We start from the raw sequence: 57,671 nt of genomic DNA, 5'->3' as shown, positions 1-57,671 counted from the left end.
CGACGGCCGCCCCTCCCTCACCATCACCGGATCGGTGGCCGCCGTCGCCGCACAGCGTGGCGTCTCGCGCTGGCACGTCTCGCTGTCGCATGATGGCGGTATAGCGACAGCGGTGGTGATCGCCGAGACGGCCTGACGGCCAACGACGTTCCGGAGAGGAACAGCCATGGACGGTGCATGGACGGCAGCGGCGGTCCGCCGCGCGGAAGCCCAGCTGATGGCGACGCTCCCGCCGGGGACCCTCATGCAGCGCGCCGCGGCCGGCCTCGCCGCCGAATGCGCCGCCATCCTGAAAGAGCAGCGATCCACCCGGACCGGGCGCGCGGGCGTCTACGGCGCCACCGTGATCGTCCTCGCCGGGCCCGGCGACAACGGCGGCGACGCGCTGTTCGCCGCCGCCCGCCTCGCTCGCCGCGGCGCCCGCGTCTTCGCCGTCCCCGTCATGGGCGGGCGCGTCCACCCCGTCGCCGCCGCCGCGCTCACCCGCGCGGGCGGGCGCCTCGTCGCCGAGCCGCCCCGCCGCTGCGACCTCCTCCTCGACGGCGTCCTCGGCATCGGCGGCCGCCCCGGCCTGCCCGGCCGCGCCATCGACCAGCTCGCCCGCATCGACGCCGGAACCGTTGTCGCCGTTGACGTCCCCTCCGGCGTGGACGTCGACACCGGCGCCGTCCCCGCCAGCGCCGTCACCGCCGACACCACCGTCGCGTTCGGCTCCCGCAAGCCCTGCCACGTGCTCGGCCGCGCCGCGCTGCTCACCGGGCGGCTCGTCCTCGTCGACATCGGACTGGCCCCGCACCTCGACCCGAACCCGGCCGTGAGGGTCGCCGACGAGGCGGACATCGCCCGGTGGTGGCACCGGCCGGGCCCCGACGACGACAAGTACACGCGGGGCGTCGTCGGCGTCGCGGCCGGCTCCGACCGGTACCCGGGCGCGGCGGTCCTGTCGACCGCGGGCGCGCTCGCGGGCCCCGCCGGGTACGTCAGGTACGCGGGCGGGGCGTCGGAGTTCGTGCGGCGCAGCCACCCCGAGGTGGTGTGCACGCCGACGGTGAAGGAGGCCGGGCGGGTGCAGGCGTGGCTGGCCGGGCCCGGGTTCGGGACCGACGAGGCCGCGCTCGGGGAGCTGCGGTCGGTGCTCGTGTCGCCCGCGCCCGCGGTGCTGGACGCGGATGCGCTGACGCTGATCGGGGAGTACCCGTCGGTGCTGTCGCGGCGGGAGGCGCCGGTGGTGCTCACGCCGCACGACCGCGAGTACGAGCGGCTGTACGGCTCGCCGCCGAGCGAGGACCGCGGCGCCGCCGCGGCGGCGCTGGCGAAGCGGCTCAACTGCACGGTGCTGCTGAAGGGGCATCACACGGTGGTCGCGTCGAGCGACGGCGCGGTGTGGGCGAACCCGACGGGGCGGCCGCAGCTGGCGACCGCGGGGTCCGGGGACGTGCTCGCGGGGTTCATGGCCTCGCTGCTGGCGTCCGGGATGGACGGGGTGCGGGCGGCGGTGGCGGCGGCGTTCCTGCACGGCCGCGCGGGCGGGATCGCCTCGGCCGGGCACCGGACGGTGACGGCCTCCGATGTGGCGCGCGCCTTGCCGGGCGCGGTGGGCGCGGTGCTGGGCGCGGCCCGCGCGTAAGCGGGTTTCGGCGGGACGTAATGCGCTGCGGGAGTGTCGGACCCGCGAGGGAGGCTTGAGTATCGGGGGAGCTCGCGCCCCCCGCCTGTCGGCGTGCCCGCGGGCGCTACCAGTCTTCGCCTGCGCGTTTGATGCGGGAGGGGGCGAGGCCGGTTTCGTCGAGGAGGTAGGTGCGCATCGCTTCGAGGCCGGGCGAGTAGACGTGGAGGCTGACGGCGGGTTCGGGGGAGTCGTTGCGCATGGCGTGGACGGTGCGGTCGTCGACGGCGGTGACGTCCCCTGCCGTCAGCGGCTGGCGGCGGAGGCCGGGGAAGTCGCCGGGGGTGACGGTGTACTCGGTGAGGCGGCCGGAGACGACGGCGACCGCTGCGGCGGCGGGGCGGGCGACGCCGCCGTGGTCGTGGAGTTCGGTGCCCTGGCCGGGGAGCCAGGCGAGGAGCCAGGCCTCGTGGTCGGGTCCGGCGAGGACGCGGCGGGCCCAGCGGCTGGCCTTGGTGAAGCGGGGGTTGAGGGTGAGGTTCGCGGCGTAGAACCCGGCGAGCGCTTCGAGGCGGTCGGTGCCGAGGACGGCGGGTGCGGCGGAGATCATGGCGGGCGTGCGCATGTGCGGAATGGACCTTCGGTGCGTCGGAACGGTTGTCGGTGTCTGGGCGCGCCGAGCCGCCCGGGGGCGGGTCAGCGCTGGTGACAGCGGCGACGGGGACACGACGTGAAGGCCATGGCCCCATCGTAGCAATTCCCAGGCAACTCACAGGAGCGACACACCTCCGGTGGGAGTGCCGTTACGCTGCGAATTTGTCACTACCGGGGTCTTCCGGCGGCGAATTGGCCGCGCTAGGCTCATGTCTGGCCTCGCCGGGCCGCCGCGCGGCCGGCCCCGCCCTCGGTAGCCCCGGTCGCCTCCCGACCTCCCGAATCCCGAAGGAGCACCCTCCTCGTGAAGCACTCGTCCGTCCGCCGCAAGTGGACTTCCGCCGCCGTGATCGGCGGGCTCCTGGTCTCCACCGCCGCCTCCGCGCCCGCGTTCGCGCAGCGCGACACCGGCGACGTCAACGACGAGATCGAGCAGACCGACGAGGACCTCGCCGCCGCCGTCGACGAGTACAACCAGCTGGTGCAGGAGATCGAGGACAACGAGCACCTCATCGAGGAGACCGAGGTCTACCTCGAAGACGCCGAGACGAACCTGGACTCCCTGCGCGACCAGCTCTCCGCGTACATCCAGTCGGCGTACGTGGACCAGGGGATCGGGGACGCGGCGATGCTGCTCGACTCGGGCTCCCCCGACGCGTTCGTGGAGCGCATGGACCGCCTCAACTCGGCGAACCTGTACAACTTCGAGCTGATGGACGAGCTGCGCGCCGCCTCCGAGGAGTACACGACGCAGCTCGACCTCCTCAACGACCTCCAGACCGACATGGCCGCCGACAAGGAGGCCCTTGAGGTCAAGGCCGACGAGCTCACCGAGCGGATCGACGAGCTCAACGAGGAGTGGCAGACCGTCGCCGGCGACGCCGTCAACGAGTTCGACCTCCCGCACATGACCGACGACCAGCTCACGGTCGTCAACTACGCGCTCGCGCAGCGCGGCGACTGGTACGTGTGGGGCGCCGCCGGTCCCGACAACTGGGACTGCTCGGGCCTCATCCTCGGCGCGTACGCGCAGATCGGCATCAACCTGCCGCACAACGCCGCCGCCCAGTACAGCCAGACCGCGAGCATCAGCCGCGACGAGCTCCAACCGGGCGACCTGGTCTTCTACAACAACCTGGCGCACGTCGGCATGTACATCGGCAACGGCCTGATCGTGCACGCCCCGAACTCCTCCACGTACGTGAAGGTCGTGTCGATCGACCACGGCAACTCGTACTACGGCGCCACGACGATCCTGCACTAGGGGTCCGACGGTCTTCAGGCCCCGCGGCCGGAGCCGCGGGGCCTTTTCCGTGCCTTGGGGACTCGGGCCTACTCGGGGTCGCAGCGGACGACGAGGATGGCGATGTCGTCGCGGGGCGACTCGGGGGAGAACGCCTCGACGGCCTCCAGGAGCGCCGTGGCGATCTGGCGGGCGCTCTTGCCCGCGGCGCCGCGCACGGCCCGCTCGATGCGCTCGTGGCCGAACATGGCGGCGCCGTCGCGGCGCTCGGTGACGCCGTCGGTGAAGAACACGAGCGCGTCGCCCGCGTCGAGGCGCACGTCCTCGGGGTTCACCTTCACGTCGGGGAACAGGCCGACAGCGGTGCCCTCGCGCCCGACCCACTCGATCCCCCCGGCGGCGCGCAGCAGCAGCGGCCGCTCGTGCCCGGACAGGCACAGCGTCGCGGTGACCGACCCGGCCCGGTCGCGGTCGAGGAGCGCGGAGGCGATGGTCGCGTAGCGGAGGTCCCCGGGCTGCTCCAGGAGGGTCGCGTTGAGCAGTTCGAGGGCGCGCGGGAGGGGGCGGCCGTCGCGGGCCATGACCCGCAGCACGTCCCGGACGACGCCGGTGACGGCCGCGGCCTGCGCGCCCTTCCCGCACACGTCGCCGATCGCGACCCACAGCCGGTGGTCGGGCAGCTCGGTGGCGTCGTAGAAGTCGCCGCCGACCTCGGTGCCGACGACGGGCCCGGGCCCGGACCCGGGCAGGCGCCGGGCGGTCGCGGGCAGGTACTCGGCGGCGAAGGAGACCCCGGCGACGTCGGGGAGCGACCCGGGCATGAGCGCGGCCTGGAGCTCGTGGGCGACAGCCTGGCGCTCCGCGTGGATGCGGGCGTTGTCGAGGGCGAGCGCGGAGCGCTTCGCGAGGTCGGCGATGACGGCGCGCTCCTCGGAGGAGTGGTGCCGGTCGGCGTGGCGGCCGACGGTGAGGACGCCGATGGTCGCGCCCCGCGCCGACAGGGGCACGGCGATCGCGTCGAGGCCGCGGGGGACGGGCAGCTCCATGCCGGTCCACCCGTCGGTGGTGAGCGCGGCGCCGAGCGGCTCGGCGGCGGCTTCGAGGCGGGCGCGCAGGTGCTCCAGCTCGCCCTCCTCGACGTGGGTGAGGGCGGCGAGGCGCAGGCCCGCGCCGTCGCCGGTGAGGCTGACGGCGGCCCACCGGCCCAGCTGGGGGACGACGAGCTGCGGGATGAGCGCGACGGTGAGGTGCTCTTCGAGGGAGTGCGCGAGGAGCTCCCCGGCCTCGGCGAGGTACGTGAGCCACCCGGAGCGGCGCTGCTCGTCGGTGCGCATCCGGTCGATCTGGACGGCGAGGGCGACGCGCTCGGCGACGAGGTCGGCGAGGGGCCGCCACGACGGCTTCGGGTCCCCGGCGAGGACGAGGCGGCCGTTCGCGGGCGCGGTGAGCGGCAGCGAGGCGGTGACCGCGGGCGCGCCGACGTCCCCGAACTTGGCGATGACCTGCGCGCCGGTGCCGTCCCCGGCGTCGTACTCGATGGCGCCGCCGTCGGCGCCGGTCGCGTCGTGGCAGCGGGCGAGCAGCTCGGTGACGATCTGGTCGACCGGGAGGCGGGACTGGAGCGCGGGGGCGACGGTGAGGAGCGCGGCGAGCTGCCCCAGGTCGGGTTCGCTCTCGCCGCCGTCGTCGGGGGCCGGGCGCGGCGCCGGGGGCGCGTCCGGGTCGCGGTCGATGCGGAACCAGATCGACTTGCCGGTCTGGTCGTGGGTGGTCCCCCACGAGGACGCGAACCGGTCGACCAGGAGCAGGCCGCGCCCGCCCTCCGCGGTGACCTCGGGCATGGCGGTGTCGAGCGGGTCGATGCCGCCGGAGCGGTAGTCGGTGACGGTGACGCGCACGCCGATCGAGTCGGCGGCGACGGTCAGGTTGATGTCGGTCCCGGCGTGGACGACGCCGTTCGTCGCGAGTTCGGTGGTGAGCAGCAGGGTCTCGTCGAGCAGCTCGGTGAGCCCGGCCTCGGCGAGGACCGCGCGCACGGCGGCGCGGGCTGCGGCGGGGGAGCGGTCGTCGGCCGGCAGCCGCAGCCGACGGGCGGCCCTCTCGGGGTACGTCACCGGGCCAGTCTATGCCCGTCGCCCATGCGCCCGCCGCACCCGTTCGGGGCCGTCTACCTGCCGCTGGACGGGCGGGCGGCCCCGCGCGGGCGCCGCGGGCCTCCCCGGGCGCGCGGCGGCCCGACCGCGTTGCGCCGCTTGGGGAGACGGCCGCGGTTTCGCAGGGTGCCGCGCGGGGAACCCGCCGGGCCCGGCGGGGTGCGCGCGGCGGGTCCCGCTGCGTCCCCTTCCCGTGACGTGTCGTGACCGGATACCTCCCCCTGAGTAACCTGCCTTCACGTTTGCCCCCCGGTTGTGACACCCTGGAAGGGCCGCCTGTCTCCGCAGCTGAGGAACCATGCCATGACGGACACCGTTTCCCGTACAGCGAACCCGACCGACGAGTCCGACCTGCTCAGGAGCCTGGCCGATGCGCTGGGCGCCGTCGAGCGGGGCGACTTCTCGGTGCGTCTGCCGCGCGGGGAGGGCCTGGCCGGGGAGGTCGTCGACCGGTTCAACGCGGTGGTCGAGCAGGCCGACCGGCAGACCCGCGACCTCGCGCTCATCGCCCGCGCGGTGGGCCAGGAGGGGTCGTGGAACCACCGGCTCGTCATCGAGCACCTCGACGGCGGCTGGTCCGAGGGCGCCGCGAGCGTCAACCGGCTCGTGGAGGACCTGGTGCGGCCCACGACCGAGCTGGGGCGGGTCCTGGAGGCGGTCGCCGCGGGCGACCTGTCGCAGGAGGCGGCCCTGGAGATCGACGGGACGCAGCTGCGCGGCGAGTTCCGGCGCCTCGGCGAGACCGTCAACCGCATGGTCGGGCTGCTGCGGTCCTTCGCCGGCGAGGTGACGCGTGTCGCGCGCGAGGTGGGCACGGAGGGCCAGCTCGGCGGGCAGGCCGACGTCCAGGGCGTCTCGGGCACGTGGCGGTCGCTGACGGACGCGGTGAACACCATGGCGTCGAACCTGACCGAGCAGGTGCGGTCGATCTCGACGGTGACGCAGGCGATCGCCTCGGGCGACCTGAACCAGAAGATCACCGTCAAGGCCTCCGGCGAGGTCGCCGAGCTCGCCGACACCATCAACTCCCTCACCGAGACCCTCCAGGTGTTCGCGGGCGAGGTCACGCGTGTGGCGCGCGAGGTCGGCACCGAGGGGCGCCTGGGCGGCCAGGCGGACGTGCCGGGCGTCTCGGGCACGTGGAAGGACCTCACCGAGTCGGTGAACGACATGGCCTCCAGCCTCACCGACCAGGTCCGCGACATCGCGAAGGTCACCGGCGCGGTCGCGCGCGGCGACCTGAACCAGAAGATCGCCGTGTCCGCGCAGGGCGAGATCCTCGAACTCAAGACCACCGTCAACACGATGGTCGACCAGCTGTCGAACTTCGCCGACGAGGTCACGCGCGTCGCGCGCGAGGTCGGCACCGAGGGGCGCCTCGGCGGGCAGGCGCAGGTGTTCGGGGTCTCCGGGACCTGGCGCGACCTGACGCAGAACGTGAACCAGCTCGCCGCGAACCTCACCGAGCAGGTCCGCAACATCGCGAAGGTCACCAGCGCCGTCGCCGCGGGCGACCTGGGGCAGAAGATGACCGTCGACGCCAAGGGCGAGGTCGCCGAGGTCAAGATGACCGTGAACACGATGGTCGACCAGCTGTCGCGGTTCGCCGACGAAGTCACCCGTGTGGCCCGTGAAGTCGGATCACAAGGCCGACTGGGCGGCCAGGCGGACGTGCCGGGCGTCTCGGGCACGTGGAAGGACCTCACCGAGAACGTCAACCTCATGGCCGCGAACCTGACGAGCCAGGTGCGGAACATCTCGTCGGTGGCCTCCGCGGTCGCCTCCGGCGACCTGAACCGGCAGATCACCGTGGACGCGCAGGGCGAGATGCTCGAACTGAAGTCCACGATGAACTCGATGGTGGCGCAGCTGTCCCAGTTCGCCGACGAGGTCACCCGTGTGGCCCGCGAGGTCGGCACCGACGGGAAGCTCGGCGGCCAGGCGAACGTGCAGGGCGTCTCCGGGATCTGGGAGGCGCTCACCGACAACGTGAACTCCATGGCCTCCAACCTGACCAGCCAGGTGCGGAACATCTCGTCGGTGGCGAGCGCCATCGCCCGCGGCGACCTGAGCCGCCAGATCACCGTCGACGCGCAAGGCGAGATGCTGGAGCTGAAGTCGACGATGAACGCGATGGTCGACCGGCTCTCGTCCTTCGCCGACGAGGTCACGCGCGTCGCGCGCGAGGTCGGCACCGAGGGCCAGCTCGGCGGGCAGGCGAACGTCGCGGGCGTCTCGGGCACGTGGAAGGACCTCACCGACAACGTCAACTCGATGGCGACGAACCTGACGCTCCAGGTCCGCAACATCGCGGAGGTCACCACCGCGGTCGCCCGCGGCGACCTGAACCAGCAGATCACCGTCGACGCCCAGGGCGAGTTCCTGGAGATGAAGAACACCGTGAACACGATGGTGGACCAGCTGTCGAGCTTCGCCACGGAGGTCACGCGCGTCGCCCGCGAGGTCGGCGTCGAGGGGAACCTCGGCGGGCAGGCCGAGGTCGCCGGGGTCTCCGGCACCTGGCTCGCCCTGACCCGCAACGTGAACTCCCTGGCCGCGACCCTGACGCTCCAGCTGCGCGCCATCGCGAACGTCGCCCACGCCGTGGCCCGCGGCGACCTCACCCAGTCCGTGGACTTCGAGGCCGCGGGCGAGATCGCCGACCTCACCGAGTCGATCAACCAGATGATCACCGCGCTGCGCGACAAGACCCGCCAGAACACCGACGCGGACTGGCTCAACTCGAACCTGGCGCGGATCTCCTCGCTCCTCCAGGGCCGCCGCGGCGTCGAGGAGGTCACGCGGATGGTCCTCGACGAGGTCACGCCGCTCATCGACGCGCAGACGTCGACGTTCTACGTGCGCCACGAGGACGTCGCCGGGCACGTCACGTACCGGCTCAACGCCGTGTACGGGCACCCCAACCCCGGCGAGAAGAAGCTCATCGAGGACAACGAGGGCATGGTCGGGCAGGCCGCCGCCTCCAAGCGGACCATCCACCTGCACGACATCCCCGAGGGCTACCTGGAGATCTCCTCCGGGCTCGGGCAGGCCACCCCGACCGACCTGATCATCCTGCCCGTCCAGTTCGGCGACAAGGTCCGCGGCGTCATCGAGTTCGCCTCGTTCAACACCTACTCCGGGCTCCACAAGCGGTTCCTCGACGCGCTCGCGCCGAACGTCGGCGTCACCCTCGCCACCATCGAGGGCAACGCCCGCACCGAGGTGCTCCTGCGCGAGTCGCAGCGGATGGCGCAGGAGCTGCGCGCCCAGTCGAACCGGCTCCAGGAGACCAACGTCGAGCTGGAGGAGAAGGCGCAGCTCCTGTCGGCGCAGAACAAGGCCATCGAGCTGAAGAACGAGGAGGTCGAGACCGCCCGCAAGGACATCGAGGAGAAGGCCGACCAGCTCGCGCAGGCCTCGAAGTACAAGTCGGAGTTCCTCGCGAACGTCTCGCACGAGCTGCGCACCCCGCTGAACTCGCTGCTGCTGCTCGCGCGGCTCCTGTCGGAGAACACCGACGGGAACCTCTCGGAGCGGCAGGTCGAGTTCGCGCGCACCATCTACAACGCCGGCACCGACCTGCTCACCCTCATCGACGACATCCTCGACCTGTCGAAGATCGAGGCCGGGCGCATGGTCGTGTCCGTGCACCCGGTGGACCTCGCGGAGGTCCTCGGCGACATCGAGGCCGCGTTCCGGCCCCAGGCCGAGGACAAGGGCCTGGAGTTCAACGTGGACGTCGGCACGGGCGTGCCGCAGCTCATGCAGACCGACGGGCAGAAGTTCCAGCAGGTCCTGCGCAACCTCCTGTCGAACGCGGTGAAGTTCACGCGCGTCGGCTCCGTCACGCTCGCGGTGCGCCGCGTCCCCGCGGACCTCCGCTTCGACGCCCCGCACCTGAACGCCGCCGCCGAGCGGATCGCCTTGAGCGTCATCGACACCGGCATCGGCGTCGCCGAGGCGAAGAAGTCGATCATCTTCGAGCCGTTCCAGCAGGCCGACGGCACGACCCGCCGCAACTTCGGCGGCACCGGCCTGGGCCTGTCGATCTCCAAGTCCCTGTCGAACGCCCTCGGCGGCGACGTGTTCATCGAGCACACCGGCGACCACGGCTCCAAGTTCACGTTCGTGGTGCCCGTGGAGATCGACGCCGACGGCGAGCTGCCGCTCGTCCCCGCCGAGCTCCCCGTCCCGGTGGTGGAGCCCGGGATCCTCACCGGCGCGCCCGAGACGCCGTCCTCCTCCGCGGCGGCGCAGCACCTGGAGGGGACGACCGTGCTCATCGTCGACGACGACATCCGCAACGTGTTCGCGCTGACCGCGGCCCTGGAGCTGCACGGCATCGACGTCCACTACGCCGAGAACGGCGCCGACGGCATCGACGCGCTCCAGCAGCACCCGGGCATCGACATCGTCCTCATGGACTCGATGATGCCGGGCATGGACGGCAACGAGACCACGCGCGTGATCCGGCGCATGCCGCAGTTCGCAGACCTGCCGATCGTGTTCCTCACCGCGCAGGCGCTCGCCGAGCAGCGGGAGCAGTCCGTGGAGGCCGGCGCGAGCGCGTACCTCACCAAGCCCGTGGACCTCGACCTGCTGCTGGACACCATGTCCCACTGGATCGGCTCGAACGGCGCGGGGCGGGGCGGCGCACACGGCGCGGCACCCGCGGGCCGCCGCCGCGGCGCCGGGCGCGACAATGGCGAACCGACCTCTGGAGGCACCGCATGAGCACCGCCCGCGTCCTGCTCGTTGACGACAGGTCCGAGAACCTCCTCGCCCTTGAGGCGATCCTCCAAGGGCTGCCCGTGAACACGATCGCGGTCACCTCCGGGGAGGAGGCGCTCAAGCGGCTGCTCTCCGAGGACTACGCGGCGATCCTCCTCGACGCGCAGATGCCCGGCATGGACGGCTTCGAGACCGCCCGCCACATCAAGCAGCGCGAGAAGACCCGCCACACCCCGATCATCTTCCTCACCGCCGCCGACCGCGACGCGCACCTGGCGATGCGCGGCTACTCCGTCGGCGCCGTCGACTACATCACGAAGCCGTTCGACCCGTGGATGCTCCGCACCAAGGTCAAGGTGTTCATCGACCTGTGGGCGCAGGGCCAGGCCCTCCGCCAGACCTCCGAGCGCACCAAGGACCTCCGCGAACGCGAAGGCCACCTCACCCACCGCCTCGACCTCGCCCGCGACGCCCTCGCCGCCTGGCAGGAGGGCCGCGACACCGACCCCGAGATCGAACGCATCCTCGCCCTCCTCGAACCCGGAGCCGCCTGACCGCCCCCGCCGATTCCCGGGCACCCCGGCTGGCGGGGGGCGCGAGCTCCCCCGATACTCAAGCCTCCCTCGCGGGACCGACAACCCGCCGCGCCGCAGCGTGTTCGAACCGTAGCCCGCCCGGCGCCCCGGCGCGGACCTCGCGTCCCGTTCGCGGGCACGCGGAATGATGGGGGGCGCGAGGCCCCCCGATATTCAAGCCTCCCTCGGGGGTACGACAATCCGTGACCCGGCGTGCCCGGACCGCAACTGCGACAACGATTCGCGTTCGTGATGCACTCGGGCCTCCTGCCCCGGCGGAAAATCGGCTACGGTTGTGCCGTGGTGCACCAGAAGCTCGACATCTCGGTATACCGCGAGTCGAACGAGACGATCGTGGCGTTGACCGGCGAAATCGACCTCCACACCGCCCCCCGTCTCACCGGCGCCGTCGACGCCGCGCTCGCGGACGACCCCGTGCGCGTCGTCCTCGACATGCGCGGCGTCACGTTCTGCGACTCGCGCGGCCTCGGCACCCTCGTGATCCTCGCCAGGGCCGCCGCCCGCTCGCGCGCCGTCCTCGTCCTCGCGAACCTCGGCGACTTCCTCAAGCGCCTCCTCGCCGTCTCCGGCATCGGCGACCACTTCGTCATCCGCGAAGACCCCGACGACCCCGAAGGACCCGGCGCCGACGCCGACCGGGAGCGCGCCCGATGAACCTCGCCCTCTCCGACGCCGCCCTCACCCTCATCACCGTCCTCGGCATCGCCGCCGGACTCGCCATCACCGGCGCCGCCCTCGCCTGGTCGGGCCGGGCCCGCGGCAACCGCGGCCTCACCGTCACCGGCGTCGCCCTCCTCTTCGCCGGCGGCCTCACCGTCCTCGGCTGGGCCATCGTCGACGGCTCCGGCGCCCGCGCCGCCGCCGTCGGCCTCGTCGCCGCGCTCCTGCCCGCCCCGCTCCTCGTCGGCACCTTCATCTGGCTCGGCCGCTACCGCCGCCGCCCCTGGCTCGTCCTCGCGTTCTGCTTCGGCTGGGGCGCCTGCGTGGCCACCGCCATCGCACTCGGCGTCAACACCGGCGCCGCCTACCTCCTGCACCGCAGCGGCCTCGACCAGAACCTCGCCGCCGTCGTCTCCGCCCCCGTCATCGAGGAGATCGCGAAACTCCTCGGCCCCCTCCTCGTCTACTGGACCGCCCGCCGCCACCTCACCGGCACCCTCGACGCCATCGTCTACTGCGGACTCGCCGGGGCCGGCTTCGCCGTCTCCGAGAACGTCCTCTACGCCTCCGGCGCCTACGTCTCCGGCGCCGCCCTCGGCGACGCCGCCGGCATCGCCCAGGTCACCATCCTCGTCGTCGTCCGGGGCCTCGCCACCATGTTCGCCCACCCCCTCATGACCGGCCTCTCCGCGATCGGCCTCGGCCGCGCCGCCCGCCTCCCCGGCCGCAAGGGCAAGCAGGCCGCCTGGATCATCGGGATGCTCCTGTGCGGCATGGGACTCCACGCCCTCTGGAACGGCTCCTCCGTCCTCGGCGTTGCCCTCGACCTCCCCGCGCTCTGGTTCGCCCTCTACCCCGCGTTCCTCGCGCCCCTGTTCTTCACCATGGTCGGCGCCGCCCTCTGGCTCCGCGCCGCCGACGCCCGCCGCACCCAGACCGCCCTCGCCCCCCTCGTCGCCGCCGCGCAGCTCTCGCCCCCCGAACTCGCGTCCCTCGCCAGCTTCTCCCGCCGCTCCTCCGCCCGCGCCTGGGCCCGCCGCTGGGCCGGGAAGCCCGGCGAGGACGCCATGAAGGACTTCCAGCGCGCCGCCGACGACGTCGCCGAGCAGTACGACCTCGCCGGCATCGGCGCCCCCTGGAGCGACGCCGCCGTCCACGAAGGCGTGCACCGCATGAACACCGCCAGGACCGCCTACGCCGGACGCGACCCCCGCACCCCGCCCGCGCTGTGGGACGGCCGCCGCTACCACGTCGCCTTCCCCGACGGCGTCATGCGCCCCATCGACCCGCCCGCGCAGCCGGTCATGCCGCTGCCGCTCGCCCCGCCGCCGCCTCCCCCTGCGTACCCTGTCACCTATGCATGAGGGACCCATCGGGCCCACCTCCTGGACCGGCCCCGCCGCGCCCCCGGCGCGCACCGGGCGACCCGTCTGGAGGGAGCCCCACCCCGTCCGAGTCGGCCCCGTGGCCGCGGGCGCGGCCCTGTGCGGCCTGTGGGTGCTCCTGTGGCTCCTGGCCTACGCCAAGGGATCCGGGACGGGGCCCCTGACTGGGGCGGGCTTCGCCTGGGTGACTTTGGCCGCGAGTACGATCGGGGCTGTCGCCGCAGCCGCGCTGGCGCGCTACGGTGACCGCGGAGCTGCGGTCGGCGTAGCCGCCGTCGCAGGGACTGCCGCTGGGGTCGCAGGGCTCTCATGCGAGCTGTATCTTTTGCTGACCGGCGATTGGATCCTGTGGTTACATCGACCGCGGGCCGCCACATCCTTCAGTAGGTCGTTCGAGCTGTCGCCACGCGCGACTGGTTCCATTGAGTGAGAAGACGGGGACGGATCGTGTCGTATTTCGCTGTGGCCGTGGGCCGCGAGGGCGGTGAATGGGAGGCCGCGGAGGTCGACCTCGACGCTGTTGCCGACGTCGAGGACGCGGCCGAGGTCATGCGTGAGGCTTTCCCTGACGCCGACCTCACGCTGCTCTTCGTCGACGCCGACGACGAGTACCTGACGGTGATGCGCCTCGACAACGGCGACGACCTGCGCACCTTCGGGTCCGACGCCGAGTACGCGTCGCAGTCGCGCCTGGGCGAGGCCCTCCTGGGCGACCTCGAACCCGAGGACACCGAGGAGATCGACTCCGAGGACGAGGAGTCCATCGCGGCCCGCCCGACCGAGCTCGACGCCGAGCCCGTCGGCGAGGCGGACCTCCTGGGCGACCTGGGCGTGCCCGGCTCGACCCTGCTCGCCCTGTGCGCCAAGGAGGGCATGATGCCCTCCGACGTGGTCTCCGAGGTCGCCAAGTCCGTCGGGTTCACCGAGGCCCTGGAAGACGCCACCGGCGCCTAGCCGGCCCCCGCAATGCAGTCCCGCCGCGAGGTCCACGAGCACTGGATGCGGCGCGCCCTCGACGCGGCGCGCGGCACCGGCCTCCCGGCGGGCCCGGAGGCGCACCCACGGCCAGGCAGCCCGGCACGCCAGGCCGAACGCACCCCCGCCGCGGCCCGGCCCGACCTCCCCGTCGGCGCCGTCGTCGTCGGCCCCGACGGCCGCGAGCTCGCCGCCGCCGCCAACGCCCGCGAAGCCCTCGGCGACCCCACCGCCCACGCGGAGGTCCTCGCGCTCCGCGCGGCCGCCGCCGTCCACGGCGACGGCTGGCGGCTCGAAGGCTGCACCCTCGTGGTCACCCTGGAGCCGTGCACGATGTGCGCGGGCGCCGCCGTGCTCGCCCGGGTGGGTGAAATCGTCTTCGGCGCTTGGGAACCCAAGACCGGCGCGGTCGGCTCCCTGTGGGACGTCGTGCGCGACCCCCGCCTCAACCACAACCCCGACGTCTACGCCGGCGTCCTCGAAGCCGAGTCCGCGGCGCTCCTGCGGGAGCACTTCGGACGGAGTCCGAACCAGCGGTAGAGCGGACGGAGTCCGAACCAGGAGCGCAGCGGACGGAGTCCGAACCAGCGGTAGAGCGGACGGAGTCCGAACCAGGAGCGCAGCGGACGGAGTCCGAACCAGCGGTTCGGGCGTTTTCCGGCGCCAGCCTTCAAAACGGACAAACGAAGGACCCCCGATGCCAAGGGTGGCACGGGGGTCCGACAGTCGGCGCTCCGATCTTCCGGCGCTCCGGTAGTTTCCGGTCGCGGCCTACTCCGCCGGGGCGGCGGCCGCCTTCTCCGCCTTCACTTCGCGGCTCCTCGCGAGGAGCTGGGCGATGTCGATCACCTCGACGTCCTCGCGGCCCGCGTCGGCGACGCCGTCGCGGAGCATCGTGGAGCAGAACGGGCAGCCGACCGCGACCGTGTTCGCGCCCGTGGCGACGGCCTCGTCGGCGCGCTCGCGGTTGACGCGCTTGCCGAGCGGCTCCTCCAGCCACATCCGCGCGCCGCCCGCGCCGCAGCAGAACGAGCGCTCGGCGTTGCGCGGCATCTCGGTGACCTCCGCGAACGTCCCGAGCAGTTCGCGCGGCGGCGTGAAGATCCGGTTGTGGCGGCCCAGGTAGCACGGGTCGTGGTAGGTGAGCTTGCCGTCGTGCTGCTCGACCGGCGTGATCTTCCCGGCCTGCACGAGGTCCCCGAGGAGCTCGGTGTGGTGCACGACCTCGTAGTGGCCGCCGAGGTCCTCGTACTCGTTGCCGATGGTGTTCAGGCAGTGCGGGCAGGTCGCGACGATCTTCACCGCGCCGACCTCGTTGAGCGTCTCCACGTTCTGCTCGGCGAGCATCTGGTACATGAACTCGTGGCCGATGCGCCGCGCCGAGTCGCCCGTGCACGTCTCGGCCTCGCCGAGGACCGCGAACTTGACGCCCGCGTCGTGCAGCAGGGTCGCCACCGCGCGGGACGTCTTCTGCGCCTTCGGGTCGTACGCGCCCGCGCAGCCCACCCAGTACAGGTACTCGAAGTCCCCGCCCGCCTCGGCGATCGGCACCTCGAAGTCGAGGCCCTCGGCCCACTTGAGGCGCTGCGCGGGGTTCTCGCCCCACGGGTTGCCCTTGTTCTCCAGGTTGCGGAGCATCGTCTGGGCCTCGGCCGGGAAGTCCGACTCGATCATGACCATGTTGCGGCGCAGGTCCAGGATGTGGTCGACGTGCTCGATGTCGACCGGGCACTGCTCGACGCACGCGCCGCAGGTCGTGCACGACCACAGTACGTCGGGGTCGATGACCGTCCCGATGATCGAGATCGGCTCGATCTCCACGGTGTCGGTGCCGCGCTCCTTCGCGATGGCCGCGGCCTTCAGGTACGGCGCCTGCTCGTACAGGTGGTCGCGCAGGTCCGTGATGAGCTTCTTCGGCGACAGCGGCTTCCCGGTGTTCCATGCGGGGCACTGGGACTGGCAGCGTCCGCACTCGGTGCACGTGGAGAAGTCCAGCAGGCCCTTCCACGAGAAGTCGGTGATCACGTTGACGCCGAACGGGTCCGTCTCCGGGTCGGCCTGCTCGAAGTCCGCGGGCTCGCCCTTGACGAGCATCGGCTTGGCCGCGCCCAGCGAGACCGCGCCGCCCGCGTTCCGCTTGAAGTAGATGTTGAAGAACGCCGTCACCCGGTGCCAGCCGATGCCCATCGACGGGTGCAGCGCGAGCATCAGGAAGAACGTCCACGACACGAGGATGTCGAGCAGCGCCACCAGGGTGACCGCCGTCAGCAGGCCGTCCTCGGAGGCGCCGCTCCACACGCCCGCGATGAGCGAGGAGACCGGGGAGGTCCACTCGTGCTCGATATCCCCGAGCGCGAGCTTGAACGTGCGGATCGTCATGTGCGACAGGACGATCGTGAAGATCGTGGCCTCGATGTAGAAGGCCATCCACTGCCGGGAGCCCTCGAACCGCGACGAGGAGCGCCGCTGCCCGGCGTCCGAGGCGGTGCCCTGCGGCGGCACCTTGTTCGCGCGCGGCTGCCGCACCATCCGGACCGCGAACAGGCCGAGGATCGCCAGGCCGGTGAGCACCGTGAGGATCTCGGAGAACAGCAGCCACGGGCCCCAGTGGCCCACGATCGGCAGGGCCCAGTGGGGGTTGAGGACCTCGAAGTACGACTGCGCGAGGGCCGGGAACAGCAGGAAGAACCCGAAGAACACGGCCCAGTGCGCCAGGCCGACCCAGTGCCACTGGAGCATCCTGGTGTGCCCCAGGGACTCCCGCAGCATCGTCTTCACCCGCGTCCCGCGCTCGCCCTTCCGCGTCAGGTCCGGCGCCCCGAGCCTGACGAGCGCGAGCATCCCCAGCCCGGCGCGGACGAACAGCCCGATGGCGAGCGCGGTGTACGCGAACGCGATCACGGCGGTGACGATCTGGACGACTCCCATGGCGACCTCTCGACTGGTGTGTTCACACGTACTGCCCACGACAGTGCGGTGCTGCCGATCACCCTACATGTTACTGACCAGTAGCCATCCTGTCGAATCACCCCGCCCCGCCCTGCCGCACGCGCGGTGCAACCGGTTCCACACGCCCGGCGTGTAATCCACGCCGACCCCCCGGCCCGCCACCCCCGCACCCTTTCGACAACCCCCGTAGGACATCTGAATGAACCACGCTCCCGGCCGCGATCCGCTGCGCCGCCTCCGGCGCGCGCTCTTGGGCACCGCGGCCGCCGCGGCCACCGTCGCCGCCCTGCTCGCCGTCCCCGGCGCCGCCGCCGCACAGACCGCCGAGTGCGCCCAGCCCGAAGCGAGCAGCCTCTGGAGCGCATTCGACCTGGCCGTCGAGTGCGGCGCCGAAGTGCGGCTCTATGTCGACTCCAACCCGTACAGCACGCTCACCGTCACCCCCGAGGGGCAGCTCCACCTGGTGGCCACCGCCCGGCCCTCGGGCGAGTACCTCGACCACGGCGCCGGGTACACGATCCCCGTGGACACGACCCTGGCCCCGGCGGGCGACGCGCTCGTCCAGGCCAACTCGCCCTGGCCGTTCTGGCTGCACTACAACGGGACCGACTCCGCGCTCATCGACACGCTCCTGACCTGGCAGGGCACGGTCCCCGCGGCCTCGTACTCGGGATCGACGGCGGTGTACGACGAGCTCGCGGCCGGGCTGGACCTCGACGTCGAACTCGGCGCCTCGACCGCCGCCATGCGCTTCACCGCCGCCGACGCCGCCGCTTGGGAGTCCCTTGCCGGCAGCCTCACTGCACTCGATGCCGAAGCCGACGGCCGCACCCTGTACTTCTTCTACGGCGACGAGTGGACCGACGCGGTGCGGACGACCCCGTTCACCGTCCGGGACGCCGACGGCCGGCTCCTCCCGGTCTCGCTTGAACTCGCCGCCGACGGCGCGGTCGCCCTGGCGCTCGCCGAGGAGGACCTCGCCGACGCCGCGTTCCCCGTCGAGGCGACCACCACCCTGGCCGCCACCGGCAAGGGCGCCGCCGAATGGGGCTCGGTCACCTCGGCCGACTCGGACCTGGCGCTGTACGGCGGCCGCAACGGCCTCGACGCCCGGTACTTCGAATCCTCGGGCGAGGCTGGCGACGCGGTCGTCGGCGACTACTGCACCGCCGTCGAGGCCGGCGCCTGCACCGCCGAGGCGGAGGCGGCCTCGTACTGGAGCTTCCAGTCGCTGCCCACCACGATGAACAGCCTCGGCCGCCCCGTGAACACCTACGAATTCACGTACCCGCTGTCCTCCGCGACCTTCGCCGTCGACGCGGCCCCCGGAACCGACTGCACCGCACCCGTCCTCCAGCCCGTGGCCTCGTACGGGCCCGACGCCGCCTGGAACCACCGCCCTGAGACGGCCGGCGACCCGGTCAGCGGGCGGTGCGACGGCGGGACCGCCCAGTACGACGTCACCGGCGTGATGCGCGCGGCCTGGTCAGATCCGGCGGCGGTCGCCCCGGCGGCGTTCGGCATGACCGCGAGCGACCGGACCGCCCGGTTCGACGGCGCCTCCGCGCGCATCGACGTCCGCTTCGACATGGTCGGCGTCATGGTGACCTCCGGCTGCTTCAACGTCCCCGGGCTTAACGGCTTCCTCGACACCGCGACCCCTGCCTACCCCGACCCGTACTTCGACTACTGGAAGCCCGCGCTCCTCGACCCCGAGCTCTCTTGGACGGTGTCGTTCCGAAACACGGCGACCGACGAGACGCTGTGGACCTCGCCGTCCCGCGCCGTCGTCCCGTGGGGGCCCGGCGACGACATCCCGTTCGACGGCCCCCCGCTCCCCGACGGGCCCTACCGGGCGACGTACACCTTCACCGCGTCCAACACCGAATTCTCGGAACAGGAGTCATGCAGCCTCGTGGTCGACACGGCCGCTCCCGACGTCGTCGGCCTCACCGTTCCCGAAGGCCCCCACCACGTTGGCGACTCCGTCCGCATCGGGGTCACCGTCTCGGACGCCCGCTTCCCCTCGGGTGACAACCGCGTGTACGTCAGGCTCCTGGACGCGGCCACGAGGGCCGTCGTCGACAGCGCGACCCTGACCACGACCGCCTCCACCGTTCTCGACGGCACCGTCGCCGGCACCGGCGGCGACTGGATCCTCCAGGTGGAGGACCTGGCCGGCAACACGTCCGAGCAGCCCCTCTCCGTCGAGGCCGCGTACGGCGACCGCGACTTCGACGGCGACGGCGCCGCCGACGTCGTCGCCCGCAACGGCGCCACCGGCACCACCTTCCTCTACCCGGGGACCGGGACCGGCGGGTTCGGGCCGGTCGTCTCCTGGGGCGCGGCCTTCACGGGTCTCGACCTCATCGAGACCGCGAACGGCTTCACCGGCGACGCCTACCCCGACCTCCTCGGCCGCACCACCGCCGGCGTCCTGTACGTCTACCCCGGTGACGGCTCCGGCTCCTACGACCCCGCCGCCCGCATCCGGACCGGCGGCGGCTGGGGCGCGATGAGCGCGATCGTCTCCGGCTCGGACTACAACGGCGACGGCAAGACCGACATCATCGCCCGCGAGTCGGCGACCGGGAACCTGTGGCTGTACCCCGGGACCGGGACCGGTTCGCATGGTGCGCGGGTGCTCATCGGCACCGGGTGGAACACGATGTCCTTGATCACCGCGGTCGGCGACCTCGACCATGACGGCGCGGCCGACGTGCTCGCGCGCAAGGATGCCGACGGCTGCCTGTACTTCTACGGCGGCAAGCCGGCCGGCGGGGTGAAGAACGGCGTCAAGATCGGCTGCGGCTGGGGCGTCATGAACACGCTCGCGGCCGTGGGCGACTTCAACGGCGACGGCCATGTGGACTGGGCCGCCCGCCACTCCAACGGAAACCTGTACCTGTACCGGGGCAATGGCGCCGGAAGCTACTCCGCGTCCGTCGTCATCGGCACCGGCTGGGCCGGCATGGACCAGATCGCATAGCCCCGAACCCCTCTGACGCAAGGACATCTGAATGAACCGAATCCTGGTGAGCCGGACCCGCGCGCTCGGCGGCACGGCCGCCGCGGCCGTAGGGGCCGCGCTCCTCGCTGTGCCCGGTGCGGCGGCGGCGCAGACCGCCGACTGCGCCGCGCTCGGCGCCGACCCGATCGCCGCGGACATCGCCGCGGCGCTGGAGACCGCGCAGGCCTGCGACGTCGAGGTGCGCATCTCGGAGTACGCCTCGGCGTACCGCACCCTCTACGGCACCCCTGAAGGGCTCCTGCACCTCGTCGACACCGCCGAGGCCGTCCAGGACGAGGAGGGCCTCGGGCACCTCGACCCGACCCTCCAGCCCGCGGACGACGTGCTGCGGCAGACCGCGTCGCCGTGGCCGTTCGCGCTCTCGCTCTCGGGCGGGCAGACGCTCGTCGAGACCTCCGGCGGGCGGCTCGGCTGGGACGGTGCCGTGCCGGTGCCCGCGTACGCGGGGGCGACCGCCGAGTACGACGGCCTCGCCGCCGGACTCGACCTGTCCGTCACCGCCGGCGAGTCCTCGGCGGAACTGCGGTTCACCGTCGCCGACGCCGCGGCCTGGGAGTCCCTCGCCACCGGGCTCTCCTTGACGTCCGAGGGATACGCCACCGCCGACGAGGCCGGGCTGTACCTGTCGACAGGGCGGGACTACGACCTGATCGAAATGAGCACCCCGTTCGCCGTCCGCGACGCCACGGGAGCGGTGCGCAAGGCCGTCCTGGAGATGGACGGCGGCGGCGGGATCACCGTCCGGCTCCCGGAGGGCGACGTCGGCGCGGAGGCGTTCCCGCTCACCGTGTCGACCGACTGGGTCTACTACCGCTCCGCCGTGAACGTCTGGGCCGCGTACAGCTCGGCGTCGCCCGACCTCGGGTTCCACCGCGGGCACGCGGGGCTCGGGCTGGCGTACTTCGAAGCGGCGGGCGAGACCGGCGACGCCCTCGCCGGGCCGTACTGCGACGGCCTCGCCGCGGCCGAGTGCACCGCCGCCGAGGCCGCCTCCTACTGGACGTTCTTCTCGCCCGAGCCGCGCTGGACCGTCGACTCCTACGACGGCTACGGCCTCCGGTTCCCGGTGGTCTCCGCGTCCTTCAGGGTCGACGCCGCCGAAGGCGCCGCATGCGTCGCGCCCGAGCTGCGGCACGCCGAGTACGGCGGATGGTCCGACGCGGGCTGGAGCGGCCTCCCGGACGACGCGCCCGCCGCTTCCGGCGCCTGCGACGGGGGCGCCGCGGTCTACGACGTGTCCGGAACGGTCGCAGGGGAATGGAGCGACAACGGGTGGCACGCGCCGCTCACCTTGGCGATGACCGGCGGCGACGCCACCGCCCGGTTCGACGGCGGCTCCGCCCGCCTCGACGTGTACTTCGACGTCGAGTCCCGCAAGGTGGCGCCGCGGTGCACCGGCACCGCCGCGTCCCCCGAGTTCCGCGGGACCTCCGACGTCCCGTACGGGAACTACACGGCGTCGTTCTGGCGCCCGGACCTCCTCGGCACCGAGGTCTCCTGGACCGCCACCGTGACCGACGCCCGCACAGGCACGGTCCTGCTCGCGACCGAACCCGCCGCGGTCGGCAACGGCGTCCAGCGGGGCACCGTGCTCACCGGACTCGACGACGGCGCCTACAAGGTCGCCTACCGCTTCGAGTCGGGCGACGGCGGCTTCGAGCAGACCTCCGAATGCCACTACCGGATCGACACCGCGAAGCCCGACGTCATCGAGTTCGCCGCGATCCCGGGCACGAACTACATCGGCGAGACCGCGACGGTGGAGGTCACTGTCGCCGACGAGGGCTTCCCCGACGGCGTCAACGCCCTCTCGCTCACCTTCGACTCCGAGGACTCCGATCCCGCGACGACCGTGCGGCTGGAGGACGGCACCACGGCCGTGTTCGACGTCGACTTCGACACGACCCGCACCTGGGTGCGCGCGGAGGTCGTCGACCGGGCGGGCAACCGCTCCGGGTCCGACAGCACCTTCCTCGGCGGGACTTACTCCCGCAACGACTACGACGGCGACGGGTTCCAGGACCTCTTCGCCGTCCGCGAGACCGACGGGAACCTGGTCTTCTACAAGGGGAACGGCGACGGCACCGTCCGCGCCGGGGCCTCCCGCGGCGCGGGCTGGGGCGGCATGGACATCGTCATGGCCGGCGACCTCACCGGCGACGGGCGCGACGACCTGCTCGCCCGCGACAACAGCACGGGCACGCTCTACGTGTACCCCGGCAACGGCGCAGGCGGCCTGAACGCGCGCCAGTCCGTCGGCGGCGGCTGGAACACCATGGGCTCCTTCACCTCCGCCGGCGACTTCAATGAGGACGGCCTCGTCGACCTCGTCGCCGTCAGCAAGGGCAACGGCCGCCTCTACCTGTATCCCGGCGAAGGCGAAGGCGACGGCGGCTTCGGCTCGCGGACCGTCATGGGCACCGGGTTCCTTGACAACGACACCGTCACCACGTTCGGGGACTTCAACGGCGACGGGCACGACGACCTGCTCACCAGGGAGACGTACGGCCAGTACTACCACCTCTACGGCGGTGACGGGTCGGGCGGACTCCTCGACCTCTACCCCAACGGATACGCCGACACCGGCCTGCCGGGCGACGCCGAGGAGCGGATCGGGCAGTTCACGGGCGCCGGTGACTTCAACGGGGACGGCGTCACCGACCTGCTCCTCGTCGATGAGCCCACCGGTGAGCTGCGGCTGCGCTCCTTCGCGACGGAGTCGCCGCGGCACACCGTCGCCGACTCGGTGGTCGGCACCGGCTGGAACGCCATGCGGCTGCCCTCGGCCGAAACCGACTGGACCTACGACTACTCGGGCGACAACCGCTCCGACATCACGGCCAAGGGGCCGGGCCCCGAATACGACTGGCCGTACGTGTACCACGGCAACGGCGCAGGGGGATTCCTCGGAGGCGCCGGGTGGGTCACCGACGGGAACCTCGACGGGTTCGACCTGGTGGAGACCGCCGGAGACCTGAACGGGGACGGCCGCTCCGACTACCTGGTGAGGAAGGCCTCGACCGGGGCGCTCTACGTGTACCCCGACTGGTGGCGGGAAGAGGACCGGATCAAGCTCGGCACCGGATGGAACGCCATGAGCGCCATCGTCTCCGGTCAGGACTACAACGCCGACGGCCGGATCGACATCATCGCGTCGGAGAAGTCGTCCGGCAACCTCTGGCTCTACCCCGGCAAGGGCGGCGGCGCGTTCGGCGCCCGCGTGCTCATCGGGACCGGATGGGGCGGCATGTCGCTCGTCACCGCGGTCGGGGACCTCGACCACGACGGGCAGGACGACTTGATCTCCCGGAGGAACTCCGACGGCTGCCTGTACTTCTACGCGGGCAGGGGCACCGGGAAGCTCGCGAACGGCGTGAAGATCGGCTGCGGCTGGGACGTCATGAACGCCGTCGCCTCCGTGGGGGACTTCAACGGGGACGGGCATGTCGACTGGGTGGCGAGGCATTCGAACGGGAGCCTGTACCTGTACGCGGGGAACGGGAAGGGGTCGTACTCGTCGTCGAAGGTCATCGGGACCGGTTGGGGCGGTATGGATCTGATCGTGTAGCGGCGCGCTGAGGGCCCGGGCGGCGGACTTCGGTTCGCTGACCGGGCCCTTTTCATCCGTTCGGACCCATTACGGGAAGCACTGCGTCAGATCGCTCTCGGTGATCGTCTGGTTATTGACGCGGTGAACGGCGTCGATCCAGGACCCCAATACCCTTACAGGACAACACCATGCAACGAAGCACCCTGCGGAGGCGCCGCCTCCGCGCGATCCCCTCGGCCACGATCGCGGCCGCGGCCGCCGCGGCGGCACTCCTGTGCTCGCCCGGCGGCGCCGCCGCGCAGGACGACGAAGTCCTGCCGACGGCAGTCCAGTCCCGCAACGACTTCGACGGCGACGGCAACCAGGACCTGATGGTCGTCCGCAAGTCCGACGGGAACCTGCTGTTCTACGCGGGCAACGGCGACGGGACGTTCGACCCCTCCGCCGTGGTCGACGACGGCTGGGGCGGGCTCGACGTCGCCATGGTCGGGGACGCGACCGGGGACGGCCTCGCCGACCTGCGCGCCCGCGACACCAGGACCGGCGTCCTCTACACCTACCCCGGCGACGGCGCCGGCGGCTTCGGCGACCGCATCCAGGCCGACACCGGCTGGAGCCCGATCGGCGCGTTCGCGCCGCTCGGCGCCCAGGCCGACGAGTCCGGGCTGCTCGCGGTGAACCGGGTCGACGGCAAGCTCTACTACTACGCCCCGCTCGCCGACGGCACCGTCGCCGACGGCGTCGCCGTGGGCACCGGCTGGGGCGGGTACGACGACCTCGCCGGCCTCGGCGACCTCGACGGGGACGGCAACGCCGACTTCCTCGCCCACAACACGCGCAACGGCAGCTACTACGTTTACTTCGGACTCGGGAACCAGCAGTTCGGGAACCGCGTCCAGGTCGACCACGCCCTCGGCAACGACTACGACGACCGCTACTACGACCAGGTCGCGGGCGTCGGCGACGTCGACGGGGACGGCTTCGCCGACGTCGCCGCCGTCGACCCGCGCTTCAGCCAGATGTGGCTCCAGGGTTTCGATGAGGACGGCGCCACCGTCCACGGCGGCACCCTCGTCGGGCGCGGCTGGGGCGCCATGTCGCTCCCCGCCGGGGACCTCGACCTCGTCTACGACTACACCGGCGACGGCAAGACCGACATCATCGCCCGCAACGGCACCAGCGGCCTGACCTCGCTGTACTACGGCCGGGGCACCGGGACGACGTTCCAGTCCGCCGTCCTCGGCGACGAGCTGGCGGACATGGACCTCATCGAGACCGCCGGTGACGCGAACGGCGACGGATTCGCGGACCTGTTCGCCCGCACCCAGACCGGAGTCCTCTACATCTACCCGGGCACCGGGACCGGCGACTACGACGCCGCCGCCCGCGACGTCGTCGGCTCCGGGTGGGGCGCGATGAGCACTATCGTCGGCGGCCACGACCACAACAGCGACGGCAAGCCCGACCTCCTCGCCGTCGAGGAGGCCACCGGCCGCCTCTGGTTCTACCCCGGCAACGGGACCGGCGGCTGGGGCACCCGCACCTCGCTGGGCACCGGCTGGAACGGCTTCAGCTTCCTGACCGCCGTCGGCGACCTCGACCACGACGGCCATGCCGACGTGATCGCCGTCGACGACCAGACCGACTGCCTGAACTTCTTCGGCGGCCGCGGCGACGGGACCCTGGAGACCGGGGTCCAGCTCAACTGCGGCTGGAACGTCATGACCGCCGTCGTCGCCGTCGGCGACTTCAACAGCGACGGCCACGCCGACTGGGTCGGCCGCCACCAGAACGGCGTCCTGTACTTCTACGGCGGCGGCGGCAACGGCGACATCGAGATGACGTGGGGCTTCGGCAACGGCTGGGGGTCGATGGACATCATCGCCTAGCGACCGCAGTGGACAGCGGAACCCGCCGTCCTTCAATACACTGAGTCAGGCGCCGGCCCCGGTCGGCGCCTGACCTGCGCAACCCGTCCCCCGAAATCCACTTCGGTCGGATAGGATTCGCCGGGTGCGGCCTTGCCGCGGCACCCGGCGTCCCCCACCGCCGCAACACCACCCATAACCCCCCGAACTCCCCAGGACATCTGAATGAACGCTCCCCCGAAGCGGCTCCGGCACGCTCCCTCGCGGACCGCCGCCCTCACCGCCGCCGCCCTCGGCGCGGCCCTCCTCGCCGCCCCCGGCGCCGCCGCCGCGCAGGAGACCGACTGCACCGCCCTCGGCGGCAATCCGATCGTCGACGGACTCGAAGCCGCCCTCGAAACCGCTGCGGCCTGCGACGTCGAGGTCCGGATCTCCGAGCGGTCCGGCCCCTACGAGACCCTGTACGCCACCCCGGCCGGGCAGCTCCACGTCCTCCGCACCACCGACGCGACCCAGGACTACCAGGACCGCGGGCCTGCCGACCCCGCCCTGATCGAAGCGGACGGCACGCTCGTCCAGGCCGACTCCCCCGTCGCATTCGCCTTCAGCGGCACCGACACCGGCGCACCGCTGATGACCACCCGCGCGGGCGCACTGGACTGGACGGGAGACCAGCCGGTTCCCGCCGTGGACGGCAGCACTGCCCGATACGAGGACCTCGCCGACGGCGTCGACCTCACCGTCGAAGCCGACATCTCCACCACGCGCCTCGCGTTCACCGTCGACAGCGCCGAGGCCTGGTCCGCGCTCGCGACCGGCCTGTCATTCGCCGCCGAAGCGAGCGTCAGGGAGTACCGCGGTTCGATCTACACCCCGCACGTGGTCGAACCCTGGGAACCGGCGACCTGGGAGCAGACGACGACCTTCACCGCCCGCGATGCCGCGGGGGCGGCGCACGCCGTCCCCCTCACCGTCGACGCCGGAGCGATCGCATTCGACCTCGACCAGGCGATCCTCGACGGAGCCGCCTTCCCGCTCACGCTCACCACCGAATGGACCCACCACCTGTACGGCGTCCACGAGTGGGGCGCCGCGACCTCCGCCTCACCGGACACCGCGCTCTTCCGCGGCGGCGCCGGCCTCGACGCGCCCTATTTCGAGGCCGCGGGCCAGAACGCGGACGCCGTGGCGGGCCCCTACTGCGACGCACTGGCCGACCCGACCTGCACGACCGAGCACGAGGCGGCCCTGTACTGGAATTTCTGGCGCCCCAACCTGACAGGACTCACCCCCGCGGCCTCCCCGGAGACCTTCACCTACGCAATCGACTCTGCGGTGTTCAGCGTCGACGCCGCCGACGGCACCGCCTGCACCGCACCCGATCTCGGCTACTCCTCGGTCTACCGGCCCTCCACGAAATGGTCCGACCTCCCCGGACCGGGTTCCCGCGCGGCGGTGTCCGGGACCTGCCTGAACGGCACGGCCGTCTACGAACTCGATCCCGTGAGCGGCCTGAGCACCGGGGTGTCCACCACGTTCGCGATGACGCCGAGCGACGAGACCGCCCGCTTCGACGGCGAATCGGCGCGCCTCGACGTGTACTACGACATCGGCGGCGCGTTCACCCTCTCCAGGCCCACCTGCGCCGAGAACCCGGCATTCCAGGACGAGTCCGCCGTGGCCTACGGGAACTTCTCCACCTCGATCTGGCGCCCCGACCTGATCGACCCCGGCCTCACCTGGACCGCGACCGTCCGGGACCTCGACAGCGGCCAGACCGTGTTCAGCACCGCGCCAGCTGAGGTAGCCGACGGGGTCAACCCCTCCGCCGCCGTCACGCTGGGCGACGGGCACTACGAGGTCAAGCACCAGTTCATCTCCGGCACCACCGGGTACACCAACTCCTCGACCTGCGAGGTCGTCGTCGACACCGATGCCCCCGACCTCATCGAGGTCGACGTCCCGGACGGGCCCTACTACGACTGGGACCTGCTCCAGGTCGAAGTGACCGTGAGCGACGCGCAGTTCCCGAACGGCGTCAACGAGGTCGAAGTGATCTGCCGCTGGGCGCAGTCCTGCTCGCCGCGCACGGTCACACTGACCGCGGGCGACACCGCCACGTTCTCCCTCCGCATCGACGAGAACCCGACGCCGCTCTACATCTCGGCGATCGACAAGGCGGGCAACCGCACCGACTCCGAGTACTTCTACCTGCCCGTCACCGCCCCGAGCAACGACTACGACACCGACGGCCGCCAGGACCTCCTCGCTGTGCGCAAGTCCGACGGGAACTTGATGTTCTACGGCGGCAAGGGCGACGGCGCCTTCGAGAACCCCGTCTCCCTGGGCGCCGGCTGGGGCGGCCTGGACGTGGTCATGGCCGGCGACTTGACCGGGGACCGGTACCCCGACCTGCTCGTCCGCGACAAGCGCACCGGCCGCATGTACACCTACCCGGGTGACGGCGACGGCGGATTCGGGGCGCGCATCCTGTCGGGCACCGGTTGGAACGCGATGGGGTCCTACACTTCCGCGACCGACTTCGACGGCGACGGCGACAACGACGTCATCGCCCTCGCCGAAGCCGAGGCGAAGCTGTACATGTACCCCGGCAACGGCGACGGCACCTTCGGCTCCCGCCGCGCGGTCGCCACCACGCGACTCGACGAGTGGAGCACCCTTGAGAACCTCACGACCGCCGGGGACCTCAACCAGGACCGCATCCCCGACCTTCTCGCGCGCGACGGCACCGTCGACCAGTACCTTGCGTTCTACAGCGACGGCAACGGCGGATTCGAGCAGGTGCGCAGCAACCTTAACGCCTCGCTGCTCGTCGATTCCGACGACGGCGCACGCTACGACCAGGTGACCGGCGGCGGCGACTACACCGGGGACGGTTGGGCCGACATCTACGCCGTCGACTCCCGGACCGGAGAGCTCGTGCTCCGCAGCTATGACCAGAACCTCTTCGAGGTCTGGGAGGACCGGGTAGTCGGCACCGGCTGGAACACGCTCGACCTTCCCGTTGCGTTCTCGGACAGGACCTACGACTTCTTCGGCGACGGCCCCTCCGATGTGGTCGCACGGAGCGCGGCCGACGGCGTGCTCCACCACTACTGGGGGAACGGAACCGGCGGGTTCGAGCGCTCGGGCTGGTTCAGCGACGCCCTGGGCGGCATGAACCTGATCGAGGCGGGCGGCGACCTCACCGCCGACGGCTACCCCGACGTCCTCGCCCGCACCTCGGGCGGCGTGCTGTACGTCTACCCGGGGCTCGGGCAGGGCAGCCTGGACGCGGACGCCCGAATCCGGATCGGCGGTGGTTGGGGGGCCATGAGCGCCATCGTCTCCGGACAGGATTACAACGGCGACGGGAAGGTGGACATCATCGCCCGCGAGGCGGCGACCGGGAACCTGTGGCTGTACCCGGGGACCGGGACCGGTTCGCACGGCTCGCGCGTCCTCATCGGGACGGGCTGGAACTCGATGTCGCTGATCACGGCCGTGGGGGACCTCGACCATGACGGCACTGCCGACGTGCTGGCGCGGAGGAACTCCGACGACTGCATGTACTTCTACGCCGGGAAGCCGACCGGCGGCGTGAAGAACGGCGTCAAGATCGGGTGCGGCTGGGACGTGATGAACGCGGTCGCCGCGGTCGGGGACTTCAACGGGGACGGGCACGTGGACTGGGTCGCCAGGCACGCCAACGGGAACCTGTACCTGTACAAGGGCAACGGCGCCGGCTCCTACTCCGCCTCGGCCGTCATCGGCACCGGCTGGGGCGGGATGGACGTCATCGCCTAGGACGGCGAAAGGGCCCGGCTCCACCAGGAGCCGGGCCCTTTCGCTTGCGCCCTAAGCGGACTCGCGGACCACGATCCTCGTGCCGAGGATCGTGACGAGGGGGCCGGCCTCTTCGCCGCGGATGCGGCCGCAGAGGAGGCGGGCCATCTCGCGGCCCATGGTCTCGGTGGGCTGGTGGACGGTGGTGAGGGGCGGCTCGGCGAATTCGGCGAGGGGGGAGTCATCGAAGCCGACGAGGGCGAGGTCGTCGGGGACGGCGATGCCGCGCTCGCGGGCGACGCGGAGGGTCGCCATGGCGAGGGGGTCGGAGTTGGCGAAGACCGCGTCGAGGTCGCCGGCGGTGTCGAAGAGGTGGCGGGCGGCCTTGATGCCGCTGGCCTCGTCGAAGCCCTCGGCGACGGAGACGAGCCCTTCCTCGACGGGGAGGCGGTGGCCGCGGAGGCCGTCGCGGTAGCCGTTGAGGCGGTCGACGCCGACGGCCATGTCCTGCGGCCCGGCGATGATGCCGATCCGCTTGTGGCCGCGCTCGGCGAGGTACTCGACGGCCTGGCGGGCGCCCGAGCGGTTGTCGCAGTCGACGTACGCGACGGGGCGGAAGCCGACGGGCGTGCCGCACAGGACGATCGGGATCCCTGCGTCTTCGAGGCGCTCGGGGAGCGGGTCGCCGGAGTGGCTGGAGACCATCATGACGCCGTCGACGTGCTGGCCCATGAGGTAGGACTCCAGGTCGGTGCGGTTGCCGTCGCGGGGCGCGAAGGTGAGCATGAGCCGCATGTTCTCCTCGGCGAGCTGCTCGGTGATCCCGCGCAGCACCCCCGCGAAGAACGGCTCCGACCACAGCCACTCCTGCGACTCGGTGACGACGAGCGCCACCGTGTCGGTCCGCTGCGTCACGAGGGTCCTGGCCGCCTGGTTGGGGACGTACCCCAGCTCCTTGATCGCGGCCAGGACCGCCGCGCGCGTGTCCTCGGCGACCTTCGGGGAGCCGTTGATGACGCGCGAGACCGTGCCCCGGCCGACGCCCGCGTGGCGGGCGACCGTGTCGAGCGTGGGGCGGCCGCCGCTGCGCCTGCGGCCGGTGCGCTCGGCAGGCGCGCCGCCGGGCGCCTCAAGTCGGGTCTCGGTCATCGTGCATCACCTCGGGCTCTGTCGCGTGGAACTATTCTGCCTCACGGTTCGTACGGGCGCGTCGCACCAGGTCGCCGTACCAGCGTCCGGAGTCCTTGACGATGCGCTCGCCGGTCTCGAAATCGACGTACACGAGACCGAACCGCTTGGTGTAGCCCCAGGCCCACTCGAAGTTGTCGGCCAGCGACCAGGCGAAATACCCGACGAGCGGGACGCCCGCGTCGAGCGCGTCGGCGCAGGCCGCGAGGTGGCGCTCCACGTAGTCGAGCCGCTCGGCGTCCCGCACGCGCCCGTCGTCGAGCTTGTCGGGGAACGCGGCGCCGTTCTCGGTGACCGCGAGCCGCACCTCCGGGTAGGAGGCGTGGAGGCGGGTGAGGACGTCGGTGAGCCCCGACGGCTCGATCTCCCAGCCCATGTCGGTGACGGGGAGCCCCGCGGGCACGAACCCGATGTGATCGTTCGCAGGCCACGCGGAGCCCGCGCCGGTCGGCGCCGCGGAGGCGGAGGCGGAGCCGCCGTTGCCGGTGACGGTGAAGCGGCTGTAGTAGTTCACGGAGAGGACGTCGACGGGCGCGTTGATGAGCTCCATGTCGCCGTCGAGGAGGAACTCGAAGTCGGTGATCGCCTTGAAGTCCTCCACGACGTCCTCGGGGTAGGCCCCGCGCAGGGCCGCGTCGGTGAACCAGCGGTTCTGGACGCCGTCGACGCGGCGGGCCGCGTCGAGGTCGCCGGGCGCGTCGCTGGCGGCGTGCACCGGGTAGAAGTTGATGCCGATGCTCACCGTCGCCTCGGGGTCGGCGGCCTTGACGGCGCGCGCGGCGAGGCCGTGGGCGAGCATGAGGTGGTGGGCCGCCGCGATCGACTCGGCCGGCTCGCGGCGCCCGGGGGCGTGCTCGCCGGAGGCGTAGCCGAGGAACGCGGCGCACCACGGCTCGTTGACGGTGATCCAGTGCTTGACGCGGTCGCCGAGGGCGGTGTGCGCGATCAGGGCGAAGTCGGCGAACCGGAGCGCGGTGTCGCGCACGGGCCAGCCGCCCTTGTCTTCGAGGGCCTGCGGGAGGTCCCAGTGGTAGAGGGTGATCCAGGGGGTGATGCCCTCGGCGAGCAGGGCGTCGACGAGGTCGGAGTAGTAGCGCAGGCCGGCCGGGTTGACCCGTCCGTCCCCGTCGGGGCAGATCCGGGGCCACGACAGGGAGAACCGGTAGCTGTTGAGGCCGAGGGCCTTGACGGCGGCGACGTCGCCCGCGATGTTGCGGTAGGAGTCGATCGCGGTGTCGCCGTTGGAGCCGTCCACGACGCGGCCGGGCTCGTTCACGAACGAGTCCCAGATGGACTTCCCGCGCCCGTCGGCGCCGGTGGCGCCCTCCACCTGGTAGGAGGAGGTCGCCGCGCCCCACGTGAACCCGGCTGGGAACCGGGCCGCAAGCGCTGCGGCCCTTTCGATTTCGGTGCTCATAGTTACTTCGATGAACCTTCCATGATGCCGCTCACGATCTGCCGTCCGAACACGACGAACAGGATCGCGATGGGAATGATCGAGATCAGCGTGCCGGTGAAGATCATCGACAGGTCCGCTGACCACGTTGCGGTCGACAGCTGCCGGATGGCGAGCTGGATGGTGGGGTTCTCGCCGCTCAGCACCATGAACGGCCACAGGAACTCGTTCCAGTTGAGCATGAACGTGAGCAGTCCGAGGACGACCATCGCCGGGCGCAGGGCCGGGAGGACGATCCGCCACCAGATGCCGATCGTGGAGGCCCCGTCGATGCGCGCGGCCTCGATGATCTCGTCGGGCACGGCCTGCTCGACGTACTGGCGCATCATGAAGATCCCGAACCCGTTGATGAGGAACGGCAGGATGACCGCCTGGAGCGTGTCGAGCCATTCGAGCTCGACCATGACGATGTACAGCGGGACGATCCCCAGCTGCTGGAGCGGCACCATCATCGAGAACAGGACCGTGCCCATGAGGACCTTGGAGCCGCGGAACTTCAGCTTGGCGAACGCGAAGCCGCCGAGGGTCGAGATGAGCACGACCGAGAAGGTGACCGTGCCGGTGATGATCATCGAGTTCCGCAGGCCCAGCAGCAGGTTCGCCTCGGGGTCCGACAGGGCCTCGCCCAGGTGCTCCAGCAGGTTGGGGCCCGGCAGCAGCGCGGGCGGGAAGCCGGCGGCGTTCGCGGTGGAGGTCGAGGCGATGACGATCATCCAGTACAGCGGGAAGATCGACAGGGCCGCGACGGCGAGCAGGCCGAGCCGCGTCAGCACCGTGGGGGCGTAGACGCCCTCGCCGGACTCGACGGGGCGCCGCTTCTTCGGGCGGCGCGGGGGCTTGGGAGGCTGCGCCGGTGTGGCGTCGGCGGTGGGGCGGGGCGCGGTGGCGGTGCTCATTTGTTCCCCTGGATGCGGTTGACGATGAGGAAGTTGATCGCCGCGACGATCCCGATGACCAGGAACAGCAGCCATCCGGCGGCGGCCGAGACGCCGTAGTTGCCGTGCGTGCGGAGGATGTCGACCAGGACCATCGCCGTGGTCTGGTACTGCCCGTCGGTGCCGCCGAGGAGCCTGCCGGAGTCGAACATCATCGGCTCGACGAACATGGTCATGCCGCCGACGGACGACACGAAGACGGTGAAGATGAGGACCGGCTTGAGCTGCGGGATCGTGATCTGCCAGAACTGCTGCCGGGGCGAGGCGCCGTCGACGGTGGCGGCCTCGTAGAGGTTGCGCGGGATGGTCTGCATGGCGGCCAGGAAGATGAGCGAGTTGTAGCCCATCCATCGCCAGTCCACCATGGACGAGATGGCGATCCAGGAGCTCCACCGCTCGGCCTGCCAGTCGACCTTGCCGATGCCGACCAGCTCCAGGAAGCCGTTCACCATGCCGTACTCCTGGCCCCAGATGCGGGCGAAGATGACGCCGACGGCGACGACGGAGGTGACGATCGGCGCGAGGATGAGCATGCGCCACAGCATGGGCCGGCGCAGTCGCTTGTTCAGGGCGTTCGCGACCATGAGCGCGACCACGAGCTGCGGGACGGTGGCGAGGACGAACATGCCCAGCGTGTTGAAGACCGACCAGTTGAAGCGGTCGTAGTCGAACAGCAGGAACTTGTAGTTGTCCAGGCCCACGAACACCGGGTCGGCGCCGCCGAGCTTCCAGGCGTGGAGCGAGGCGTAGAGCGTGTAGCCCATCGGGAAGACGCCGAAGACGGCGAAGAGGATGAAGTACGGCGAGACGAGCGCGTACGGGGTGGCCTTGATGTCGGCCTTGGAGGCCCAGAGGCGCCACTTGGGCGATCGGGCCGCGGTTTCGGTGGTCATCGTGTTCCTTGCGGTCGCGAGCGGGTGAGGCTCATCGGCTGGCGCGGGCCGCCTCCGGAGGAAGCCGGCCCGCCGCGGGTTGGGGCGCGGCGGGCCGACACGGTGCCGCCGGGAGGGGGTGGAGACCGGGTCCTGGGGTGGTGCGTCGGGCCCGTGCCGGGCACGGCCCGATGCGCGGTCTCGCCCCGGCGGCACGGGGCTCAGCGGAATCGGCATGAGACCGCTGGACCCGGGGCCGGTCCGGCGGCGGCAGGGTGCCGCCGGACCGGCCCGCGGGGGCGGCTAGAGGCCGCCGCCGGCGAGCTGGATCGCCTCTTCGGCCGCCGACTGGATCTCGTCGAAGGCGTCCTCAGGGGCGAACGTGCCGTCGACGACGCCGTTGAGCACCGTCTCGACCGCGCCCTTGACCGGCGGGTGGTAGTACGAGTAGGTCAGCGGCGGGAAGTTCTGGACCGACGCGGCCAGGATCTGGCCGGTCGGGGCGTCGCTGAAGTACGCGTTGGTGGAGTCGGCGACCTTCGGGTCCGCCTGCGCCTCAGGCGAGGACGGGAAGTTGCCGACGGCCTCGAAGACCTTGACCTGCTGCTCGGGGGCGCTCAGCCACGCGGCCAGCTCGGCGGCCTCCTCGGGGTGCGCGGACTGGGCGGGGACCGCCAGCCACGAGCCGCCCCAGTTCCCGCCGATCCCGGGGGCGGCGGCCATGTCCCACTTGCCGGCGTTGTCCGGGCCGGAGTTCGGCTCGATGACGCCCGAGGGCATCCAGCCCGGGCACGGCATGACGGCGAAGCCGCCCTCGGCCTGGGCCGCGATCCACTCCTCGCTCCAGGAGACGAAGTTGCCGATCGCGCCGATCTCGTTGAGCTCCAGGATGGTGTTGATCGAGCCCTGCGCGGCCGCGGAGTCGAGCGTCAGGTTGCCGTCGGCGTCGACGTACATCTCGCCGTCGCCGTTGCCGGCGAGCTGGCCCAGCAGCATGTTCTGGAGCTGGGTCGGGCCGTCGAGGAAGGCCACGCCGGTGTCGGCGTCGACGTACTGCTGGGCGAGGGCCTTGAAGCCGTCCCAGGTGGACCAGGCCGCCGCGAGCTCCTCGCGGTCGGTGGGCAGGCCCGCCGCCTCGAAGAGGTCCTTGCGGTAGCACATGCCCATGCCGCCGACGTCGGTGCCGAAGCCGACCTGGGTGCCGTCGGGGCTCTGGCCGAGCTCCCACTTCCAGTCGACGTAGTCGGACGCGCGGTCCGAGTAGTCCTTCAGGTCGTACCAGTGCGAGGAGTCGGAGAAGAGCTGGACGACGCCCTGCTCCTCGATCCCGACGACGTCGCCGGCGCCGGAGCCGGTCTCCAGGGCGGTCTCCAGGGTGGGGCGGAACTCGGCGTCCCAGTTGACCCCGTCGCCTTCGATGACCACGTCGATGTTGTCGTGGGCCGCCTCGTACTCGGCCTCCAGTCCGGCCTCGGTGTAGCCGAAGGTGCCGAACAGGGAGACGGTGAGCTGGATCTTGCCGTCCTCGGTCAGGCCGTCTTCGTCGCCGTCGTCGCCGCCGCTGCACGCGGCTGCGGAGAGCGCCAGCGCGCCCGCGGCCGCGGCCGCGAGGGCGGCCCGGCCGTGCTGTCGGTTGAGGAGATGCATCTTTGCGGTTTCCTTCCAGGCGCTCGGGGCGCCGTGCTGTTGTCGAGGGGTTTGAGGGACTCGTTCCGGTTGGTGCACACGGCGGCGGTGGTGCGGGCCGCCATGAGTGCGCGGCGGCCCGCGGACTGAAACCGCCGAGGCGATCGCCCTTGGGAGCGATACCAGGATCGTACGGGAGCGTGTTCCATGACGCAAGCCCGGGTGTGAGGGTCATTACCGGATCGTTGCCTTCGTGATCATCTCGAACAGATCGAAGGTCGCGAATCCATAACTATGAATCCGGATCAACGACTCAATTAGCTGGGAAAATACCTGGCAAACGGCAACGGTTTGCCTCGTTGAAGGAGAAATTTAGGGATGTCAATGTATTGACATCCAGGGCTCCTGCTTGGGAGCATGGCCTGGGAGCGCTTCCGCATCCTGGTCCGATTCGTTCCACTCGTGCGATTCAACGACCGCGAACCCGGCATGAGCGCTCCCATGGAAACGGACATATCCACCCCATGCCTAGGAGTAGCCATAATGGAAACCGACAACCTGGCCCCGCCGCGCCGGCGGGGCCGTCGATGGCGCCGGACGGCGGCGGTGGCGCTGCCGCTCGCGCTCGTCGGCGCCTTCACCGCGGTGGCCGCGCCGTCGGCCTTCGCCGCCCAGTACTGCGGCGGCGTCCAGTACAACGTCGTCTCGTCCTGGGGCTCGGGCTTCCAGGCCAACGTGGTCATCACCGCGGGCACGGCGGGCCTCAACGGCTGGGACCTCGAATGGGAGTTCCCGGCGGGCACCACCGTCTCCAGCGCGTGGAACGTCGACTGGCACCAGAGCGGCCGCACCTTCACCGGCGGCGACGTCGGCTGGAACGGCTCGATCGCCGCGGGCCAGAACAAAGAGGTCTTCGGCTTCATCGGGGCAGGCCCCTCCACCGCGCCGACGGGGATCAAGGTCAACGGCGAGTCCTGCGACGGCTCCGAGGAGCCCGTCGAGCCCGAGCTCGAAGTGAGCCGCGCGAACGTCGTCGTCGACGCCGGGTCGACCGCCTCCGTCGAGGTCGGCTTCTCCGCCGCGACCGAGGCCGCCGCCACGGTCACCACGACCCGCACCTCCGGCTCCACCGACCTCTCGGTGTCCTCGGGCGGATCGCTGTCCTTCGCCGCGGGCGACGTGAACCCGAAGCCGATCGTGTTCAGCGCGGCCGCGGGCGCCGAGCCCGGCGAGTCCGCGGTGTTCACCGTGGCCTCCCCCGGCTACGCGTCCAAGACGGTGACGGTCACCGTCGCCGACATCGGCGAGGTCACGCAGAACGAGGAGCGCTTCCTCGCGATGTACGACCAGCTCACCGGGGCCGACTCGCCGTACCTGCACGAGACGGGCGTCCCCTACCACTCGGTGGAGGAGCTCATCGTCGAGGCGCCGGACTACGGCCACGAGACGACCTCCGAGGCCCTGAGCTACCTCCAGTGGCTGGAGGCCGCGTACGGCCAGGTCACCGGCGACTGGTCGGGCTACAACGAGTCGTGGGACATCACCGAGCAGTACGCGATCCCGGACCTGAACCCGACCGCGTACAACCCGTCCTCCCCGGCCTCGTACGCCCCGGAGTCCGACAGCGTCGAGGACTACCCGACGCAGCTGGACTTCAACGCGTCCGTCGGCACCGACCCGCTGGGCCAGGAGCTGCGGAACACCTACGGGAACAACCAGGTGTACGGCATGCACTGGATCCTGGACGTGGACAACGCCTACGGCTTCGGCGAGTGCGGCGACGGGACCACCGAGCCCGCGTACATGAACACGTTCCAGCGCGGCTCGCAGGAGTCGACGTGGGAGACCGTCGCGCACCCCTCGTGCGAGACGTTCGACTTCGGCGGCCCCAACGGCTACCTGGACCTGTTCGTGGGCGACTCGCAGTACTCGCAGCAGCAGCGGTACACCGACGCCCCCGACGCCGACGCGCGCGCCATCCAGGTCGCGTGGATGGCCCAGCAGTGGGCGGCCGAGCAGGGCCAGTCGTCGACGATCTCCGGGTCGCTCGACAACGCCTCCAAGATGGGCGACTTCCTGCGGTACGCGTTCGCGGACAAGTACTTCAAGCAGATCGCGGGCGACTGCATCGGGATCAACAACTGCCCCGACGGCAGCGGCAAGAACTCGTTCCACTACCTGCTCTCCTGGTACTACTCGTGGGGCGCGGGCGCGAACGGCGACTGGTCGTTCCGCATCGGCGGCTCGGGCGTCCACCAGGGCTACCAGAACGTCATGGCGGCGTACGCGCTCTCCGAGGGCGGCCTGGAGCCGGCCTCGCCGACCGCGGCGAGCGACTGGGCGGCCAGCCTCGACCAGCAGCTGGAGTTCCTGGAGTGGCTCCAGGTCCCGCAGGGCTCGCCGGGCGCGGGCGCCATCGCGGGCGGCGCGACCAACAACTGGGGCGGCAACTACGGCAACCCGACCACGAGCGCCGAGTTCGAGGGCCTGTACTACGACGAGCAGCCCGTGTGGCACGACCCGCCGTCGAACCGCTGGTTCGGCTTCCAGGTCTGGGGCATGGACCGCGTCGCGCAGTACTGCCTGGAGACCGACGACGCGCGGGCGTGCGACCTGCTCGACCAGTGGGTGGCGTGGGCGCTGTCGGAGTCCGACATCTCCGCGACCGACTACAGCATCCCGGGCGACCTGGACTGGAGCGGCGAGCCGGGGGCGGGCCTGTCCGCCTCGGTGACCTCCATGTCCAAGGACCCGGGCGTGGCCGGGGCGTTCGCGAAGATCCTGTCCTACCACGCCGCGGCCACCGGTGACACCGCCTCGCAGACCGCGGCGAAGAACCTCCTGGACGCGCTGTGGGCCGCGAACGACGGCGTCGGCGTGACCCAGACCGAGGCCCGGGCGGACTACTGCCGCTTCGGCGACGAGGTCTACATCCCCGAGGGCTGGACCGGCACCATGCCGAACGGCGACGTCCTGGAGAACGGCGTCACCTTCATCGAGACCCGTTCCTTCATGAAGGACTTCGAGGGCTGGGACCAGGTCCAGGCGTACATCGACGGCGGCTGCACCGGCCCCGCGCCGGAGTTCAGCTACCACCGGTACTGGCACCAGGTCGAGGTCGCCACGGCGTTCCAGACCTACGCCGCGCTCTTTGAGTAAGGAGACCGAATGAGCGGAGCGGCCGGTCGCGCATGCGACCGGCCGCTCCATTCGCTTCCCGTGCGCGGCTCGGGCTGAGCACACAGGTCGGATCCGCCCGGATTCTCCGGCCCGGCGGGCCCGACCTCTATGCTCAGCGGCGTCCGGCACCCCTCTGCCGGACCGCTGAGCCGTTGCGCGTCAAGGGATTCAGTCGACGTCGATGTCGAGGTCCATTCCGGCGTCCCAGAAGGTCTCGGCGACCGGGCGGGTGCTGGCGATCCCGGCCATGGCCGGGACGCCGCCGGGCAGGTAGGTCGAGGCGATCGTGGTGTAGTCGACGCCGTCGTCGGCGTGCGCCACGGTCACCGTGTCGCCGGAGCGGATGAGCCGCAGCCAGATCTCGTCGGACTCGGTGTCGACGGGGAACAGCGACCAGTCGGTGCGCCCGCGCGTGGTGACGGTGCTGATGAGGTGCTGCCCGCCGAGGTACTCCGCGCCGGTGCGGACCCAGTTGGACTCGTCGACGCGGATGGCGAGCGACGCCTCGGCGTGCTGGTGGCGGTGCTCGGGGCGCAGGCGCAGCGCGATCTCGCCGTCGCTTTTGAGCTCGAGCCCGTAGAGGTAGACGTGGTCGCGCTGGGGCTCGTCCCCGGCGCTGCGGACGAGGGTGGTCTTGTACTCGAAGTAAGGTGAGATCAATCCACCGTCAACCGTCCATTGTACTTCTTCTGAAGGAGACTGCATCTTCCTATGATGCCATACGTGAAAGGGTCGTTTTAAGACATAACGGGCGTGGTAACCCAAAGTTAATCCCGCGTTCGACTCGGTTACAAGGCTGAAATACCAGCTCAACGGGCATATGCCTACGCTGAATGCGGTTTGCGTTACGCCCCTTGGAGAACGCTGGCCGAGTCTCGGGAATGCCATCGCGAATCCCTTGTCCCGCAAGCATATCCAATGCGCAGGAATCGCGGTCCGCCCCATGTGTGTCGCGGTTTCGACGCGACCGGTCCAGGCTACCCTCCCGCCGCAAGACATGCCTCCGGCAATGCGAGTGGAATTCCCGTTCCATGTGATGTGCGAGCGATTGCGAGTTCTGCTCCGCATTCGGCGGACGGGCGCGGACTAGAGTGCCGAGGGCTCATACCCGTGTCCTCTCGGGCTGCTCGACCGTTAATCCGGATAGAGGAGTACGCAGGCACGGAAGCGAAGGCGAATGAGGAGATAGCGTGAGTATGCAGCATTCAGCGAGGCAGGGGGCGCCCGAACCGGAGGCCCCCGAGCACGGCCGCGGACTCCCGCGCCAGGACCGCACCGCACCGCCTCGCCGCTCGCGCCACACCGCCGAACCCGCGGCCCCCGCCCAGGGCTCGATGGTCGTCCCCATCCCGGCGCGCTCGCGCCGCGCCCGCCGCGAGGAGCCCTCGAAGCTGTTCTCCCTGGAGGAGCCGCCGCCCGTGGAGGCGCCCGCGGGGATCACCGAGATCACCGGCTGGAACCTCGCCGCGCTCATGTGGCGCGACCACCTGCCCGAGCAGCTCCTCGGCATCGACTGCGCCTCATGTAAACAGGCGTGGCCCTGCGACACCTGGAAGATCGCGGACGACCTGCTCACCGAGTGCTGCGAGGCCGCCGGAGGCGCGCCCGCCGCGGCCCGCTAGCCCCACCCGATGCGAAGTTGAGTCGACCAGACTCAACTTTAGTGCATTTGATCACATTTCCTGTGACCGGCTTGACAGTCGATACCGACCGGATGAACATTGAGTCTATCCGGCTCAACTTGGTTCGGGGTTCCCGCCCGGCCGCTTGAGACAGAGGCATCATCTGTTCGACTACATCAGGAGATCAACATGGCACGTGCGGTCGGCATCGACCTCGGCACGACGAACTCCGTGGTCAGCGTCCTCGAAGGCGGGGAGGCCACGGTCATCACGAACGCCGAGGGGGCGAGGACCACGCCGTCGATCGTGGCGTTCGCCAAGAACGGCGAAGTGCTCGTCGGTGAGGTGGCCAAGCGCCAGGCGGTCACCAACCCTGACCGCACCATCCGCTCCGTCAAGCGCCACATGGGCACCGACTGGACCGTCGACATCGACGGCAAGTCGTACACGTCCCAGGAGATCAGCGCGCGCATCCTCATGAAGCTCAAGCGCGACGCCGAGGCGTACCTGGGCGAGAACGTCACCGACGCGGTCGTCACCGTCCCGGCGTACTTCTCCGACGCCCAGCGCACCGCCACGAAGGAGGCGGGCGAGATCGCCGGCCTCAACGTGCTGCGCATCATCAACGAGCCGACCTCCGCGGCCCTGGCCTACGGCCTCGACAAGGGCGAGGAGGAGCAGACCATCCTCGTCTTCGACCTCGGCGGCGGCACCTTCGACGTCTCGCTGCTGGAGATCGCCGACGGCGTCATCCAGGTGAAGGCCACCTCCGGCGACAACCACCTCGGCGGCGACGACTGGGACGACCGGGTCATCCAGCACCTGGTGAAGACCTTCAACGGCCAGTACGGCGTGGACCTGTCCAAGGACAAGATGGCCATGCAGCGCCTCAAGGAGGCCGCCGAGAAGGCCAAGATCGAGCTGTCGTCGGCGACGCAGACCTCGATCAACCTGCCGTACATCACCGCGGGCCCCGACGGGCCGCTGCACCTCGACGTGTCGCTCTCGCGCGCCGAGTTCGAGCAGATGACCTCCGACCTCCTCGACCGCTGCAAGAAGCCGTTCGAGCAGGCCGTGAAGGACGCCGGGATCAACGTCTCCGAGATCGACCACGTCATCCTCGTGGGCGGCTCGACCCGCATGCCCGCCGTCTCCGAGCTCGTCAAGCGCCTCATCGGCCGCGACGCGCACAAGGGCGTCAACCCCGACGAGGTCGTCGCGATCGGCGCGACCCTCCAGGCCGGCGTCCTCAAGGGCGAGGTCAAGGACGTGCTGCTCCTCGACGTCACCCCGCTGTCGCTGGGCATCGAGACCAAGGGCGGCATCTTCACCAAGCTCATCGAGCGCAACACCACGATCCCGACGAAGCGCTCGGAGGTCTTCACGACCGCCGACGACAACCAGCCGTCGGTGCTCATCCAGGTCTTCCAGGGCGAGCGCGAGATCGCGGCGTACAACAAGAAGCTCGGCACGTTCGAGCTGACCGGCCTGCCGCCGGCCCCGCGCGGGGTCCCGCAGATCGAGGTCACCTTCGACATCGACGCCAACGGCATCGTGAACGTGTCCGCGAAGGACTCCGCCACGGGCAAGGCCCAGTCGATGACGATCTCCGGCGGCTCCAGCCTGGCCCAGGACGACATCCAGCGGATGATGGCCGAGGCCCAGGAGCACGCCGAGGAGGACCGCCAGCGCAAGGAGGAGGCCGAGGCCCGCAACATGGGCGAGTCGCTGGTCTACCAGACCGAGAAGCTCCTGGCCGAGTCCGGCGACAAGATCCCCGAGGACCTCAAGGGCAAGATCAACGACGCCACCTCGTCGCTGAAGGCGGCCCTGGGCGGCACCGACATCGAGGCGATCAAGCGCGGCACCGAGGAGCTGTCGAAGGTCTCGCAGGAGGCCGGGCAGGCGATGTACGCGGCGGCCCAGGCCGACCAGGCGGGCGCCCCGCAGCAGGGCGCCGGCGACGCGGGCGGCGCCGACGACGTCGTGGACGCCGAGATCGTCGACGACGACAAGGACCAGAAGTAGTGGCGGACGACAAGCACGATGCCGACGACGCGCGGCCGCCCGAGGACGGCGCGGCCGCCGAGGGCGGGGCCGAGGAGGAGCTGACGGTCGAGGACATCCTCGCCGCCGCCTCCGACGACGGCCAGGCCGCCGACGACGCGGTCCTGGTGCTCCAGGCGACGCTGGAGGAGCGCACCCGCGACCTCCAGCGGATCACCGCGGAGTTCCAGAACTACCGCAAGCGCGTCGAGCGCGACAAGGCCCGCTCGGGCGAGCTCGCGACCGCGGGGGTGCTCCAGAGCCTCCTGCCGGTCCTCGACGACCTCGACCGGGCCCGGGAGCACGGGGACCTCAACGGCCCCTTCGGCTCCGTCGCGGACCAGCTCGTCAACGCGCTCACCAAGCAGGGCCTGGAGGCCTTCGGGGTGAAGGGCGACCCGTTCGACCCGCAGATCCACGAAGCGGTCGCGCACATGCAGATGCCCGGCGTGGACGGTCCGACGTGCATCGACGTGATGCGCTCGGGCTACCGCCTCGGCGACAAGCTGCTGCGCCCGGCCCTGGTCGCGGTCGCGGAGCCGTCCGATGAGCCGGAGCCTGACGCGCCGGCCGAGCCGGAGGCGGAAGCGGACCCGGACGAGGCGCCCGAGGCCGTCGAGGCCGAGGTCGTCGAAGCCGACGAGGCGGACGCGGCGGCCGAGGAGGAGGCCGAGACGGCCGAGTCCGACGGCGCCGAGACCGTCGAAGCCGAAGCCGAAGCCGAGGCCGAGGAGGCCCCGGCCGAGGACGCCGAACCCAAGGGCAAGAAAAAGAAGAAGTAGCAGCGGTCCTGTCAGCGTGAGCTCTCCACGTACGTGGAGGTGGACCGAAGACGGACAAGGGCAAGGACTGAGTCTCGCCGGTTCTCCACGAATGTGGAGGTGTTCCAGGCAAGGACAACTAGGTCCTTTCCCCAGAATTGAAGCGAAGGAGGCGTCCGGTGGCATCGCAGGAGTGGCTTGAGAAGGACTTCTACGCCGTGCTCGGCGTGCCGCAGGACGCCTCCAAGAAGGACATCGAGAAGGCCTACCGCAAGCTCGCGCGCGAATGGCACCCCGACCACAACCCGGCGGCCGACGCCGAGGAGCGGTTCAAGGGGATCTCGGAGGCGTACTCGGTGCTGCACGACGACAAGTCGCGCGGCGAGTACGACCAGATCCAGCTCATGAAGTCCGGCCGAGGAGGATTCGGCGGGGCGCACGCCGCACCGGGCGGGATCAACCTCGAAGACCTGTTCGGGAACGCCGGAGGCGGCTCGGGCGGGTTCTCCGACCTGTTCGGGGGCCTGTTCGGCGGCGGCTCGGGCACGCGGCGCCGCTCGGGCGCCGTGCGCGGCAACGACCTGCGCACCAACGTCACCCTCGACTTCGCCGACGCCGTGAAGGGCTCCACCACGGAGCTGCGGATGCGCGCGCCCGGCGAGTGCGAGACCTGCCACGGGTCGGGCGCCAAGCCCGGCACGTCGCCCACCACGTGCCCGAGGTGCAACGGGCGCGGCCTGGTCACCGAGAACCAGGGCGCGTTCAGCTTCGCGCAGCCGTGCCCCGAGTGCGAGGGCACCGGCACCGTCGTCACCGACCCGTGCCCCGACTGCGGCGGCACCGGCGCGACCACGAAGGACCGCGTCATCACCGTGCGGGTGCCCGCCGGGATCGGCGACGGCCAGACCATCCGGCTCGCCGGGCGCGGCGCCCCGGGCGAGCGCGGCGGACCCGCCGGGGACCTCCTCGTGCGCGTCACCGTGCGCTCGCACCCGCTGTTCGCGCGCGACGGCGACAACGTCACCGTGCGCCTGCCGGTCTCCTTCCCCGAGGCCGCCCTGGGCGCCAAGGTGAAGGTCCCGACGCTCGACGGGCCCGTGACCCTGAAGGTCCCCGAGGGGACCCCGACCGGTCGGGTGCTGCGCGTCAAGGGCCGCGGCGTCCCCGGCAAGGGCGACCTGCTCGTCACCGTCGACGTCGACGTCCCGACGGCCCTCACCGCCGAGGCCCGCGAGGCCCTGGAGAAGTACGCGGCGGCCGCCCCCGCGGCCGACCGCTCGAAACTGGAAGAGCTGACGGGCCAGTGACGCCCGCGGCTCCGGAAGGACGGCGGACCCCGGTGCGGGCCCGCCGGAACAACCGGTGCGCCCTCCGGCGTTGCAATGGACGCGCGGCGCCGAACGGCGCCCCGGGCACCGGAGAGAGGAGTGAACCGTGAACGCCGCCGACCGCACCGGACCGTCCGATGCGAACCACCCGCGCGTGCGCATCGAGATCTCCTACGGCCGGCGCGGACCGGACGAGGACATCGACTTCGACGCGAAGATCCTCGCGATCTCCGCCGCCGCCGAACTCGCGGGCATGCACCCGCAGACCCTCCGCCAGTACGACCGGCTCGGCCTCGTCGAGCCCGCCCGCACCCCCGGCGGCGGCCGCCGCTACTCCGCGCGCGACGTCTCGCGCCTGCGGGAGATCCAGCGGCTCAGCCAGGACGAGGGCGTCAACCTCGCCGGGATCAAGCGGATCATGGACCTCGAACGGGAAGTCCACGCGATCCGCGCCGAGGCCCAGGCGGTCCTCGAAGAGCTCCAGCGGGCCCGCGCGCAGCTCGCCGAACTGCGCGCCGTCGCAGGTCCGTTCGGCCGCTCGACCGACATCGTCCTGTGGCGGGGCGAACAATGATCGGCGCTTGCCTCCCCTCCGGCCACCGTTAAGATCGGGCCCATGCGACGCAGAAGACGACGATCCCGAAGTCCGCGGCCCGGCGGCCGCCCGCTCCGCGCATCGGAGCCTCCCAGCGGGCGTGAGCAGTGCTCATAGCCGTCGGACTGGTCATCATCCTGGCCGTCACCGCCGCCACGGGCTTCTTCGTGGCGCTCGAATTCGCCTACACCGCCGTCGACCGGTCCAAACTGGAGGACCTCGCCGCCGGCCCCGACGCGAAGCGCGCGTCCCGGGCCCGCCGGGCCCTCAAGGTCTCCTCGCAGCTGTCGTTCGCCCTCTCCGGCGCGCAGCTCGGCATCACCGTCACCGCCCTGTTCGTCGGCTTCTTCGCCGAGCCGTACCTCGGCGAGGGCCTCGCGGACCTCCTCGGCACCGCCGGGATCCCCGCGGCCGTGTCGATCACCCTCGGCACCGTGGTCGCGTTCGTCATCGCCAACGTCGTGCAGATGATCCTCGGCGAGCTCGGCCCCAAGAACCTCGCGATCGCCCGCACCGAGGCGCTCGCCCTCGCGCTCGCCGTCCCCACCAGTACGTACCTCACCGTGTGCGGGCCGATCATCCGCTTCTTCGACGCGGCCTCCACGAAGCTCCTCAAGCTCCTCGGCATCCAGCCGGTCGAAGAGCTGGAGCACAACGCCACGCCCGAGGACCTCCACCGGATCATCGACGTCTCCCGCGACGAGGGCGCCCTCGACGAGGAGCTGTCGGTCCTCCTCGACCGCGGCCTCGACTTCTCCGACACCGTCGCCGAGCAGGCCATGACCCCGCGCGTCGGCGTCCAGACCCTCCCCGCCGCGGCCACCGTCGCCGACGCGGTCGCCGCGCTCGCCGACGGCCACTCCCGTTTCCCGGTCGTCGGCGACGACGTGGACGACCTCATCGGCGTCGTCGGCATCGGCCAGATCATCGCCGTCCCGCGCGAGGCCCGCGAGGTCGTCACCGTCGCAGAGATCGCCGACCCCGCGATGCTCGTGCCCGCCTCGCTCCCGCTGCCGCAGCTGCTCGACCAGATGCGCGGGCGCCACCGCCAGCTCGCGTGCGTCGTCGACGAGTTCGGCGGCTTCGCCGGGATCGTCACCCTCGAAGACCTCGCCGAGGAGCTCGTGGGGGAGATCCGCGACGAGCAGGACCGCTTCGAGGCCGTCCCGGTCTCGCTCGCGGGCGGCGGCTGGCTCATCCCCGGGCGCTGGCGCGTCGACGAGGTCGCCGACGCCACCGGCATCCAGCTCCCCGAAGGCGAGCACTACGAGACCATCGCCGGGCTCGTCATGTCCGAGCTCGGCCGCGTCGCCCACCCCGGCGACACCGTGGAGGTCCCGACCGCCGCCGCGGGCGAGTTCTACGACGAGGACGGCGACGGCCAGGCCGACCCGGCCCCGCGCAGCGTCAAGCTCGTCGTCGTCTCCTCCGCCCGCCATGTGCCGCAGGCGATCGAGCTGCGGCCGCTCCCGGGGGAGGACGCGAAGTGAGCACCGGCCCCGCCCTCCTCGTCTCGCTGATCCTCCTGGCGGCCAACGCGTTCTTCGTGGCCGCGGAGTTCGCGCTCGTCGCGTCCCGGCAGCACCGCCTCGAACAGGACGGCTCCGCCGCGGCCCGCGCGGCCCTGCGCGGCACCAGGAACCTGTCGCTCATGCTCGCGGGCGCCCAGCTGGGCATCACCGCGTGCACCGTCGGCCTCGGCGCACTCGCCGAGCCCGCGCTCGCGCACAGCATCGAGATCCCGTTGCAGGCCATCGGCCTCGAAGCGGCCGCGCATCCGATCGCGTTCGCCATCGCGCTCGTGATCGTGGTGTTCCTCCACATGGTCGTCGGCGAGATGATGCCGAAGTCGTGGGCGATCACCCACCCCGAGGCGTCCGCGATGGCGCTCATCTGGCCGTTCACCGGCTACGTGTGGGTCACCAAGCCGATCCTCCTGGGCCTCAACCACGGCGCCAACGCGATGCTGAAGCTGTTCAGAGTGGAGCCCGCCGACGAGAAGGCGCAGGCGCACTCCCCCGAGGAGCTGCGCTACCTGCTGCGGTCTTCGGCCGCGGCGGGCGTCCTCGGCGAGGAGGAGCACCAGATGCTCGCCCACGCCATCGCCGTGCAGCGCCAGGGGGTCGGCGAGGTCCAGATCCCGTGGGCCGAGGTCGTCACGATCCCGGCCGCCGCGACGGCCGTCGACGCCGAGGAGCGCAGCCGCGCCACCGGCCGCTCCCGCCTCGTCGTCGTCGACGCCGACGAGAAACCGGTGGGCCTCGTCCACGTCCGCGAAGCCGTCCAGGCCGCACCGGACGTGTCCGTCGCCGACCTGTCGGCGGCCCCGCTGCTGGTCGCCGCCGACACCACCGTCGCCGGGGCCGTGACCCTCATGCGCCGCCAGCGCGCCCAGCTCGCCCTGGTGACGGGCGCGGGCCGCGAGGTCACCGGCCTGGTCGCCATGGAGGATCTCCTCGAAGAGATCATGGGCGACTTCTACGACGAGACCGACAAGACCGCGTAACGGCGGATCGAAGCAGAAAGGGCCTCGGCTTCGGCTGGGGCCCTTCGCCTTGTCGCCTGGACGTTTTCGCCGCGACACGCGCACTCGGGCGTGTTCGTCGCCGGTTTCGGGCCCTTCAGGCGTGATCATGATTCATCAACCGTTTCCTGTGACTCTGGAAGACCATGTCGAAATTCTTCGAGGAAACCGGGCCCGAATTCGCCGTCTCCATGCGCGGCTACGACCGCCACCAGGTCGACGAGTTCACCTCCCGGCTGTATCAGAACATCAAGACCCACGAGCAGCACCGCGACGAGGCGGTGCGGGCACTGGACTCCGCCGAGCAGCAGCTGCGCCGCGCGGAGGAGCGCATCACCGCGCTGGAGCGGCGCGTCTCCGAGCGGGCCACGCAGATCGCCGAGGCCGAGCAGCCGACCCTCGCGGGGCTCGGCGCCCGCGTCGAGAAGATCCTGCGCGCCGCCGAGCAGGACGCGGGCGTCCAGAAGGCCGACGCGAAGCGCCAGGCCGCGTCCCTGATCCAGGAGGCCCGCAGCGAGGCCGACGCGATGATGCGGGCCGCCCACTCCGAGGCCGCCGAGATCACCGCGACCACCGACCAGGACGTCACCGAGATCCGCGCCCGCGCGGTCAACGAGACCACCGAGCTGCGCGAGAACGCCCGCCGCAGCCACGACCTCGCGCTCGCCGACGTCCACCGCGAAGTCCAGACCTTGCAGAGCCAGTCCCGTTCGGAGGCCGAGAAGACTAGATCGGCCGCCGAGCGCGAGATCGCGGTGGCGCGCGCGACCTCCGAGCGCGAGATGACCGAGCTGCGGGCCCTCGCGGCCCGCGAGTCCGACCAGCAGCGCAGTGCCGCGCACCAGCTGTTGGCGGAGGCCGCGGAGTTCCGCAAGAAGAAGACCCAGGAGCTGACCCTCGCCGAGGCCGACCGCCGCGAGCGGGCGCAGAAGGAGGAGGCCGACCGGCACCAGCAGGCCATCGCCACCGCGCAGCGGATCGTCTCGGAGGCCGAGGACCGGCTCGCGCTCGCCGAGGAGCGGGCCCGCTCGTCCGAGAACCGGGCGATCGAGCGCCGCGAGGAGGCCGACCAGCAGGCGAAGGACGCCGTGCAGCGCGCCACCGAGCAGGTCAAGTCCATCAAGGCGGAGTCCGAGACGGAGGCGGCCCGGCTCAAGCGCAGCGCCGCCGAGCGCGCGGCCGAGCGCGTGCAGCCGCTCGCCGAGGAGGTCGCGGCCCTGGAGCGCCAGCGCGACTCCGCGGGCTCGAACCTCACCGACCTGCGCCGACAGCTCGGCCTGGTGTCGGGCGAGGAGGAGAAGACCTCGCCGTCGCTGTCGGCGCTGTCGTCCTCCTCGGGGGTGTTCGAGTCGGAGTCGGCGCCGCTGCCGATCAACCGGCAGCGCGAGTCGCCCGAGGACCTGGACGCGACCCAGCACCTCCCGAAGGTGCACTAGGGGTTTCACCGAGCACGTTCCACCGCGCGCCGCGGTCGCCGGTGCCGGGCGGGTTTCCCCGCTCGATGCACTGGCCGACCGCGGCGCGGTCCTATATTATAAATAAACTGAACTAATTCGTGGGAGCGTCGCCGTACCGACCGGCCCGCCCCCGCGGAAACCGGTTCCCGCCGCCGAACCCCCGGCGGCACCGGACCGGACAACTGCACCTCGACCACAGGAGCCCCCGAACCATGCAGCGCCGCATCTCGCTGATCCCGCAACCGCAGCACCTCGTCCTCGCCGACGGCGACCTCGACCTGAGCACGCTCGACGCCATCGCCGCCGACCCCGAGCTGCACCCGCTCGCCTGGCTCCTGTCCGACCTCCTCAACCGCGGCACCGGCCTGCGGCTCGCGGTCGCCGACCCCGCCTCCGAAGGCCGCGTCCTGCGCCTGCGCCTCGACGGCGAACGCCCCGACGACCTCACCACCGCCGCCGAGGCCTACCGCCTCGACGTCACCCCCGCAGGCGTCGACCTCGCAGCGGCCCACCCCGCCGGCATCGCCCGCGGCATCGCCACCCTCCGCCAGCTCCTGCCCCCCGACGCGCTCCGCGAGGCCCCCGCCGCCGACCCGGTCGTCCCGCTCGTCGCCATCGACGACGAGCCGCGCCTGCGCTGGAGAGGCGTCATGATCGACGTGGTCCGGCACTTCCAGCCCAAGGACTTCGTGCTCAAGATGATCGACCGGGCCTGGCTGCACCGGATGAACGTCGTCCACCTCCACCTCACCGACGACCAGGGCTGGCGCTTCGACGTGCCCTCCCGCCCCAAGCTCGCCGAGATCGCCTCCTGGCGCGCCGAGACCAAGATCGGCCACGCCCGCGACGAGGCCGCCGGATACGAGCCGACCCCCCACGGCGGCATCTTCTCCGTCCCCGACCTGCGCGAGATCGCCTCCTACGCGCGCGAGCGCCACATCATGATCGTCCCCGAGGTGAACCTCCCCGGGCACGCCCGCGCCGTCCTCGCCGCCTACCCCGAACTCGGTGCGGGACAGGACAAGCCCGTCTCCCCGACCTTCGGCGTCTTCGAAGAGGTCCTGGAGCCGACCCAGGCCGCCCTCGACTTCGCCCTGGAGGCGTACACCGCGATCGGCGAGGTCTTCGAGGGCCCGTTCGTCCACATCGGCGGCGACGAGGTCCCGATGACCCAGTGGGAGTCCTCCCCGATCGCCCGCGAGCTCATGGAGCGCGAGGGCATGGAGGACGTGCGCGGCGTCCAGGCCTGGTTCACCAAGGCGTTCTGCGACCACCTCGCCGGCATGGGCAAGCGGGTCATCGGCTGGGACGAGATCCTCGACGGCGGCGCCCCCGCCGAGGCCGTGGTCCACGTGTGGCGCAACGAGGCCTACGTCAAGAAGGCCATCGCCGCGGGCCACCTCGTGGTCGCCTCCCCCGAGCCCTACGCCTACTACGACCACTACGAGAGCGACGACCCGGCCGAGCCCCTGCGCATCCACGGCCTCACCACCGTCGACAAGGTCGCCGGCTGGGACCCCGTCCCGGCGGGCGTCGACGGCGAGCGGGTCCTCGGCATCCAGTGCCAGCTGTGGTCGGAGTACCTGCCGACCCCGCGCGACGTCGAGTACTCGGCGTTCCCGCGCCTGTCCGTCCTCGCCGAGGTCGGCTGGACCGGCATGGCCGTGCGCGAGGCCAACCCCGTGCAGGACCGCCTCGCCGACCACCTGGAGCGCCTGCACGCCATGGGCATCGACTACCGGCCGCCCACCGGTCCCGAGCGCTGGCAGCGCGGCGGCACGGGCCGCCGGGCCCGCTACGACTGGACGTTCGAGGAGCACCAGGTCGACTGACCCCGCCCCCGACTGGAATGTGAGAAGCCCTTGCGGGCCGCCGGAGCGGTTCGCAAGGGCTTCTTTACGATGGGGTGGTCCCCGGCGGCGGTGGGGCTATTGCGGGTCAGCAGCAGGGTCAGCAATCGGGAGCGCCCGCGCCGCCGCCGGGGAGTTCGGCGCCCGGCCTCGCGGCCGGTGACGGACGCGGCCGCTAGGGGCGGCCGTACCCGTCGATCGACATGACGTCCATGTCGGCGATCTTGACGACCGTGGTCGAGTTGGGAGCGTGGATGATCTGCCCGTCCCCGATGTAGATCGCCACGTGGCCGAGGTCGTTGTAGAAGATGAGGTCGCCCGGCTGGAGCTCGTCGCGGGAGATGCGCGCCGTCTCGTCCCACTGCATCGCGGTGTTGTGCGAGAGGCTCACGCCGGCGGCGCCCCACGCGCCCTGCGTCAGGCCCGAGCAGTCCCACTCGTCCGGACCCGAAGCGCCGTAGACGTAGTCGTCGCCGAGCTGGTCGTACGCGAACGCCACGACCGCCGAGTCGCCCGAGTAGTCGCCCCAGTCGGGCTCGGGGTTCTCCTCGGCGTACGCGTCGGCGTACTCGTCTTCGAGGGAGTCGATCTCGTCCTCGATCTCCTGCTGCTGCTCCTCGATCTCGCCGAGGATCTCGTCGGCGCTCTCCTGGAGCGCCTCCAGCTCCGCTTGGCGGGTCTCCAGCTCCTCGATCTGCGCGAGGGAGTCCTGGAGCGCCTGGTTCTCGGCGTCGGAGAGGTTCGACAGGTACATGAGCCGGTCGGCGAAGTCCGACGGGTCGCCCGCCAGCACCGAGTTGACCATCGCGAAGTCGCCGCCGGTGTAGGCGGTCGAGGCGATCTCGGCCATCCGGTCCTGCGCGGCGAGGCCCGCGGTCTCCAGCGCCGGGAGCTGCTCCTGGATCTCGGCGATGAGCGCGTTGGCGTCGTCGAGCTCCTCGCGCTTGGCGTTGTAGTCCTCGATGACCTTCTCCAGGTCCGCGTGGCGCGCGTCGATCTCGGCCTGGATCTCCTCGCTCGTCTGCGCGGACGCCTGCGAGGACGTGAACAGGGCCGCCGTCGCGGGGACCAGTGCCGCGGCCAAGACGGCGGCGGCGATACGCCGGGTACGCACCAAGGGATGCGCTCCTTCCTCTGGCCGCCTACCGGGTTAGCTGTCGGGTTCGGGCGGAAGGAAGGGTCGCCCTACGCGTGCATGCGATTCACCCCGTCGACCCCTGCACGCGGCCGACTGCTGGTTCCCCGGCTCGAACCCGGCGGGATCCGGGCCGACTCGGCGGTGCCGCGCGGCGGGTGCGGGGTGCCCCCGAGTTTCCGACGCGACGGGTTCACGTTAGAGGCCGATATGCGTCCAGACAAGGCCGGGGGGAGAATTTCTCGCACAATGGCACGGAATACTACGGGCCGCTGCTCAAGGCTGACGAGCAGTTGCCGCAATACCCCGCAGGGGTATACACTGACGACTGGAGGGAAGCGACATGGCTAGCGACGACACCGCGCACGCCCCTGAGGCCGACGACAGCGGGAGCGGGCACGAGCACTACTGGTACCACGGCGACAAGGCCGCGCTCACGCGCCGCCTCAAGCGCATCGAAGGCCAGATCCGCGGCATCCAGCGGATGGTCGACGACGACCAGTACTGCATCGACATCCTGACCCAGATCTCCGCGTCCACCAAGGGGCTCCAAGCCGTCGCCATCAACCTCCTCGAAGGCCACCTGGCCCACTGCGTCGCCGAGGCGCAGACCTCCGGTGACCCGACCGCCGCCGAAGCCAAGGTGAAGGAAGCCTCGGACGCGGTGGCCCGCCTGCTCAGAACCTGACAAGGAGTCCACATGGAAACCGTCTACGTCGTCAAGGGCATGACCTGCGGCCACTGCGCCGGCAGCGTCACCTCCGAACTCACCGCCCTCCCCGGCGTCTCCGGCGTCGACGTCGCCCTCGACACCGGCAAGGTCACCGTCACCAGCGAGGCCGCCCTCACCGAGGACCAGGTCCGCGAAGCGGTCGACGAGGCCGGCTACGAGCTCGTCGGCGTCGCCGAATAAGGACCCGCGCCATAGGCCCTGACCACCCGTTCACCGGGTGTTCAGGGCCTCGCCGTTGCACCGGGCGGGACTCCCTGACGTACAGTCGGTGCATGGCAGTCTCCGATGACGACCGTTCCGTCGAACTCGACGAGGACTTCTCGGTGCTCCCGGACCAGACCTCCGACGACACCGACCGCGGCTGGGGCGAGGCCCCCGCCCCCCGTCGCACCCGGCGCGAACTCTCCGCCCGCGACCTCGACCTCCTCGCCGAGCGCCCCCCGCACTGGTCCTGAGCGGCGGTCCCCGAATGGCCGCCGCCTTCCCGCCCGGCGAACGAGTCGAACTCGTCGCCCGCGCCGTCCTGCTCCGCGCGGGCCTCGCCCGTTTCCACGAGGAGCGCCGCGCCAACTGGGACCGCCTCACCGGCGACCGCCGCCCCGCCGTCGACGACCCCGACGCCGTCACCCTCAACACCCAGCCCGGCGCCCGCACCCAGAACGCCGACGACCTCCGCACGCTCGGCGACGCCCTCCGCCTCATGGACCGCGTCATCGACCTCCTCGAATCCCCCGCCGAGGACATCGCCGTCGTCGCCTTCGGCCTCGAACAGCTCCAGTCCCGCGTCATCGAACTGGAGGAGTACGCCGACCTCAAAGAACCCGTCGGCCTCCTCCGGGAACTCATCGAAAGCCGCGACATCTGACCCCTTGGACGCGAACAGGCCCGGACCCAGGGGAGGGAGGCTCCCCCTGGTCCGGGCCCGGTGCGCCCCGGAGGGCGCGTGTCGAGCAGAGTCTTAACCCTTGACGGCGCCGCCGGTGAGGCCCGAGACGATGTAGCGCTGCAGGCTCATGAAGACCGCGACCGTGAGGATCGAGGTCAGGAGCGTGCCCGCCGCGAAGATGCCGAAGTACGAGGCGGGCGAGTTGTCGGCCGTCAAGGTCTTCAGGCCCACCGCGAGGGTCATCTCCGGGCGGTCGGTGAGGAACAGCGACGCCAGGATGAAGTCGTTCATCGTGCCCACGAACGCGAGGATCCCCGAGATCGCGATGATCGGCGCCGCGAGCGGCAGGATCATCCCGAAGAAGATCTGCGCGTGCGAGGCGCCGTCGATCGTCGCCGCCTCGTCGAGCTCCTTCGGGATCGTGTCGAAGAAGCCCTTCATGAGCCACGTCGAGACGCCGAGCGCGCCGCCCATGTACACGAGCATCAGCCCGAGCTTCGTGTTCAGGCCCGCCACCGGGTAGAACTCCCCGATCGCGCCGAAGATCAGGTACAGCGCCACCACCGACAGGAACGCCGGGAACATCTGGATCAGCAGCAGGAACAGCAGCATCGGCCGCCGCCCCCGGAACCGGAACCGGCTGAACGCGTACGCCGCAAGGGAGGAGATGAGGATCGAGATGAACGCCGCCGGGACGGCGATCATCAGCGAGTTCGCGAACCACGACGCGAACGGGATGTTCGGGTCCGAGAACAAGCGGTCGAAGGACACCAGCGAGAAATCGGTCGGGAGCAGGCTCGTCGCCGACAGCGTCCCCTTCGGATTGAACGCCGCCGACACCACGTACAGGATCGGCACGAGCCCGAACACCAGGACCGCCACGGCCACGAGGTGCCGCCACCCGAACTCGGCGATCCAGCCCGGCCGCTTGCGCCGCTTCACAGTCGCCATCAGTACACGTCCTCCTGGCTGCGGGTGGTCCGGAACATGACCGCCGAGATCGTGGCGACGATCAGGAAGATGAACACGCTGACCGCGCTCGCGAAGCCGTAGTCGGCGGTGGTGGCGCCGAACGCCTGGCGGAACGCGTACGTGATGAGCAGGTCGGTGCCGCCGACGGACTCGCCCGCGGGGAACGGGTTGCCGCCGCTGAGCAGCTGGATCGCGTTGAAGTTGTTGAAGTTGAACGCGAACGACGAGATGAGCAGCGGCGTGAGCGCGATGAGCAGCAGCGGCAGCGTGATCTTGCGGAACGCCGTCACGCCCGTCGCGCCGTCGATCTTCGCGGCCTCAAGGGAGTCGGTCGGGAGCGCCTGGAGCGCGCCGAGGGAGATGAGGAACATGTACGGCCAGCCGAGCCACGTGTTCGCGATGAGGACCATCGCGCGGGCGGCCCACGTTTCGCCGTACCAGTTGACGCTCAGCCCGAACAGCTCGTTGACGAGCCCGTAGTCGCGGTTGAACATCTGCGCCCACACCAGCAGCATCGCGAACGACGGCATGGCGTACGGCAGGATCATGAGCGTCCGGTACACCTTGGTGCCGCGCATCGACGGCTTGTTCAGGGCCATGGCGGTGCCGAGGCCGATCACGAAGGTGAACAGGACCGACCCGGCCGCGAACATGACGTTCCAGGCGAAGACGCCGAGGAACGGCCCGCGGATGTCGGGGTCGGTGATGACGGACAGGTAGTTGTCGAAGCCGATGTTGACGCGCCAGCCGACGAGCGCGGCCTGCCCGTCCTCGGTGAGGAAGCTGCCCTCCTCGTTGTCGGCGTACCAGACGGTGCCCGTCTCCGAGTCGGTGATGCAGTCGCAGCCCTCGTCGTATGAGCGCGTCGAGGTGCCCTCGAACGCCGAGAGCCCCTGCACCTTGATGCCGGTCTCGGGCCCGGTGGGGACGGCCAGCTCGGCGAGCTCGGCCTGCCGCTCGTTGAGCTCGGCGAGGTCCCACACGGTGTAGCCGGGGGCGGCGGTGATCGCGCCGGAGGCGTCGACCGTCGCGCCGTCGAGCTCGGTGAGGCCCTCTTCCGTTCCCGCCCAGGTGGATCCGTCGGCGGTGTCGGTGAGCAGGAGGGTGAGCTCCCCGGAGGCGGACTCGCCGACGGCGAGCCGGTAGTTCGCGCCGCCGGAGGTCTGCTGGACGCCCGCGGCGATGATCGCCTCGATCGCGCCGTCCTTGTCGGTCCGGTGCCCGTCCCCGTAGTTGGAGAACGAGGTCCCGGCGGTCATGACGACCGGCGCGATCTGGAACGCGATGAGCAGGAGCGTCCCGGGGACGAGGTACTTGAGGGGGATGGACCGGCGCTGGAGGTAGGTGTAGAAGACGATCGCGACGACGGCCGCCTCGACGGCCAGGCCCCACCAGGCCCGGGCGCCGATGAGCGGCAGCGCCGCCCAGACGGCCAGCGCGGCCACCGCCGCGAGCACCGCGATCTTGGTGATCTGGCCTGCGGCGGTGGTGGATCCGGCCGTCTGGGCACGTTGGTCGAGCACTGCTGCGCGTTCCTTCGCTCGGGGACTGGCCAGGGCCGCTACGCGCCGACGGCGTCGCGGATGGTCTGCGCGGCGGTCGCGGCCGCGTCGGCGCCCGGCGTGGTGCCGTCGATGGCGTCGGCCTCGGCGCGGCCGAAGGGCTCCCAGACGGAGTCCATGGCGGGGATGTTCGGCATGGGGACGGCGTTCTCGCCCGCGGCGGCGAAGCCCTGCGCGTCGGCGTTGCCCTCGGCGTAGGTCTCGGCGGCGGCGGTGAGCGCGGGGAGGCGCCCGCCCGCTTCGGCGAGCTTGAGCTGGAGGTCCTCGGTGAGGACGTAGTTGGTGACGAACTCCTGCGCGAACACGGCGTTCTTGGCGCCGGAGGCGACGTAGAAGCCCTGGACGCCGAGGAACGGCGAGGCGGGGCCCTGGCCCTCGAAGCCGGGGATGGCGGTGACCTCGTATTCGAGGCCCGCGCCCTGGACGTCGGTGAGGGCCCAGGGGCCGGAGATCATGAACGCGGTCTTGCCGTCGACGAAGAACGGGATGACGTTGGAGGCGTCGAAGGTGGTCTTGAGGACGCCCGAGGCGCCGAGCTCGGCGAACTTCTCGAACGCGGCGACGCCGCCGGGGGAGTCGACGCCGACGTCGCTCGGGTCGAGGTTGCCCGCGCCGTCGTCCTTGAACAGGTAGCCGCCCATGGAGGCGAACAGCGGGTAGGCGCTGTAGGCGTTGCCGTCGACGCCGACCTCCATGGTGAGGACCTCGTCGGTGCCCGCGGCCTGGCCGGCGGCGACGAGCTCCTCGAAGGTGGCGGGCGCTTCGGGGGCGAGCGCGGTGTTGCGGATGAGGCCCAGGTTCTCCAGGGCGTAGGCGACGCCGTAGAGGTTGCCGTCGACGGTGAAGGCCTTGACGGCGGTCTCGTTGAGGGCGGACTGCTGGTCGGCGGTGAGGGTGATGGGGGCGACGGCGCCGGCGGCGGCGTACTGCCCGGCCCAGTCGTGGGCGCCCACGACGATGTCGGGGCCCTGGCCCTGCTCGGCGGCGGTGAGGAAGTCCTGCCGGAGGGTCTCGACGTGCTCTTCGACGGTGACCTTCACGCCGACGGTGGACTCGAAGTCCTTGACGAACTCCTTGAGCACGGGGGTGCGGGTCTCGTCGGCCCAGATGACGAGCTCGCCGGAGAACTCCGTGCCGGTGTCCGAGCCGCTGTCGGAGTCGTCGCCGCAGGCGGCGGCCGCACCGAGGGCGGCGGCGGAGACGGCGGTGATACCCAGGGTCCTTCTGCGCATGTCTTCTTTTCTCCTCATTGAGGGGCCCCGGGGCGGGGGCCGCTGGTGCGGGACTCGCGTCCCGGCGTCCTACGACATTAGCAAGATGTTTCAGAATCAGGAAAGCCTTGCAACCAAACTGTTGCCAACTTTCAGATAGGCTAGTCTGTCATCATGCGGCTTCGACTCTCTGACATCGCCCGGCAGGCCGGGGTCAGTGAGGCAACGGTGTCCCGGGTGCTCAACGACAAGCCCGGGGTCGGTCAGCAGACCCGACAGTCCGTCCTCACTGCCCTCGACGTGCTCGGCTATGAACGCCCCCAGGCCCTGCGCAAGCACGCCATCGGCCTGATCGGCCTGGTCGTGCCCGAACTGGAGAACCCGATCTTCCCGCTCTACGCGCAGACGATCTCCAACGTCCTCGCTGGCTCGGGGTACACCCCGGTGCTGTGCACGCAGACCCCCGGCGGGGTCTCGGAGGACGAGTTCGTGGAGATGCTCCGCGAGCGGGCCGTCGCCGGGATCATCTTCGTTTCAGGCTT

41 protein-coding genes and 1 riboswitch (2 of these 42 only partly in view) are annotated in these 57,671 nt (G+C 71.2%); of the genes, 28 read left to right on the top strand and 13 right to left on the bottom strand.

Features of this window, described 5'->3' with window-relative positions; genetic code table 11:
• A protein-coding gene (locus B0I28_RS13415; protein WP_106364325.1) for a holo-ACP synthase crosses the window boundary here: on the top strand, positions 1 to 136 show its final stretch. The gene continues 236 nt to the left of window position 1, outside the view; only the last 136 of its 372 coding nucleotides appear in the window; the start codon falls outside the window, past its left edge; the stop codon is at positions 134 to 136.
• A gap of 30 nt (positions 137 to 166) precedes the next feature.
• Entirely contained in the window at positions 167 to 1,627 is a 1,461-nt protein-coding gene (locus tag B0I28_RS13410; protein ID WP_106364324.1) for an NAD(P)H-hydrate dehydratase, read from the top strand.
• A 106-nt stretch (positions 1,628 to 1,733) separates the two neighbouring features.
• Here B0I28_RS13410 and B0I28_RS13405 read toward each other — a convergent pair whose 3' ends face one another.
• Positions 1,734 to 2,231 (bottom strand): cysteine dioxygenase, encoded by a 498-nt coding sequence (locus tag B0I28_RS13405; protein WP_106364323.1) that lies wholly within the window; start codon positions 2,229 to 2,231, stop codon positions 1,734 to 1,736.
• 333 nt (positions 2,232 to 2,564) lie between these two features.
• On the opposite strand from B0I28_RS13405, the gene B0I28_RS13400 reads away from it, so the two are divergent.
• Positions 2,565 to 3,524 (top strand): C40 family peptidase, encoded by a 960-nt coding sequence (locus B0I28_RS13400; protein WP_146148090.1) that lies wholly within the window; start codon positions 2,565 to 2,567, stop codon positions 3,522 to 3,524.
• A gap of 68 nt (positions 3,525 to 3,592) precedes the next feature.
• Here the strand turns inward: B0I28_RS13400 and B0I28_RS13395 are convergent, their stop codons facing one another.
• Positions 3,593 to 5,617 (bottom strand): SpoIIE family protein phosphatase, encoded by a 2,025-nt coding sequence (locus B0I28_RS13395; protein WP_106364322.1) that lies wholly within the window; start codon positions 5,615 to 5,617, stop codon positions 3,593 to 3,595.
• 342 nt (positions 5,618 to 5,959) lie between these two features.
• Here B0I28_RS13395 and B0I28_RS13390 point away from each other — a divergent pair, with 342 nt between their 5' ends.
• The 6 genes from B0I28_RS13390 (at position 5,960) to B0I28_RS13360 (ending at position 14,546) form a co-directional block, all read left to right on the top strand.
• Positions 5,960 to 10,393, top strand: coding sequence for a HAMP domain-containing protein (locus B0I28_RS13390; RefSeq protein ID WP_106364321.1), 4,434 nt, complete (start codon positions 5,960 to 5,962; stop codon positions 10,391 to 10,393).
• Positions 10,390 to 10,944 (top strand): response regulator, encoded by a 555-nt coding sequence (locus B0I28_RS13385; protein ID WP_106364320.1) that lies wholly within the window; start codon positions 10,390 to 10,392, stop codon positions 10,942 to 10,944. Before B0I28_RS13390 ends, B0I28_RS13385 begins: the two co-directional genes overlap by 4 nt.
• 321 nt (positions 10,945 to 11,265) lie before the next feature.
• Positions 11,266 to 11,640 (top strand): STAS domain-containing protein, encoded by a 375-nt coding sequence (locus B0I28_RS13380; RefSeq protein WP_106364319.1) that lies wholly within the window; start codon positions 11,266 to 11,268, stop codon positions 11,638 to 11,640.
• A complete protein-coding gene (locus tag B0I28_RS13375; protein WP_106364318.1) occupies positions 11,637 to 13,010 on the top strand; it encodes a PrsW family intramembrane metalloprotease in 1,374 nt (457 codons plus the stop codon). Before B0I28_RS13380 ends, B0I28_RS13375 begins: the two co-directional genes overlap by 4 nt.
• Before the next feature lie 468 nt (positions 13,011 to 13,478).
• A complete protein-coding gene (locus tag B0I28_RS13365; protein WP_106364316.1) occupies positions 13,479 to 13,985 on the top strand; it encodes a tRNA adenosine deaminase-associated protein in 507 nt (168 codons plus the stop codon).
• 12 nt (positions 13,986 to 13,997) lie between these two features.
• A complete protein-coding gene (locus tag B0I28_RS13360) occupies positions 13,998 to 14,546 on the top strand; it encodes a nucleoside deaminase (protein ID WP_106364315.1) in 549 nt (182 codons plus the stop codon).
• 231 nt (positions 14,547 to 14,777) lie between these two features.
• Here B0I28_RS13360 and B0I28_RS13355 read toward each other — a convergent pair whose 3' ends face one another.
• Positions 14,778 to 16,934: a (Fe-S)-binding protein gene (locus B0I28_RS13355; protein ID WP_106364314.1), complete on the bottom strand. Its 2,157-nt coding sequence runs from the start codon at positions 16,932 to 16,934 to the stop codon at positions 14,778 to 14,780.
• A 220-nt stretch (positions 16,935 to 17,154) separates the two neighbouring features.
• Between B0I28_RS13355 and B0I28_RS13345 the strand changes: the two genes are divergently transcribed.
• The 4 genes from B0I28_RS13345 (at position 17,155) to B0I28_RS13330 (ending at position 29,211) form a co-directional block, all read left to right on the top strand.
• A complete protein-coding gene (locus B0I28_RS13345) occupies positions 17,155 to 19,944 on the top strand; it encodes an FG-GAP repeat domain-containing protein (RefSeq protein WP_146148089.1) in 2,790 nt (929 codons plus the stop codon).
• Between the two features lie 31 nt (positions 19,945 to 19,975).
• Positions 19,976 to 23,554, top strand: coding sequence for an FG-GAP repeat domain-containing protein (locus B0I28_RS13340; protein WP_106364311.1), 3,579 nt, complete (start codon positions 19,976 to 19,978; stop codon positions 23,552 to 23,554).
• Positions 23,555 to 23,724: 170 nt separating this feature from the next.
• On the top strand, positions 23,725 to 25,425 hold the full coding sequence (locus B0I28_RS13335) for an FG-GAP repeat domain-containing protein (RefSeq protein ID WP_106364310.1): 1,701 nt from the start codon (positions 23,725 to 23,727) through the stop codon (positions 25,423 to 25,425).
• A 204-nt stretch (positions 25,426 to 25,629) separates the two neighbouring features.
• Positions 25,630 to 29,211 (top strand): FG-GAP repeat domain-containing protein, encoded by a 3,582-nt coding sequence (locus B0I28_RS13330; RefSeq protein WP_106364309.1) that lies wholly within the window; start codon positions 25,630 to 25,632, stop codon positions 29,209 to 29,211.
• 51 nt (positions 29,212 to 29,262) lie between these two features.
• Here the strand turns inward: B0I28_RS13330 and B0I28_RS13325 are convergent, their stop codons facing one another.
• The 5 genes from B0I28_RS13325 to B0I28_RS13305 form a co-directional block, all read right to left on the bottom strand.
• Complete coding sequence (locus B0I28_RS13325; protein WP_106364308.1) at positions 29,263 to 30,339, bottom strand: LacI family DNA-binding transcriptional regulator; 1,077 nt, start codon at positions 30,337 to 30,339, stop codon at positions 29,263 to 29,265.
• Between the two features lie 31 nt (positions 30,340 to 30,370).
• A complete protein-coding gene (locus B0I28_RS13320; protein WP_106364307.1) occupies positions 30,371 to 31,795 on the bottom strand; it encodes a GH1 family beta-glucosidase in 1,425 nt (474 codons plus the stop codon).
• Positions 31,796 to 31,797: 2 nt separating this feature from the next.
• Complete coding sequence (locus tag B0I28_RS13315) at positions 31,798 to 32,730, bottom strand: carbohydrate ABC transporter permease (RefSeq protein ID WP_106364306.1); 933 nt, start codon at positions 32,728 to 32,730, stop codon at positions 31,798 to 31,800.
• Positions 32,727 to 33,662 (bottom strand): carbohydrate ABC transporter permease, encoded by a 936-nt coding sequence (locus B0I28_RS13310; protein ID WP_106364305.1) that lies wholly within the window; start codon positions 33,660 to 33,662, stop codon positions 32,727 to 32,729. The genes B0I28_RS13315 and B0I28_RS13310 overlap by 4 nt, the downstream gene beginning before the upstream one ends.
• Before the next feature lie 282 nt (positions 33,663 to 33,944).
• Positions 33,945 to 35,288 (bottom strand): extracellular solute-binding protein, encoded by a 1,344-nt coding sequence (locus tag B0I28_RS13305; RefSeq protein WP_106364304.1) that lies wholly within the window; start codon positions 35,286 to 35,288, stop codon positions 33,945 to 33,947.
• Positions 35,289 to 35,810: 522 nt separating this feature from the next.
• On the opposite strand from B0I28_RS13305, the gene B0I28_RS13300 reads away from it, so the two are divergent.
• A complete protein-coding gene (locus tag B0I28_RS13300; protein ID WP_181245776.1) occupies positions 35,811 to 38,426 on the top strand; it encodes a glycoside hydrolase family 48 protein in 2,616 nt (871 codons plus the stop codon).
• A 189-nt stretch (positions 38,427 to 38,615) separates the two neighbouring features.
• Here the strand turns inward: B0I28_RS13300 and B0I28_RS27270 are convergent, their stop codons facing one another.
• Positions 38,616 to 39,107 (bottom strand): DUF1349 domain-containing protein, encoded by a 492-nt coding sequence (locus B0I28_RS27270; RefSeq protein ID WP_181245775.1) that lies wholly within the window; start codon positions 39,105 to 39,107, stop codon positions 38,616 to 38,618.
• A gap of 536 nt (positions 39,108 to 39,643) precedes the next feature.
• On the opposite strand from B0I28_RS27270, the gene B0I28_RS13290 reads away from it, so the two are divergent.
• From B0I28_RS13290 to B0I28_RS13250, 9 genes are all read left to right on the top strand, one after another.
• On the top strand, positions 39,644 to 40,069 hold the full coding sequence (locus tag B0I28_RS13290; protein ID WP_106364302.1) for a hypothetical protein: 426 nt from the start codon (positions 39,644 to 39,646) through the stop codon (positions 40,067 to 40,069).
• Between the two features lie 189 nt (positions 40,070 to 40,258).
• On the top strand, positions 40,259 to 42,097 hold the full coding sequence (dnaK, locus tag B0I28_RS13285; protein ID WP_106364301.1) for a molecular chaperone DnaK: 1,839 nt from the start codon (positions 40,259 to 40,261) through the stop codon (positions 42,095 to 42,097).
• Positions 42,097 to 42,897: a nucleotide exchange factor GrpE gene (locus tag B0I28_RS28620; protein WP_106364300.1), complete on the top strand. Its 801-nt coding sequence runs from the start codon at positions 42,097 to 42,099 to the stop codon at positions 42,895 to 42,897. Before dnaK ends, B0I28_RS28620 begins: the two co-directional genes overlap by 1 nt.
• Before the next feature lie 158 nt (positions 42,898 to 43,055).
• Positions 43,056 to 44,183: a molecular chaperone DnaJ gene (gene dnaJ / locus B0I28_RS13275; RefSeq protein WP_106364299.1), complete on the top strand. Its 1,128-nt coding sequence runs from the start codon at positions 43,056 to 43,058 to the stop codon at positions 44,181 to 44,183.
• Positions 44,184 to 44,457: 274 nt separating this feature from the next.
• Entirely contained in the window at positions 44,458 to 44,778 is a 321-nt protein-coding gene (locus B0I28_RS13270; protein ID WP_219926748.1) for a heat shock protein transcriptional repressor HspR, read from the top strand.
• Between the two features lie 128 nt (positions 44,779 to 44,906).
• On the top strand, positions 44,907 to 46,289 hold the full coding sequence (locus tag B0I28_RS13265) for a hemolysin family protein (protein ID WP_106364298.1): 1,383 nt from the start codon (positions 44,907 to 44,909) through the stop codon (positions 46,287 to 46,289).
• Entirely contained in the window at positions 46,286 to 47,305 is a 1,020-nt protein-coding gene (locus B0I28_RS13260) for a hemolysin family protein (protein ID WP_106364297.1), read from the top strand. Before B0I28_RS13265 ends, B0I28_RS13260 begins: the two co-directional genes overlap by 4 nt.
• Positions 47,306 to 47,469: 164 nt before the next feature.
• Positions 47,470 to 48,759 carry a coiled-coil domain-containing protein gene (locus B0I28_RS13255; RefSeq protein ID WP_106364296.1) on the top strand — a complete coding sequence of 430 codons (1,290 nt, stop codon included), beginning with the start codon at positions 47,470 to 47,472 and terminating at the stop codon, positions 48,757 to 48,759.
• A gap of 233 nt (positions 48,760 to 48,992) precedes the next feature.
• On the top strand, positions 48,993 to 50,612 hold the full coding sequence (locus B0I28_RS13250) for a beta-N-acetylhexosaminidase (protein ID WP_106364295.1): 1,620 nt from the start codon (positions 48,993 to 48,995) through the stop codon (positions 50,610 to 50,612).
• A 193-nt stretch (positions 50,613 to 50,805) separates the two neighbouring features.
• On the opposite strand, the gene B0I28_RS13245 is transcribed toward B0I28_RS13250, so the two are convergent.
• On the bottom strand, positions 50,806 to 51,744 hold the full coding sequence (locus B0I28_RS13245; protein WP_146148088.1) for a C40 family peptidase: 939 nt from the start codon (positions 51,742 to 51,744) through the stop codon (positions 50,806 to 50,808).
• Positions 51,745 to 51,753: 9 nt separating this feature from the next.
• Positions 51,754 to 51,899: riboswitch (cyclic di-AMP (ydaO/yuaA leader) on the bottom strand.
• Between the two features lie 209 nt (positions 51,900 to 52,108).
• On the opposite strand from B0I28_RS13245, the gene B0I28_RS28285 reads away from it, so the two are divergent.
• The 4 genes from B0I28_RS28285 to B0I28_RS13225 all read left to right on the top strand — a co-directional run bounded on the left by B0I28_RS28285 (position 52,109) and on the right by B0I28_RS13225 (position 53,363).
• Positions 52,109 to 52,453 (top strand): metal-sensitive transcriptional regulator, encoded by a 345-nt coding sequence (locus B0I28_RS28285; RefSeq protein WP_106364293.1) that lies wholly within the window; start codon positions 52,109 to 52,111, stop codon positions 52,451 to 52,453.
• A gap of 12 nt (positions 52,454 to 52,465) precedes the next feature.
• Positions 52,466 to 52,678, top strand: a complete 213-nt coding sequence (locus B0I28_RS13235; protein ID WP_106364292.1) for a heavy-metal-associated domain-containing protein — start codon at positions 52,466 to 52,468, stop codon at positions 52,676 to 52,678.
• 92 nt (positions 52,679 to 52,770) lie between these two features.
• Positions 52,771 to 52,953, top strand: a complete 183-nt coding sequence (locus B0I28_RS13230) for a hypothetical protein (RefSeq protein WP_106364291.1) — start codon at positions 52,771 to 52,773, stop codon at positions 52,951 to 52,953.
• A 14-nt stretch (positions 52,954 to 52,967) separates the two neighbouring features.
• A complete protein-coding gene (locus B0I28_RS13225) occupies positions 52,968 to 53,363 on the top strand; it encodes a hypothetical protein (RefSeq protein ID WP_106364290.1) in 396 nt (131 codons plus the stop codon).
• Between the two features lie 93 nt (positions 53,364 to 53,456).
• Here the strand turns inward: B0I28_RS13225 and B0I28_RS13220 are convergent, their stop codons facing one another.
• The 3 genes from B0I28_RS13220 to B0I28_RS13210 are packed head-to-tail and all read right to left on the bottom strand — an operon-like array spanning position 53,457 to position 57,150.
• Positions 53,457 to 54,335, bottom strand: a complete 879-nt coding sequence (locus B0I28_RS13220; RefSeq protein WP_106364289.1) for a sugar ABC transporter permease — start codon at positions 54,333 to 54,335, stop codon at positions 53,457 to 53,459.
• Positions 54,335 to 55,879 carry an ABC transporter permease subunit gene (locus B0I28_RS13215; protein WP_106364288.1) on the bottom strand — a complete coding sequence of 515 codons (1,545 nt, stop codon included), beginning with the start codon at positions 55,877 to 55,879 and terminating at the stop codon, positions 54,335 to 54,337. Before B0I28_RS13215 ends, B0I28_RS13220 begins: the two co-directional genes overlap by 1 nt.
• A gap of 38 nt (positions 55,880 to 55,917) precedes the next feature.
• The gene (locus B0I28_RS13210; RefSeq protein WP_106364287.1) at positions 55,918 to 57,150 is read right to left on the bottom strand and encodes a sugar ABC transporter substrate-binding protein; all 1,233 of its coding nucleotides are present in this window, start codon (positions 57,148 to 57,150) and stop codon (positions 55,918 to 55,920) included.
• A 153-nt stretch (positions 57,151 to 57,303) separates the two neighbouring features.
• On the opposite strand from B0I28_RS13210, the gene B0I28_RS13205 reads away from it, so the two are divergent.
• Positions 57,304 to 57,671 carry the 5' portion of a LacI family DNA-binding transcriptional regulator gene (locus B0I28_RS13205; protein ID WP_106364286.1) on the top strand. 634 nt of this gene lie beyond the right edge of the window, so only the first 368 of its 1,002 coding nucleotides appear in the window; it begins with the start codon at positions 57,304 to 57,306; the stop codon falls past the right edge of the window.

Origin of the sequence: Glycomyces artemisiae (assembly GCF_003002955.1) — a bacterium.
Classification (GTDB): domain Bacteria; phylum Actinomycetota; class Actinomycetes; order Mycobacteriales; family Micromonosporaceae; genus Glycomyces; species Glycomyces artemisiae.
The sequence above is the reverse complement of the archived record's forward strand: the minus strand, read 5'-3'. Positions and strand labels throughout refer to the sequence as shown.

Coding starts and splice junctions, on each gene's coding strand:
- B0I28_RS13410 (WP_106364324.1), top strand. CDS start 167: ATGGACGGTGCATGGACGGCAGCGGCGGTCCGCCGCGCGGAAGCCCAG.
- B0I28_RS13405 (WP_106364323.1), bottom strand. CDS start 2,231: ATGCGCACGCCCGCCATGATCTCCGCCGCACCCGCCGTCCTCGGCACC.
- B0I28_RS13390 (WP_106364321.1), top strand. CDS start 5,960: ATGACGGACACCGTTTCCCGTACAGCGAACCCGACCGACGAGTCCGAC.
- B0I28_RS13385 (WP_106364320.1), top strand. CDS start 10,390: ATGAGCACCGCCCGCGTCCTGCTCGTTGACGACAGGTCCGAGAACCTC.
- B0I28_RS13375 (WP_106364318.1), top strand. CDS start 11,637: ATGAACCTCGCCCTCTCCGACGCCGCCCTCACCCTCATCACCGTCCTC.
- B0I28_RS13360 (WP_106364315.1), top strand. CDS start 13,998: ATGCAGTCCCGCCGCGAGGTCCACGAGCACTGGATGCGGCGCGCCCTC.
- B0I28_RS13355 (WP_106364314.1), bottom strand. CDS start 16,934: ATGGGAGTCGTCCAGATCGTCACCGCCGTGATCGCGTTCGCGTACACC.
- B0I28_RS13345 (WP_146148089.1), top strand. CDS start 17,155: ATGAACCACGCTCCCGGCCGCGATCCGCTGCGCCGCCTCCGGCGCGCG.
- B0I28_RS13340 (WP_106364311.1), top strand. CDS start 19,976: ATGAACCGAATCCTGGTGAGCCGGACCCGCGCGCTCGGCGGCACGGCC.
- B0I28_RS13335 (WP_106364310.1), top strand. CDS start 23,725: ATGCAACGAAGCACCCTGCGGAGGCGCCGCCTCCGCGCGATCCCCTCG.
- B0I28_RS13330 (WP_106364309.1), top strand. CDS start 25,630: ATGAACGCTCCCCCGAAGCGGCTCCGGCACGCTCCCTCGCGGACCGCC.
- B0I28_RS13325 (WP_106364308.1), bottom strand. CDS start 30,339: ATGACCGAGACCCGACTTGAGGCGCCCGGCGGCGCGCCTGCCGAGCGC.
- B0I28_RS13320 (WP_106364307.1), bottom strand. CDS start 31,795: ATGAGCACCGAAATCGAAAGGGCCGCAGCGCTTGCGGCCCGGTTCCCA.
- B0I28_RS13315 (WP_106364306.1), bottom strand. CDS start 32,730: ATGAGCACCGCCACCGCGCCCCGCCCCACCGCCGACGCCACACCGGCG.
- B0I28_RS13310 (WP_106364305.1), bottom strand. CDS start 33,662: ATGACCACCGAAACCGCGGCCCGATCGCCCAAGTGGCGCCTCTGGGCC.
- B0I28_RS13305 (WP_106364304.1), bottom strand. CDS start 35,288: ATGCATCTCCTCAACCGACAGCACGGCCGGGCCGCCCTCGCGGCCGCG.
- B0I28_RS13300 (WP_181245776.1), top strand. CDS start 35,811: ATGGAAACCGACAACCTGGCCCCGCCGCGCCGGCGGGGCCGTCGATGG.
- B0I28_RS13290 (WP_106364302.1), top strand. CDS start 39,644: ATGCAGCATTCAGCGAGGCAGGGGGCGCCCGAACCGGAGGCCCCCGAG.
- dnaK (WP_106364301.1), top strand. CDS start 40,259: ATGGCACGTGCGGTCGGCATCGACCTCGGCACGACGAACTCCGTGGTC.
- B0I28_RS13270 (WP_219926748.1), top strand. CDS start 44,458: ATGCACCCGCAGACCCTCCGCCAGTACGACCGGCTCGGCCTCGTCGAG.
- B0I28_RS13255 (WP_106364296.1), top strand. CDS start 47,470: ATGTCGAAATTCTTCGAGGAAACCGGGCCCGAATTCGCCGTCTCCATG.
- B0I28_RS13250 (WP_106364295.1), top strand. CDS start 48,993: ATGCAGCGCCGCATCTCGCTGATCCCGCAACCGCAGCACCTCGTCCTC.
- B0I28_RS28285 (WP_106364293.1), top strand. CDS start 52,109: ATGGCTAGCGACGACACCGCGCACGCCCCTGAGGCCGACGACAGCGGG.
- B0I28_RS13235 (WP_106364292.1), top strand. CDS start 52,466: ATGGAAACCGTCTACGTCGTCAAGGGCATGACCTGCGGCCACTGCGCC.
- B0I28_RS13230 (WP_106364291.1), top strand. CDS start 52,771: ATGGCAGTCTCCGATGACGACCGTTCCGTCGAACTCGACGAGGACTTC.
- B0I28_RS13225 (WP_106364290.1), top strand. CDS start 52,968: ATGGCCGCCGCCTTCCCGCCCGGCGAACGAGTCGAACTCGTCGCCCGC.
- B0I28_RS13220 (WP_106364289.1), bottom strand. CDS start 54,335: ATGGCGACTGTGAAGCGGCGCAAGCGGCCGGGCTGGATCGCCGAGTTC.
- B0I28_RS13210 (WP_106364287.1), bottom strand. CDS start 57,150: ATGCGCAGAAGGACCCTGGGTATCACCGCCGTCTCCGCCGCCGCCCTC.